This window comes from Streptococcus sp. LYSM12 (assembly GCF_004569635.1).
Classification (GTDB): Bacteria; Bacillota; Bacilli; order Lactobacillales; family Streptococcaceae; genus Streptococcus.
The window spans coordinates 1-57,671 of record NZ_SPOZ01000004.1; the positions used below are offsets into that span (position 1 = coordinate 1).

Annotated in this window: 51 protein-coding genes and 1 other RNA gene (1 of these 52 running past the window's edge); 8 read left to right on the forward strand and 44 right to left on the reverse strand. The window is 40.9% G+C overall.

Annotated elements, in window-relative coordinates; all coding sequences use genetic code 11:
* From E4T79_RS01715 to E4T79_RS01750, 8 genes are all read right to left on the reverse strand, one after another.
* Positions 1–468: helix-turn-helix domain-containing protein (locus tag E4T79_RS01715; RefSeq protein WP_167752598.1), on the reverse strand; the 468-nt coding region annotated here is incomplete at its 3' end.
* A gap of 235 nt (positions 469–703) precedes the next feature.
* Positions 704–2,674, reverse strand: coding sequence for a transketolase (gene tkt / locus E4T79_RS01720; RefSeq protein WP_135027032.1), 1,971 nt, complete (start codon positions 2,672–2,674; stop codon positions 704–706).
* Positions 2,675–3,229: 555 nt separating this feature from the next.
* Positions 3,230–4,291, reverse strand: a complete 1,062-nt coding sequence (locus E4T79_RS01725; RefSeq protein ID WP_135027034.1) for a zinc-binding dehydrogenase — start codon at positions 4,289–4,291, stop codon at positions 3,230–3,232.
* Complete coding sequence (locus tag E4T79_RS01730; RefSeq protein WP_135027036.1) at positions 4,275–5,354, reverse strand: galactitol-1-phosphate 5-dehydrogenase; 1,080 nt, start codon at positions 5,352–5,354, stop codon at positions 4,275–4,277. The genes E4T79_RS01725 and E4T79_RS01730 overlap by 17 nt, the downstream gene beginning before the upstream one ends.
* A gap of 1,967 nt (positions 5,355–7,321) precedes the next feature.
* Entirely contained in the window at positions 7,322–8,590 is a 1,269-nt protein-coding gene (locus tag E4T79_RS01735; protein WP_135027038.1) for a PTS transporter subunit IIC, read from the reverse strand.
* 22 nt (positions 8,591–8,612) lie between these two features.
* Positions 8,613–8,906, reverse strand: coding sequence for a PTS sugar transporter subunit IIB (locus E4T79_RS01740; protein ID WP_135027040.1), 294 nt, complete (start codon positions 8,904–8,906; stop codon positions 8,613–8,615).
* Between the two features lie 20 nt (positions 8,907–8,926).
* Entirely contained in the window at positions 8,927–9,403 is a 477-nt protein-coding gene (locus tag E4T79_RS01745; protein WP_135027042.1) for a PTS sugar transporter subunit IIA, read from the reverse strand.
* A gap of 26 nt (positions 9,404–9,429) precedes the next feature.
* A complete protein-coding gene (locus tag E4T79_RS01750) occupies positions 9,430–11,358 on the reverse strand; it encodes a BglG family transcription antiterminator (RefSeq protein ID WP_135027044.1) in 1,929 nt (642 codons plus the stop codon).
* 260 nt (positions 11,359–11,618) lie between these two features.
* On the opposite strand from E4T79_RS01750, the gene E4T79_RS01755 reads away from it, so the two are divergent.
* Positions 11,619–13,997, forward strand: coding sequence for a phosphoketolase family protein (locus tag E4T79_RS01755; RefSeq protein WP_135027046.1), 2,379 nt, complete (start codon positions 11,619–11,621; stop codon positions 13,995–13,997).
* A gap of 781 nt (positions 13,998–14,778) precedes the next feature.
* On the opposite strand, the gene ulaG is transcribed toward E4T79_RS01755, so the two are convergent.
* From ulaG to E4T79_RS01930, 33 genes are all read right to left on the reverse strand, one after another.
* Positions 14,779–15,870, reverse strand: a complete 1,092-nt coding sequence (gene ulaG, locus E4T79_RS01760; protein ID WP_135027048.1) for an L-ascorbate 6-phosphate lactonase — start codon at positions 15,868–15,870, stop codon at positions 14,779–14,781.
* Between the two features lie 455 nt (positions 15,871–16,325).
* Positions 16,326–18,020: a transcription antiterminator gene (locus tag E4T79_RS01765; protein WP_135027050.1), complete on the reverse strand. Its 1,695-nt coding sequence runs from the start codon at positions 18,018–18,020 to the stop codon at positions 16,326–16,328.
* 129 nt (positions 18,021–18,149) lie between these two features.
* Positions 18,150–18,866 (reverse strand): L-ribulose-5-phosphate 4-epimerase, encoded by a 717-nt coding sequence (locus E4T79_RS01770; protein WP_135027052.1) that lies wholly within the window; start codon positions 18,864–18,866, stop codon positions 18,150–18,152.
* The gene (locus E4T79_RS01775) at positions 18,867–19,730 is read right to left on the reverse strand and encodes an L-ribulose-5-phosphate 3-epimerase (RefSeq protein WP_135027054.1); all 864 of its coding nucleotides are present in this window, start codon (positions 19,728–19,730) and stop codon (positions 18,867–18,869) included. It abuts the gene before it with no gap.
* A 3-nt stretch (positions 19,731–19,733) separates the two neighbouring features.
* Entirely contained in the window at positions 19,734–20,399 is a 666-nt protein-coding gene (locus tag E4T79_RS01780; RefSeq protein WP_135027056.1) for a 3-keto-L-gulonate-6-phosphate decarboxylase UlaD, read from the reverse strand.
* Between the two features lie 914 nt (positions 20,400–21,313).
* Positions 21,314–21,799 (reverse strand): PTS sugar transporter subunit IIA, encoded by a 486-nt coding sequence (locus E4T79_RS01785; RefSeq protein ID WP_135027058.1) that lies wholly within the window; start codon positions 21,797–21,799, stop codon positions 21,314–21,316.
* A gap of 76 nt (positions 21,800–21,875) precedes the next feature.
* On the reverse strand, positions 21,876–22,154 hold the full coding sequence (locus tag E4T79_RS01790; protein WP_119875546.1) for a PTS sugar transporter subunit IIB: 279 nt from the start codon (positions 22,152–22,154) through the stop codon (positions 21,876–21,878).
* 284 nt (positions 22,155–22,438) lie between these two features.
* Positions 22,439–23,890, reverse strand: a complete 1,452-nt coding sequence (locus E4T79_RS01795) for a PTS ascorbate transporter subunit IIC (RefSeq protein ID WP_135027060.1) — start codon at positions 23,888–23,890, stop codon at positions 22,439–22,441.
* A gap of 413 nt (positions 23,891–24,303) precedes the next feature.
* Positions 24,304–25,653, reverse strand: coding sequence for a glucose-6-phosphate isomerase (locus tag E4T79_RS01800; RefSeq protein WP_135027062.1), 1,350 nt, complete (start codon positions 25,651–25,653; stop codon positions 24,304–24,306).
* 178 nt (positions 25,654–25,831) lie between these two features.
* An RNA gene (gene ffs / locus E4T79_RS01805) (signal recognition particle sRNA small type) lies at positions 25,832–25,921 on the reverse strand.
* A gap of 382 nt (positions 25,922–26,303) precedes the next feature.
* Positions 26,304–27,599 carry an ISLre2 family transposase gene (locus tag E4T79_RS01815; protein ID WP_194183757.1) on the reverse strand — a complete coding sequence of 432 codons (1,296 nt, stop codon included), beginning with the start codon at positions 27,597–27,599 and terminating at the stop codon, positions 26,304–26,306.
* 40 nt (positions 27,600–27,639) lie between these two features.
* Complete coding sequence (locus E4T79_RS01820) at positions 27,640–27,840, reverse strand: hypothetical protein (RefSeq protein ID WP_135027064.1); 201 nt, start codon at positions 27,838–27,840, stop codon at positions 27,640–27,642.
* A 64-nt stretch (positions 27,841–27,904) separates the two neighbouring features.
* Positions 27,905–29,554, reverse strand: coding sequence for a relaxase/mobilization nuclease domain-containing protein (locus E4T79_RS01825; RefSeq protein ID WP_135027066.1), 1,650 nt, complete (start codon positions 29,552–29,554; stop codon positions 27,905–27,907).
* Entirely contained in the window at positions 29,548–29,940 is a 393-nt protein-coding gene (mobC, locus tag E4T79_RS01830) for a plasmid mobilization relaxosome protein MobC (protein ID WP_135027068.1), read from the reverse strand. Before mobC ends, E4T79_RS01825 begins: the two co-directional genes overlap by 7 nt.
* 183 nt (positions 29,941–30,123) lie before the next feature.
* Entirely contained in the window at positions 30,124–30,549 is a 426-nt protein-coding gene (locus tag E4T79_RS01835; protein ID WP_135027070.1) for a hypothetical protein, read from the reverse strand.
* 70 nt (positions 30,550–30,619) lie between these two features.
* Complete coding sequence (locus E4T79_RS01840) at positions 30,620–34,036, reverse strand: PBECR4 domain-containing protein (protein ID WP_135027072.1); 3,417 nt, start codon at positions 34,034–34,036, stop codon at positions 30,620–30,622.
* Complete coding sequence (locus tag E4T79_RS01845; protein ID WP_135027074.1) at positions 34,036–34,290, reverse strand: hypothetical protein; 255 nt, start codon at positions 34,288–34,290, stop codon at positions 34,036–34,038. Before E4T79_RS01845 ends, E4T79_RS01840 begins: the two co-directional genes overlap by 1 nt.
* Before the next feature lie 23 nt (positions 34,291–34,313).
* The gene (locus E4T79_RS01850; protein WP_135027076.1) at positions 34,314–36,110 is read right to left on the reverse strand and encodes a VirD4-like conjugal transfer protein, CD1115 family; all 1,797 of its coding nucleotides are present in this window, start codon (positions 36,108–36,110) and stop codon (positions 34,314–34,316) included.
* Positions 36,107–36,625 carry a hypothetical protein gene (locus E4T79_RS01855; protein ID WP_135027078.1) on the reverse strand — a complete coding sequence of 173 codons (519 nt, stop codon included), beginning with the start codon at positions 36,623–36,625 and terminating at the stop codon, positions 36,107–36,109. Before E4T79_RS01855 ends, E4T79_RS01850 begins: the two co-directional genes overlap by 4 nt.
* 12 nt (positions 36,626–36,637) lie before the next feature.
* Positions 36,638–37,468, reverse strand: coding sequence for a hypothetical protein (locus E4T79_RS01860; RefSeq protein WP_135027080.1), 831 nt, complete (start codon positions 37,466–37,468; stop codon positions 36,638–36,640).
* Entirely contained in the window at positions 37,416–37,694 is a 279-nt protein-coding gene (locus E4T79_RS01865; RefSeq protein ID WP_135027082.1) for a type III restriction endonuclease, read from the reverse strand. The genes E4T79_RS01860 and E4T79_RS01865 overlap by 53 nt, the downstream gene beginning before the upstream one ends.
* The gene (locus E4T79_RS01870) at positions 37,691–38,332 is read right to left on the reverse strand and encodes a hypothetical protein (RefSeq protein ID WP_135027083.1); all 642 of its coding nucleotides are present in this window, start codon (positions 38,330–38,332) and stop codon (positions 37,691–37,693) included. The genes E4T79_RS01865 and E4T79_RS01870 overlap by 4 nt, the downstream gene beginning before the upstream one ends.
* A gap of 23 nt (positions 38,333–38,355) precedes the next feature.
* Entirely contained in the window at positions 38,356–40,986 is a 2,631-nt protein-coding gene (locus E4T79_RS01875) for a phage tail tip lysozyme (protein ID WP_135027084.1), read from the reverse strand.
* A gap of 18 nt (positions 40,987–41,004) precedes the next feature.
* Entirely contained in the window at positions 41,005–43,359 is a 2,355-nt protein-coding gene (locus E4T79_RS01880) for a VirB4-like conjugal transfer ATPase, CD1110 family (RefSeq protein ID WP_135027085.1), read from the reverse strand.
* Complete coding sequence (locus E4T79_RS01885; protein WP_135027087.1) at positions 43,313–43,666, reverse strand: PrgI family protein; 354 nt, start codon at positions 43,664–43,666, stop codon at positions 43,313–43,315. Before E4T79_RS01885 ends, E4T79_RS01880 begins: the two co-directional genes overlap by 47 nt.
* Entirely contained in the window at positions 43,663–43,896 is a 234-nt protein-coding gene (locus E4T79_RS01890; protein WP_135027089.1) for a hypothetical protein, read from the reverse strand. The genes E4T79_RS01885 and E4T79_RS01890 overlap by 4 nt, the downstream gene beginning before the upstream one ends.
* A gap of 58 nt (positions 43,897–43,954) precedes the next feature.
* A complete protein-coding gene (locus E4T79_RS01895) occupies positions 43,955–45,025 on the reverse strand; it encodes a hypothetical protein (protein ID WP_135027091.1) in 1,071 nt (356 codons plus the stop codon).
* Positions 45,026–45,071: 46 nt separating this feature from the next.
* A complete protein-coding gene (locus E4T79_RS01900; RefSeq protein ID WP_135027093.1) occupies positions 45,072–45,821 on the reverse strand; it encodes a hypothetical protein in 750 nt (249 codons plus the stop codon).
* A gap of 24 nt (positions 45,822–45,845) precedes the next feature.
* A complete protein-coding gene (locus E4T79_RS01905; RefSeq protein WP_135027095.1) occupies positions 45,846–46,073 on the reverse strand; it encodes a hypothetical protein in 228 nt (75 codons plus the stop codon).
* Positions 46,074–46,157: 84 nt separating this feature from the next.
* A complete protein-coding gene (locus E4T79_RS01910) occupies positions 46,158–46,655 on the reverse strand; it encodes a hypothetical protein (protein WP_135027097.1) in 498 nt (165 codons plus the stop codon).
* Between the two features lie 69 nt (positions 46,656–46,724).
* Positions 46,725–48,413: an SspB-related isopeptide-forming adhesin gene (locus tag E4T79_RS01915; protein ID WP_135027099.1), complete on the reverse strand. Its 1,689-nt coding sequence runs from the start codon at positions 48,411–48,413 to the stop codon at positions 46,725–46,727.
* 299 nt (positions 48,414–48,712) lie between these two features.
* Positions 48,713–49,867, reverse strand: a complete 1,155-nt coding sequence (locus tag E4T79_RS01925; protein WP_135027101.1) for a tyrosine-type recombinase/integrase — start codon at positions 49,865–49,867, stop codon at positions 48,713–48,715.
* 68 nt (positions 49,868–49,935) lie between these two features.
* Positions 49,936–50,487, reverse strand: coding sequence for a helix-turn-helix transcriptional regulator (locus tag E4T79_RS01930; protein ID WP_135027103.1), 552 nt, complete (start codon positions 50,485–50,487; stop codon positions 49,936–49,938).
* A 163-nt stretch (positions 50,488–50,650) separates the two neighbouring features.
* Between E4T79_RS01930 and E4T79_RS01935 the strand changes: the two genes are divergently transcribed.
* The 7 genes from E4T79_RS01935 to E4T79_RS01970 all read left to right on the forward strand — a co-directional run bounded on the left by E4T79_RS01935 (position 50,651) and on the right by E4T79_RS01970 (position 55,746).
* Complete coding sequence (locus tag E4T79_RS01935) at positions 50,651–50,950, forward strand: hypothetical protein (protein ID WP_135027105.1); 300 nt, start codon at positions 50,651–50,653, stop codon at positions 50,948–50,950.
* Between the two features lie 130 nt (positions 50,951–51,080).
* Positions 51,081–51,359: a hypothetical protein gene (locus E4T79_RS01940; RefSeq protein ID WP_021002053.1), complete on the forward strand. Its 279-nt coding sequence runs from the start codon at positions 51,081–51,083 to the stop codon at positions 51,357–51,359.
* A gap of 5 nt (positions 51,360–51,364) precedes the next feature.
* On the forward strand, positions 51,365–51,691 hold the full coding sequence (locus tag E4T79_RS01945) for a replication initiator protein A (RefSeq protein WP_135027107.1): 327 nt from the start codon (positions 51,365–51,367) through the stop codon (positions 51,689–51,691).
* Between the two features lie 3 nt (positions 51,692–51,694).
* Entirely contained in the window at positions 51,695–52,324 is a 630-nt protein-coding gene (locus tag E4T79_RS01950) for a hypothetical protein (RefSeq protein ID WP_135027109.1), read from the forward strand.
* Positions 52,325–52,637: 313 nt separating this feature from the next.
* A complete protein-coding gene (locus E4T79_RS01960) occupies positions 52,638–53,483 on the forward strand; it encodes a replication initiation protein (protein WP_135027110.1) in 846 nt (281 codons plus the stop codon).
* Between the two features lie 310 nt (positions 53,484–53,793).
* A complete protein-coding gene (gene mobV / locus E4T79_RS01965) occupies positions 53,794–55,098 on the forward strand; it encodes a MobV family relaxase (protein WP_135027112.1) in 1,305 nt (434 codons plus the stop codon).
* Positions 55,099–55,263: 165 nt separating this feature from the next.
* Positions 55,264–55,746: a hypothetical protein gene (locus tag E4T79_RS01970; protein ID WP_135027114.1), complete on the forward strand. Its 483-nt coding sequence runs from the start codon at positions 55,264–55,266 to the stop codon at positions 55,744–55,746.
* A gap of 184 nt (positions 55,747–55,930) precedes the next feature.
* Here the strand turns inward: E4T79_RS01970 and E4T79_RS01975 are convergent, their stop codons facing one another.
* The 3 genes from E4T79_RS01975 to E4T79_RS01985 form a co-directional block, all read right to left on the reverse strand.
* Positions 55,931–56,260: a type II toxin-antitoxin system RelE/ParE family toxin gene (locus E4T79_RS01975; RefSeq protein WP_135027116.1), complete on the reverse strand. Its 330-nt coding sequence runs from the start codon at positions 56,258–56,260 to the stop codon at positions 55,931–55,933.
* A complete protein-coding gene (locus tag E4T79_RS01980) occupies positions 56,250–56,537 on the reverse strand; it encodes a hypothetical protein (protein WP_135027118.1) in 288 nt (95 codons plus the stop codon). Before E4T79_RS01980 ends, E4T79_RS01975 begins: the two co-directional genes overlap by 11 nt.
* Before the next feature lie 206 nt (positions 56,538–56,743).
* Positions 56,744–57,671 carry the 3' portion of a putative cross-wall-targeting lipoprotein signal domain-containing proteiin gene (locus E4T79_RS01985; RefSeq protein ID WP_135027120.1) on the reverse strand. The gene runs 272 nt beyond the window's last position, so only the last 928 of its 1,200 coding nucleotides appear in the window; its start codon lies off the right edge, out of view — the gene reads right to left on this strand; it ends in the stop codon at positions 56,744–56,746.

The window sequence follows — 57,671 nt, forward strand, 5'->3', positions numbered from 1 at the left end:
GGAGACCCCAAATGTTTCAACAGCTGCTTGGTAGTCTTTGTCATGAGCAATGGTGTAGTTGACAATCTCCACACGTTCTTCAAAAGTGGTGTTGCGTCCTTGTTTCATACGACTGTATCCTTTACTAGTAGCTTTTAATCCTTTACTACTAGTATACTCTTTTATCCATCTTGAGAGAACAGAACGAGACGAAATTTCATACCGTTGACAGATGTCATAGGTTGATTCCTTTCCATCAAGATAATCCTGAACAGCTTGTTCTTTTAGCGCTTTGGAGTATCTTTTCCAAGTGTGCTTTTCCCTAAGACCATCTACCCCGTCGCTTTCATATCGCTTCATCCAGTGTCTGATAGTATAATCAGACACTTGGTAGGTTTTCGTTAATTGACCGAGGGACTGCTTATGACTCAGATACAACTGAAGGATTTCACATTTTTCTTCTACTGATTTTGGACTTCTTTTAGACATACGAAAACTCCCCTTATAGTGTCTAGTGAATTTTTGTTTTTTCACTGTCTACTATAAGGGGAGTATATCAAACTGTATAGTCTTTTAGTTTACTTTTAGTACTAGGCATCGAGCTGCTGGCTGTACTGGAGTACGGCAAAGCGAGTGAACGAAGTAATAAAAGATAAACGAAATGACTATAACATCACGATTGAGAGCCCCACTCCCTTTACTATCAAATTATGAACCTATTTTCTTACAGTTCTTTCACAATATTCACTACATTTTCAACAGTAAAGCCATATTCTTCAATAACTTTAGCTGCTGGAGCAGAAGCTCCAAAAGTATCGATACCAAGTACCACACCATCTAAGCCAACATACTTGTACCAGCTTTGAGTTGCAGCCATTTCAATGGCTACACGGCGACGGACTGCATTTGGCAAGATTTCTTCCTTATAGGTTGCATCTTGAGCATCAAAGAGCTCAGTTGACGGTACGCTAACGACCCGAACCTTGATTCCCTCTGTCGCTAATTGCTTAGCAGCTGTGACTGCCAAGTTTACTTCTGAACCTGATGCAAGAAGAATGGTATCAAAACCTGCTTCTTCATAGACTACATATGCCCCTTTTGCAACCTTATCAAAATCAGTTCCTTCTTCTACCGTTAAGTTTTGGCGAGTAAGAACCAGAGCTGACGGAGTTGATTTGCTCGTCAATGACAAGTACCAAGCAGCCTGTGTTTCACGTGCATCTGCTGGACGGAAGACATTCAAGTTTGGTAAGGCACGAAGACCCGCTAAATGTTCAATCGGTTCATGGGTTGGACCGTCTTCTCCAACCGCAATCGAATCATGGGTAAAGACATAGGTTACTGGAAGTCCTTGAAGAGCAGACAAACGAATCGCTGCTTTCAAGTAGTCTGAGAAGACAAAGAATGTACCACCATAGACACGAAGTCCACCGTGAGCTGCCATACCGTTCAAAACAGTTCCCATAGCAAATTCACGCACACCAAATTGGATATTACGGTTGAGACGATGTGCATCATCTTGTAGACCGTCCTCTTTGATATAGGTCATGTTTGAATGCGCCAAGTCAGCTGACCCACCCAAGAAAGTCGGAAGCACTTTCGCCACTGCGTTAATGGCATCTTGACTTGAGTTCCGAGTAGCTTGTGAGAAGCCTGCTTCGTGGACTGGGAAATCACTTGGTTTCAACTCTGCTACATCACGACCTTCAAGGATTGCAACGACTTCTTCTGCCAATTCTGGGTAAGCTTCTCTATAATCTGCAACCAATTTTTCCCAGGCTACATAAGCTGCTTGACCTCGGTCAGCAACTTTTTCCTTGAAATCTGCATAGACTTCAGCTGGTACTTCAAATGGTGCATAATTCCAATCCAAAGCCTTGCGCGTTGCTTCTGCTTCTTCTGCTCCAAGTGGCGCACCATGAACAGCATTTGTTCCCTGTTTATTTGGAGAACCATGCCCAATGATTGTTTTCACTTCTATAAGAGCTGGCTTACCCGCTGCTTTTGCTTTTTCAATGGCTTGGTTGATAGCTACTACATCTGTTCCGTCTGCTACGAAATCTGTGTGCCAACCGTAGGCTTCATAGCGAGCACGTACATCTTCTGTAAAGGAATCTTTGGTTTCGCCGTCCAAATTAATATCATTTGAATCATAAAGAACGATGAGCTTATCTAATTTTTGCAAACCAGCATAAGAAGCAGCTTCGGCAGAAACACCCTCCATTAAGTCCCCATCACCACAAATAACATAGGTATAGTGGTCAAAGATATTATAGCCTTCTTTATTGTACTTAGCTGCAAGGAAACGTTCTGCCTGCGCAAATCCTGTCGCAGTTGCGATTCCTTGGCCGAGAGGTCCTGTCGTAATATCAACTCCAGCAGTGTGACCATATTCTGGATGACCTGGTGTTTTTGAGCCCCATTGGCGGAAGTTTTTAATTTCGTCCATGCTGACTTCTTCAAAACCAGATAGGTGAAGAAGAGCATAAATTAACATTGAACCATGTCCAGCTGATAAGACAAAACGGTCACGGTTCATCCAATTTGGTACCTGTGGATTGATACGTATGTGGTTGGTAAAAAGACTGTAGGCCATTGGAGCTTGCCCCATGACTGCTCCTGGGTGACCTGATTTCGATTTTTCAATGGCATCTATTCCAAGAAAACGAATCGCATTGACTGATACGTGTGACATATCTTCCTCCTCTTAAAAAGTTATTCTAGTTCTATTATAGCATAAAGCGTTTTCGTTGTTACAATAAGTTCAACATTTGGACTTATTGTAACAACCCCTACCACAAGTAAACTACCTTGAGGCAGGAAACCGTTTCTATCATCACGAAAATGAAGCTCTATCGTGATGCCCAGTTTCCAATATCCTCGCCTTATAGTTTCTAGGCTCCTACGACTACAGATATGTCAAACTGTTCAAACTCTGGGTCGCCCTTGTCAGCGGCTTGCTTTTGTTCGGTCACTGGGCGGTAGAGTTGCTCTCCGCTGCCTTTTGTTTGTGATAAATTTCGCTATCCTCAACAAGGCAGCAACCGTCTTTCAAGAAGCTCTCGTTCGACCACCTCGTTTAGAGCTTGTTCCTTGTACAGATACGAAAAACAATCCAAGTGGAGAGGGATGTTCCCCTATAGTATTTTGGTTTTCTTTTAGTACTGGGCAACGAGATGCGGGCTGTACTAGAGTACGGCAAAGCGAGTGAACGAAGTAATAAAAGATAAACGAAAGGGCTATATCTTGATTAAATCTCTCCTGGATTTGATTCAATCATCACTTTAAATTCTTTTCCACCCATGACAGCTTCAAACGCTTGTCTCCATTCCTCTAATGGAAATTTTTGAGTAATCATCTTGTCAATATTGATTGCTCCTTTGTTTAAGAGGTGAATGGCAACTGGCCAGTCAAATGGATTTTGTGAGCGACAACCCACATATTCAATTTCACGTTGAATGATAGATTCTGTATCTAATTCCGTGTATTTCCTCGCAAAAAGTCCTACTTGAATAAAACGACCACGTTTCTTGATGAGCGGCAATACCTGATTGACTGCTGGAGAAGCTCCTGATGCATCATACGCCTTATCAACACCATAGCCATCTGTGTATCGGTGAACAATCGTAGCCAAATCTTCCTTTTGTGTATCTACCACTACATCGGCTCCCAATTCTTTTGCAAAGGCTAGACGACCTGCATCCTGACTAATTCCTGTCATGATGACAAAGGCACCGATGTCTTTGGCAATTTGTAATAAGAACAAGCCAATCGGACCAGGTCCCATAATGATGATTTTATCATGAAGACTCAGCTGGCTCTTTTGATACATGGCATGTACACAGCAGGCTAGAGGTTCCGTCATGGCTGCCCCCTCATAACTGAGAGAATCTGGCAAAATATGAACACTTTCTTCGCGAGTCAAAACATACTTGGCCATTGATCCATTCTGCTGAGTTCCAATTCCCCTGCGCTTCATCGCCAAGTTATAGAGCTTATCATGTGTGTAAATATCGGTACTTGTTTCAAACGTTGTTTCACTCGTCACACGATCGCCAATCTTAACCTTTGTTACTTGATCACCAACTGCTACTACTTGACCAGAAAATTCATGGCCGAGAACGACAGGTGTTGCAGGATTATTATACTCACCTTTGAACGTATGAATGTCTGAACCACAGATTCCTGTAAAGGCTACTTTAATAAGTACCTTATCCCCCTCAGCCTTTGGCACAGGTAATTCTAAAAAATCCATTTTATCATAGCCGGGTTCTGTTTTAAAGACCCCTTTCATTTTATCTGGAATGATCATGTTCGTCTCCATCTGTATCACTTTCAGGGAAAAGCATCACCTTGTTATAGGACTCTTCCCTATTCACTGTTAGATTAAAAGCTTTCTGAATCTCCTCAAGTTTAAAGCGATGAGAAATCATATCTTTCAACTGAATTTTACCCGCCTCAATAAACTCAACTGAGTGAGTCCACTCTTTACCAGGAAATGGTGCAGAATAAGAATTCCAGAAACCTTTTACTGTATATTCCCGTCTAAAAATATTTTCAAAGGCACGCTGGCGCAACAATACATCTGTATACGCAATACCTTGATAACCAATTTGACCACCTTTTCTGGTAATTAAGAGGCATTGTTCTTCTGTTATCTTAGACCCCGCACATTCTAAGGCAATATCAACACCTAGGCCATCGGTCCATCTTGCAACTGCTTCTTCTAGCGATTCTTCTAAAGGATTGATTGTATCCGTTACTCCATATTTTTTGGATTCTTCTAGCTTATTGGGATCAATATCAATTCCAATAATTCGTTTGACTCCCGCTAAACGAAGCCATTGAACGCTTAAAATACCAATCGTACCTAAACCAAATACCGCTACTTGGTCACCGACTTGTGGATCCAAACCCATGACACCATGGGCAGCCACTGCCAACGGTTCAATCATGGCAGCCTCTTCATAAGAGATTTTTTCCCCAATGTTCAAGACATTTGTTTCTGGTACTACAACGTACTCTTCAAAACCACCGTAGTAATGAGAACCAATCATCCGATAGTCTTCACAAAGTTGATATTTACCCTCACGACAGTAGATACATTGGTTACAAGGCAAGAACGGCACAATCGCGACACGATCACCGACTGATACCCCCTTTACATCTTCTCCTACTGCCTCTATTTGACCTGAAAATTCATGCCCCATAACCATGGGCAAATCATATTTCCACTCACTTTGCATTTTATGAATATCAGAGCCGCAGATTCCTGCGGCTTTGACTTTTACTAAAACTTCCTGCGACCGTGGAATTGGCTTATCCATTTCATGGATTTCAAAATGATTTAGTTCTGTCAACAATGCTGCTTTCATTGTTCTTTCACCTCTCCCCTCACTACACCTATATATATCCTTTACCCATTGCGCTGGTTAATTCCTAAACTTCCCATTTTAAACGTATCGATTGTCATTCCGCCAAAGCCCAAAATTAGTTATACATACTGTTCGAACAATCACTTTCAAAACGAACTAACTCAACAGATATCCTTGATAAAAATAAATCTCTACCTCATCACACCAACCAAAAACTGTATCAGAAAGGGACGTAGCCGTTGTAAACTATGTTCACTTACGGATACGGCTCCCTTTAGGGGGACGTAGCCGTTGTAAACTATGTTCGCTTACGGATACGGCTCCCTTTAGGGGGACGTAGCCGTTGTAAACTATGTTCGCTTACGGATACGACTCCCTTTAGGGGGACGTAGAGGTTGCAACTTTAGTTGCTTACAGATGTGGCTACCTGAGCTTAATAACTAGCAGGGCGATGTCATTGATTGCAAAACAACGAATACTTAAAGAAAATAGACAAGGAAAAACAATCAAAGGTAGGATATTGTTCTTGTATATTCAAGGAAATAGGCTGAAAACCTCCACTGGAGCTTTTCACTCGTCAGATTTTCTACTTTTACCGTAGCTATTGCAGGCTGTGCCTGCTTTACAGATATGGAAGAAACTATCCAGCGGAGAGTTTCTTAGACACAAGGTACATTCGCTTTTTACACGCCCTTGTATCTTGGTGTAATTGAACACGCCCTAAACTCTGTGCGAAAAAGATAAATTTTCCTAGAAACTAACGTTTCTTCGTCAAATTTCCTATTTTCGCTTTGAGTTTTTAACGGGCTTTGTATCTTGCTGTAATTGAACACAGCCTACGAGCTGCGTAAAAAAGAAACGCAACTGTTGCAACTTTAGTTGCTTACAGGTGTGGTTACCTTTAGGTATAGGTTTTCTGGAGTCTACAGACTCTGCGTCAACCTCCTATTTTTATCTTGCTCGCTTCAACAGTCTAGAAAGACTGTTGAAGGTGGCAGATAAAACGAGTGAAACTCGTGTCAAACGGCTTTTGTATCTTGATGTAACTGAACGCGGGCTACAACTCTTCGACAAAAAGACCAATCTCATTGGTTGCAAGTCAACCTGCTTCGATTGTTTAGCGGTATCTAGCTGGCTCCTCCCTGCATTTTATTGGTGACGAGCCTAGCTATCTTCGCAGGGGTCTCACAACGAAGCGTTCCGCTTCTGTTCGGCCGCCTATTTTTCATTCGCTTTTTAAACGCCCTTGTATCTTGGTGTAATTGAACACGCCCTAAACTCTGTGCGAAAAAGATAAATTTTCCTAGAAACTAACGTTTCTTCGTCAAATTTCCTATTTTCGCTTTGAGTTTTTAACGGGCTTTGTATCTTGCTGTAATTGAACACAGCCTACGAGCTGCGTAAAAAAGAAACGCAACTGTTGCAACTTTAGTTGCTTACAGGTGTGGTTACCTTTAGGTATAGGTTTCCTGGAGTCTACAGACTCTGCGTCAACCTCCTATTTTTATCTTGCTCGCTTCAACAGTCTAGAAAGACTGTTGAAGGTGGCAGATAAAACGAGTGAAACTCGTGTCAAACGGCTTTTGTATCTTGTAATTGAACTCGGGTTAAAAGCTCGGAAAAAAGAGACGAAGCCGTTGCGAACCATGTTCGCTTACGGATACGGCTACCTTTAGGTGCCAAGCTCATTGGTTGCAAGTCAACCTGCTTCGATTGTTTAGCGGTATCTAGCTGGCTCCTCCCTGCATTTTATTGGTGACGAGCCTAGCTATCTTCGCAGGGGTCTCACTACGAAGCGTTTCGCTTCTGTTCGGCCGCCTATTTTTCATTCGCTTTTTAAACGCCCTCGTATCTTGGTGTAATTGAACACGGGCTAAAAGCTCGGAAAAAAGATAAATACTCCTAGAAGCAGAAGCTTCCTCGTCGTATTTCCTATTTTTCATTCGCTTTTTAAACGCCCTTGTATCTTATGTGAATAATTGTGCAAATTTCAAGATAAGCCAGTTAAGGACATTACCACCCATATCAAGGCTTGATACGAGAGTAGCTCCCGCTGGGAATTCATACACACCACGCATCATTTCTGTATGTTCTGGTGCAAAGTTTGTTGCCATGTAAAGTGCAAATGTAATAACGATAGCGCCTGTAATGACAGATTGAATGATATTGCCTTTGCGGTTAGCGACAATTAGTGATACGTAAAATGGAATGGTCGCTAAGTCACCAAACGGTAAAACTTTGTTTCCTGGTAAGATAATGGCAATCAATAAAGTGATTGGTACAAGGAGCAAACCTGTTGCAAGGTTAGCCGGGTGACCAGTTGTAAGGGCCGCATCCATACCAAGATAGATGGTACGATCGCTATTTCCGTTACGTTTTTGCAAGAAGTCCCGAGCTGCTTCTGAGATTGGAATCAACCCCTCCATCAGAATTTTAACCATACGAGGCATCAAGAACATAACTGCCCCCATATTAATTCCCATTGTGATGATGCCACCAGCATCATATCCACCAAGTGCTGCGATTGCCGCACCGATAATAATCCCCATCATCATCGGCTCACCAAAGATACCAAATTTCTCTTGAATTGTGTCTGCACTAACCTCAAGCTTATTTAAACCAGGAATTTTACCAACGAGGATCCCCACAGGGATACCAATCAAACCAAAGGCATCAGTAGAGCCAGTTGGAAGACTAACGCCCTCTAATCCATAAAATTTTTCAACCATTGGGGCTGTCCAGTCTGCGATAAGTAGGCAGGCAATTTCATAAAGGACACCGCATAAGATTGAGAACCACCAGTTTCCACCGGTTACGATATAACCGGTTGCGGCAGCGGCGATAAAATGCCAGTAATTCCACAAGTCAATATCGAGAGTCTTCGTAGTCTTAGTGAACAACATAATCAAGTTCACAACTACACAGATTGGAATCATGATAGCAGACACTGGAGCTGCCCAAGCTGCTGCTGCCGCTGAGGGCCAACCAGTATCAATAATATTCAATGATACGCCAAAGTTTTCAACCATTGCTTGTGCTGCAGGACCTAAATTGCTAGACAAAACACCAATAACAAGGTTAATTCCAATGAAACCGATACCTACCGTCAAACCTGACTTAAGCGATTTGCCAAATGGTAGTCTGAAAATCAATCCTACAATTGTCAACATGATTGGAAGCATGACAGATGCCCCTAATCCAAGAATATACTGAACAACGTCGTTAATAACACTCATTGTTTCATCTCCTTTTTATTTTTTATCCTAAAATTGAGTGTGCAGCTTCCAAGATTTGTTCGTCAACCTTGTCTGCATTTATACCAGTTAGATACCCCATCGCTTTGATTGCTGGGATACTAAATTCACCTGGAAGTAGGGTTGTTGTAATCAACATATCTGCATCTGCTTCTCTTGCTTTTGCTTCTGCAATTTTAATTTGAATAATATCAACATCGATATTGTTTGCTTTAAACAAATCCTCTACACGTTTCATTACCACTGTTGACGTAGCAATTCCTGCGCCACATGCCACCAATACTTTAAGTTTAGCCATAAGCTGTTCTCCTTTATGGATTATAAATTATTATTTTTTACAATAGTCAATAACTGCTCTGTTGTTTCAGCAACTAAGAGTTGACTTAATACCTCTGGATTTTGGAGTAGTTTCATCAAGGATTGAAGCATGTCCAACTGAGCATGAGGCTGGTTCAAACCAAGAACAAATACGATATTGGCTGCAACCATTTGATCTAAATCTTCCATACTCTTGAATGCAACCGGCTCTGCATTGGTAATGATCGCCACAAATTCCTTATGGACACATTCAGCATCTGTATGGGGAATTGCCACTCCAAAATCCTCTAATTGAATACCCGTTGGAAATGTTTCCTCACGCTGTTTTACGCGCTCTAGGAAGTCTTCCCGTACATATCCTTTGTCAAAAGCAACTGTCGATACTTCTGTAAACAGTTCTTTATTGGAAGAATAACGTTTTTGCGTAAAAATTAAAGGTTCATTTAGATAATCCGATAATTTAATAGCTGCCGTCATTGTAGCAATCTCCTTTTTTATAGTTCCTACAGACAATCGATAAAATCAGCTTGATTTTTGATAGAGTGTAGGGTATCGATATAGTCTATACAATCAATTTTGGAGTATAAACTAATCAAGGCTTTCTTATATAATTCCTCATCTTTTTCTGCAATCGCTATAAGGACTACGACCTTGACTATGTTTTGCCCCCAGAGAATAGGTCTATCGAGGGTCATGATGACCAGCTGTGACTCTGCAACATATGCCGGATCCGCATGAGGTAAAGCAATTCCGGTGTAAACACTGGTACTCCCTAACTTTTCCCTAGCCAAGACGGATGCTAAAAAACGTTTGTTACGCTGATTTCTCAGCGAGGTTTTTTCGACCATTTTCTGAATACACTCTTCGACAGATTGACAAGATTGATGAAGTAAAATATTGCTCTGCAACAAGTCTCGAATCACTGATTTTGAAAAACTCGTATTGTCATGAATCATAGACAGCATATTCCGATTTCCCTTGGTTAGGCTCGAGTAGGTATGTTGTATGATTTCCAATTCCTCATCTGTCACGATTGGACTAACTTGTATGTAATCAACGGCAAATTGCTCTAAGTGGATAGAACTAATAATCAAGTCTGCTTGCTCAAGCTTTTCTTCTGTCAACTCCCTCATGTCCATGTTGACCAAGTGGTCAAAATTGGAAATCGTACGACGTAGCGAGCTCATAACCAATTCTGAAGTCGCTAGACCATGTGGGCAAATGACATAAATTGTCAAAGGTGTTGTCATTTTCTCAACCGAAATCTCAAAGTAGATAGTAAGAAAGGCAATCTCTGCGTCGAAGAATTCGACTGCATACTTCTCTGACAAAGACTTTGATGCCAGCCAGACAATATAGTAGAGCGCACTGTATCTCGTCTTTATATTTTCTGTAATCTGATTTTTGATGTTAATCCCACTCTTTAAGCGGTAAATCATCGGCTGTGTATGGTTGACCAACATTTGAAACAGATGTTCATCAGATCGAAAATCGACACCAGATAATTCTGATACTCTCTCAATAAATTGCTCGACTGTCCTTTTAAGAGCTGACTGTTGCACCATTTCTGTTTCATATCCTACAGATAGGAGCGTGTAGCAGATGTTACGAATTTCCGCATCTGTCATCAGATTCATGGCAATTCCTGTCGTTTGACTTAGCAACTCGCCTGCAATGATATAAACTTCATATTGTTGAAGATTTTCGATACCCACGCTCACATCTGGCTCTACAATCGAATTTCCCTGAAGATAGCGTTTGGAACTGATGAGTAAATCTAAGACGAGATAGACCCGGTACTGTTCAGATGTTCTAAAATGATAGAAAGTAGAAGATTTTTGGACACTCTCCACAACATTCCTGATCAACTCAGGAGAGAAAAAGTAGGTTAAGCCCTCTTCATACTGTAAACCACTCAAGTCAAAATGCTGAATGATAAAGTCGCGGAAGAACTTTCTGATATTCTCTTCTTGCCCAACCAGAGAAACACGACCACTCTTTTTCAAAAGTGAAACGTGATAGGTAATCAAATGCTGCTCTAATCGCTCTAAATCCCTACGAATCGAAGCCTCGCTAATGAAATGACTCACAGACCAGTCCAAGACATCAATGATATTACTGCCTAACATCAGTTCTTTTAGCAAGTCACATTCTCTATGAAATTGAGAATCTTCATCTAGCACATCATGATTACTTTGTTCAACAAATTCTAAGATTTTCCTCTTGTCATTTTGCACAACCTGTAATCGAATACCACGACGTGGCGTTTTTTCTATCGTGATACCAAAAGATGACAGTTCTTCATTAATAATCTGTAGATCCGCATAAGCCGTTTTGGTTGAAACAGCATATTTAGAGGATAGCTCTTGTGCTGTTATATATTCGTTAGCAGCCATAAGATCTCTCAGAACATTGATTTGTCTAGGATTCAATCTGGACCTCCCCTGTTACATGTATCATTATAATGTAAGCGTTTTTATTTTCAAAGTCAACTTACTTCCAGATTAATGTGGAAGTGATGATATTATATCGGTTATTTTCAAAAAAAATACATTTAAAGCTTACTATTTCAATGTTTCTATTTTTTTCTCATGGTTTTCAAAAATATTTTCAAACTTTGACAGGGCTTACAGAAGATGATATAGTTATCATGTGAAATAAAATACAATAAATAGATAAAGGAGTTTGAATCATGACACAACTATTTGATTCACCGGAATATCTTGCAAAGGTTGATGCTTGGTGGCGTGCTGCCAACTACATATCAGCCGCTCAAATGTATCTGAAAGACAATCCCTTGCTCAGACGCGATGTTATCAAAAACGATTTGAAAGCTCATCCCATTGGGCACTGGGGAACCGTTCCTGGGCAAAATTTCATCTATGCCCACCTCAATCGCGCAATTAACAAATATGATTTGAATATGTTCTACATTGAAGGTCCTGGGCATGGTGGACAAGTAATGGTTGCCAACTCCTATCTTGACGGTAGCTACACTGAGCTTAACCCAGACATCCCACAAACAGAAGAGGGCTTCCAAAAACTATGCAAAATCTTCTCTTTCCCTGGAGGAATTGCCTCTCATGCAGCACCTGAAACACCAGGTTCTATCCATGAGGGTGGGGAACTCGGTTATGCCCTATCGCATGCTGCAGGAGCTATCTTGGATAATCCAAATATCATCGCAGCAACAGTTATCGGTGACGGGGAAGCAGAAACAGGTCCACTGATGGCTGGCTGGTTTGCCAATACGTTCATCAATCCCGTAAACGATGGTGCTGTCTTGCCTATCCTTTATCTCAACGGTGGAAAAATCCACAATCCTACTATCTTAGAACGCAAAACAAACGATGAGTTGGCTCAATTCTTCAGAGGACTGGGTTGGAAACCACTCTTTGTTGATGTGACAAGCTCAAACCTTGATGAAGCACATCAAGCAATGGCTCAAACAGTCGACAGCGCCGTTGAATTGATTCAAGCCCTCCAAACAGAGGCACGCAAAGGCTCAGCTGAAACAGCGACAATGCCTGCCTGGCCAGTGATTGTTGCACGAATTCCAAAAGGATGGACTGGTCCTAAAACCTGGGAAGGTATCCCAATTGAGGGTGGTTTCCGAGCTCATCAAGTTCCAATTCCAGTAGACGCACACCATATGGAGCATCTCGATGCTCTCCTCGACTGGCTTCATAGCTACCGTCCTGAGGAGTTGTTTGATGAAAACGGAAAACTGTTCTCAGAAATTGCGGAAATATCACCCAAAGGCGATCGGCGCATGTCTATGAATCCAGTCACCAATGCGGGTATCATCAAACCGATGGATACAGCTGACTGGAAGAAACATGCCTTTGATATCGAAACACCCGGTGCATTCCTTGCCCAAGACATGATTGAATTTGGCAAATACACTGCTGACTTGGTGGAAGCAAACCCTGATAACTTCCGTATCTTCGGACCGGATGAAACAAAATCCAACCGCTTAAATGCAGTCTTTACAAAAACCAACCGTCAATGGCTTGGTCGCCGTAAAGACAATTATGATGAATGGCTCAGCCCCGTTGGTCGTGTCATCGACTCTCAATTATCAGAACACCAAGCAGAGGGGCTTCTAGAAGGATATGTCTTGACGGGTCGCCATGGATTCTTCGCTTCTTATGAATCATTCCTGCGTGTGGTGGATACTATGATTACACAACACTTCAAATGGTTACGCAAATCAAAGACACACACTACTTGGCGGAAAAACTATCCCGCTCTCAACCTGATTGCAACCTCAACCGTATTCCAGCAAGACCATAACGGTTACACCCACCAAGACCCCGGAATTCTGACTCACTTGTCTGAAAAAACACCCGAATATATCCGTGAGTATCTCCCTGCTGATACCAATAGCCTCCTAGCTGTCATGAACAAGGCTTTCAAAGAAGAAGACGTCATCAATCTAGTCGTCACTTCAAAACACCCACGTCCACAATTCTACTCTGTTACTGAAGCAGAAGAATTGGTTGAAAAAGGATATAAGGTCATTGATTGGGCATCGACTGTTCCTACTAATGGAGAACCTGATGTAGTATTTGCTGCCGCAGGAACTGAGCCAAACTTAGAAGCCTTGGCCGCAATTTCCATCCTCCATAAAGCTTTCCCTGACTTGAAGATTCGCTTTGTCAATGTCGTGGACATCTTAAAACTTCGCCATCCAGATGTGGATCCACGCGGACTTTCAGATGACGAATTCGATACAGTATTTACAACAAACAAGCCTGTTATCTTTGCTTTTCATGCCTACGAAGGCATGATTCGCGACATCTTCTTCCGACGTCAGAACCATAATCTTCATGTTCATGGATACCGGGAAAACGGGGACATCACCACTCCATTTGACATGCGCGTAATGTCTGAACTTGACCGCTTCCACCTAGCTCAAGATGCTGCTCTTGCCATATTTGGACAAGAAGCACAACTATTTGCTAAAGAAATGGATCAAACCCTTGCCTACCACAAAGAATATATCCGTGAACACGGGGAGGATATTCCTGAGGTACAAAACTGGAAATGGAAAAATATTAATCAATAATACTCAATAACAGCCACATCTGACTAGGGAACGAGAAAGAACTTGACCGCTAGAAAAAAGAGTTTGGTTTTTCTTCACTTCTTACATTCGAGGTTCGGGCTGGTCCGGGCTATTCCCAAACCGTTTCACTCCCAATCCTGTGAAAGTTGATGAGGTCAGATTTGAACCTCAGAAAGTGAACAAATAGGAGTAACAGATCCAGTGGAGGTTTTTAGCTTGTTCCCTTAAAACAAAAGAACAGCGTTTCATTTCCAACTTTCAACGGCATAATAGCCGCTGAGACAATTCATCACTGTGCTGAGATATAGTCCTTTCGTTTATATTTTTATTCCTTCGTTCACTCGTCTTGCTGTACCATTGAGAAAAGTTACACTTTTCTTATCTGTCACTTGAAATAGTTATCAACTATTTCAACTACCTGCGACTCCTTGCCTAGTACTAAAAATAAACGAAACGGCTATATTGATGCGGCCTCTGAGAATGGGAGAGGGGCTTTTTCCCCAGCCTCTAGGAGATTAAGATAGTCAAGCTCCCCCTCTAAATTCCCTATGAATCATACAAAAAACCTAGAAGAGTTACTTCTAGGTTTTTTTGGATGATGGAACTTTTCGTCCAAAGCTAGGACCAAAAGAGCATTTTCATAAAGCTTTATATCGTCTTTCAGTTTGCTTTTAGTACTCGGAAACGACCTGCAGGCTATACTAGAGTACAGCATTGTGAATGAACAAAGTAATAAAAGATAAACGAAAGGACTATAAAATAAACAGTTTGATACTTGCTCTTATAGCAAGGCCTTGAATTGGATATTGGAATCTTCTAAGAAGCAATCATCAAATCCACGTGGATGATGGTATTCAATACGGTCTTGGTCCATTGGATAAGTATATTTACCGCCAACTTCCCAGATGAATGGGTGGAATTGGTATTGCAAACGTTCTTTTCTCATCTTCCACAACTCTAGGATTTCATCAGTTGAAGCCATAAAGTTTGACCAGATGTCATAGTGTACTGGGATGATGACCTTAGCGCGAAGATTTTCCGCCATACGAAGAAGGTCAATTGACGTCATCTTGTCTTGAATACCAAGCGGGTTTTCACCGTAATTGTTCAAGGCAACATCAATCTTGAAATCACGACCATGTTTTGCAAAGTAGTTTGAGAAATGAGAATCCGCACCATGATATACTGTTCCGCCCGGTGTTTCAAAAATGTAGTTGACAGCCTTACGCGCCATTTCTTCATCTGTCACCGCAAGTCCAGCCAATTCACCATCTTGAGCATCTGCTCCTTCTACTGGGAGGGTCACCAAGCACGTACGGTCAAAAGATTCTACCGCATGAACTTTCATGTCCTTGATTTCAAAGCTATCACCTGGTTTTACGATGATAATACGTTCTTCCGGAACACCCCACTTCTTCCAAATCTCCCCACATTCGTAAGGACCGACAAATTTCACATGGTCTAATTTGGGATTGTTGACAATGGCTGCTGCCGTATTGATATCAATGTGGTCACTATGGAAATGGGATACAAGGTAGTAATCCAATTCATTGATTGCAAATGGGTCAATGACCATCGGCTGTACACGCAGGTTTGGTTGGAGTTTGCGAACCCCTGCCATATTCGCCATTTGGTGTCCACGAACCATGTCTTTGACTTTTTTAGTGGATTTTCCACGCGCTGACCAAAGATCCATCACTATGTTAGCTCCGCCTGGTGTTTTGAGCCAAATTCCACAATTTCCTAACCACCACATAGAGAAGTTTCCTTCTGGAACCACTTCTTCTTCAATCTCTTCATTGAGCCATGTACCCCATTCTGGGAATGTACTCAAAATCCATGATTCTCTTGTAATTTCATTCACTTTTGCCATAATAGTTCCTCCTGATAACTTATTTATAAGGTTAGTATAACGCTTTCATTTATCTATAAAAAGACCAAATAAAACACAGGCTTGTGTTCACGTTTGGGCTGTCATTCTCTTCAAACAGCAACTTCTAATCCTATCTCTGAAGTACTCCCTATCGAGTGAGAAAAAGAAATAATAAAAGATTTCACAAATAGCTTTGTTCTTCCATTCAAGAAAAACCATTTTTTAAAAGAATAGGAGCTGTACAGCAAAAAAAGTCCTAACTATAGTCATTTCGTTTATCATTTACTACTTCGTTAACGCGTTTTGCCGTACTCCAGTACTACCTGCGACTCCTTACCTAGTACTAAAAATAAACGAAATGGCTATACTAAAAGTAAATTAAAAGACTATAAAAGCCTTGACATATACATATAGATTCTAAAAAAGCTGGACTTTCTGTCCAGTTCTACACAAGATTAATATAGGTCTTTTAACCCACCATTTTTAACTGTTGCTAAAAAGAAATCGCTTTGGAATAATTCCTGAACTTTGTCCGTAGCTTCTCTTACATCTTCTTCTTTTGAGATGTAGCGCGAAAGGAGGCGCTGCAGTTGAGGCTGAATTTGCTTGGCGCTATCTTTCATCGTATGATAGGTTAAAAAATAATTCAATTTCATGACATCTTCATACGTTAAAACAGGACTAACCTGCAGGATAGGAAAGGAGGCTCGCAAATTATCACTAGTGGATATCAACAAATCCACTTCCAAAATATCCTCCACGCTATAAAATTGTTCTGTTGTAAAAACAGCCTTGATACTATCTATCGGTAGGTAGACCTGACACTGCTTATACAATAACTTCTGGACACCTACCCCCTCATCGCAGACCAAATAAATATTTCGAAAGGCTTTTCCATTAACTGGCTTATGCTTTAACGCACCGCCGATATGAATGGTGAAATAGGAGATATCATCGTCGTTCATTTGAATCATCCACTCTACTTCTAAGGTATAAGAAGCGACCACTTTGACTGTAGCAAATAAGTCTTTATATTTTTGTTTAATCTGACTCATCAAAGGGGTTTTAGATAAAATACCGTATGTCTTCCGAAATAACAGGGCCTTGGCATGCATGACTAGATTCCGCATCAGAGTTTCACGATTGTCGATTTCAAAAGCTGAACAACGTAAAAATTCATCAACAAAACGCTCTAAGGCCTCTTTCATCTCTGCAAAGTCTTGGCTGTTGGTATGGATATCTTTATCTTTCCGATAAGATAAAAGAAGCATCGCAATCAGGGAAATCTCAATTTCATCAAGTGCCACCTCAAAACAATCGAAAAGAGAAGCTGCCAGATTCTGAGCAGCTTTGTACTCGATCCGTTTCCGAATCAGAGTGAATTCCCGTTGAATTTCTGCCTGTTCAACAGCTTTTAAAGACATATTGCGGTAGCTAAGAAGCAGATAGGGCAAAACTTTCAACATAAATTCAATCTCATAATGATTAATCTTTTTGCCCAAATCAACCTCTAACTGATTGACCTGTTCTGCCAGAAAGGCGACAATATCCGAACTAAATAATAGGGCACACCCCTCAAAACAAGGTACCTTTTTATTAAGAATGGTTAAAAAGCCCTCGTTAGGATTAGAAAACACATCATAGAGCAGAGAGTGCATATATTGGATTTTATTGAGCGGATGACATTTGAAAAAATACCCCTCTGATTTCGTCGCATAAAGATATACCTTAAATTGCTCCGTAGTCAACTGCACCCGAATTTCACTCAGATCATTTAGAACTGTATTGCGTGAAACATCGGTCAAATCCATGAGTTTTTCAATCGTCACACGCTCAGAAGTGATGGCAATATAAATCGTCATCAGTTGAATCCGCTCTTCCATGCTCATCACATAACTGTAGGAGTCCACACTATCTAATAGCGTTTGACAAGCTTCCTTTTGAAGTTCAGATAATAGAATTCCCACTCTTGGAAAACTGACAATTGGCTCAATATCATCAGGAAGAGAATCATTGATTTTTTCAAGATGATAATAGATTTTTCGTCTGGACTGTCCCATTGCTCGTGAAATACTCATAACCGTTTCTGGATTTGTCAACCGCATTAAATACATCAGCAATTCATAGCTACTCTTATCTAGTAAGACCACTTCATCCATCTCCTTTTTGTTATATAGAATAGTATACCACGTCTTTAAGGCGAAACCCATGATTCTCAAAAATAAGGAGAGGGAATTTACTTTTGTCTTTGCTCACTCTCTATTACAGGTAACTCATTCTCAATGTGCATCGCCTTTCTGTCCATAATAGGCATTAGGACCATGCTTGCGAAGATAATGCTTGTCCATGATGTACTTAGGAGCAGGCTCCACGCGGGGATTGATTTGCTCAGTGAAACGGTTCATTTTCGCAACTTCTTCAAGTACGACTGAGTGATAAACTGCTTGCGCAGGATCTTTCCCCCAAGTAAATGGTCCGTGGTTACGTACAACAATTCCTGGAACTGCAATCGGATCGATACCACGCTCCTTAAAGGTTTCAATGATGACACTACCTGTTTCTTTCTCGTAGGCTGCATTGACTTCATCAGCCGTAAGCGAACGAGCACAAGGAATTGTCCCATAAAAGTAATCCGCATGGGTTGTCCCATAAAACGGAATATCGCGTCCAGCTTGTGCCCAACCAACCGCTTCTGTCGAGTGGGTATGGACAACAGCCTCAATTTCTGACCAAGCCTTGTAAAGCGCTACATGGGTCGCGAGGTCTGAGGAGGGATTGAGATCGCCCTCAACAACATTTCCATCCAAATCTGTTACGACCATATTCTCTGGACTGAGTTTGTCATAGTCGACACCAGATGGTTTGATGACAATCCTCCCCAACTCACGGCAAACCTCAGAAACATTGCCCCAAGTGAATTTGACCAAGCCATGTTCTGGCAGGGCTACGTTGGCCTCATAGACCCGCTTGCGCATTTCTTCTAATGATTTTGGCATTTAGTTCAACCCCGCTTTCTCAATCAATGGGTAAAGAAAATCTTGCGCTTCTCTGATTGCCGCCCGTGTTTCCTCTACTGTTTCACAATTTTCAGACCACATTTCAATCAAGAATGGCCCCTGGTAATTGGTTTTCTTTAAAATAGCAAACGTATTTTCCCAATCAACACAGCCCTGCCCAAAAGGCACGTCACGGAATTGTCCTTTGGACGTCTCTGTCACAGCATAAGTATCTTTCAAGTGAAGAGCTGCAACTGCTTGATGACCAATGACAAATTCGCTATACAAATCATTGTGCCATGCAGAGAGATTACCCGTATCTGGGTAGACAAAGAGATAGGGAGAGTTGATTTCTTGAGCAACCGCCAAGTATTTTTCAATGCTATTGATAAAAGGATCGTCCATGATTTCAATCGCCAGCATCACCTGAGCCTGCTCCGCCCAATCACAGGCCTTGCGCAAATTAGTCAAAAATCGCTCACGAGTTGCCGGTGATTTTTCCTCGTAATAAACATCATAACCCGCCAGTTGAATGACCCGCACACCCAAATCCTGCGCTAATTCAATACATTTTTGCATGGTTTCAAGTGACTTAGCCTCAAGAACAGGATCATTTGAACCAAGCGGATAACGACGATGACCAGAAAAACAAATGGTTGGTATACGAATTCCTGTTTGGTATATAGCCTTGACAAGCTCCAAACGCTCCTCCTTAGTCCAATCAAGCCGAGCCAAACGGTCATCGCTTTCATCCACCGACATTTCTACAAAGTCAAAGCCAAGTTCTTTTGCAAACTCCAAACGCTCTAGCCAGGTAAAGTGCTTAGGGGTTGCTTTTTCATAAATTCCAATTGGTCTATCCATAGCCTACCCCCAAATACGGCGGATCTCATCCTTAAAGGCACGCGCTGCAGCAGCGGGATCTTTTGCCTCTGTAATACCACGACCAGCAATGAAAGTATAAACATCCACCCCTTCAAAGAGTTTCAAGGTATCAATATCAAGCCCACCTGTGACAGACACACGAAAACCCATGTCAATCAATTTTTTCACCTTATTCAAGTCTTTTTCACCCCAAGTTTCACCCGCAAGAAGAGCATCTCGAGATTGATGATAAATCGCTTGAGAAATCCCTGCATCCAGCCACATTTGAGCATGGTCATAAGTCCAATCCCCATAAAGTTCTACCTGGATTTCTCCCTTATCCCCCCGAACTTCTTGAATGGCTTTCAATGCTGCTTTCATGGTTGGAATAGTCGCTGAACAAATACAAGTCATCCAATCCGCACCACGCACCGCATTGTTCTTCGCAACCGTACCCCCAGCATCAGCACACTTAGTATCGGCTACGATAATCTTATCTGGAAAGAGGTTGCGTAGCACCTCTACCAACTCGCTCCCAACTTGGAGCAAGCAAACCGTTCCTGCCTCAATCACATCAACCTCATGGCCAACGGACACTGCCGCCTTAATCGCACCCTGCAAATCTGAATGATCAAGGGCAACCTGTAAATTTGGAATATGTTTTGTCATACTAATCTCTTTTCTAAACTAAGATACAAGGGCGTGAAGCAACTCCTAGACAAAATAGGCAATCGAAGCAGGTTGGCTTGCAACCAATGAGATTGGTCTTTTTGTCAAAGAGTTGTAGCCCGCGTTCAATTACATCAAGATACAAGGGCGTATAAAAAGCGAATGAAAAATAGGAAATACGACGAGGAAGCTTCTGCTTCTAGGAGTATTTATACCTAAAGGTAGCCGTAGCCGTAAGCGAACATAATTCGCAACGGCTTCGTCTCTTTTTTACACAGCTTTTAGCCCGAGTTCAATTACATCAAGATACAAGGGCGTATAAAAAGCGAATGTACCCTGTGTCTAAGAAACTCTCCGCTGGATAGTTTCTTCCATATCTGTAAAGCAGGCACAACCTGCAACAGCTACGGTAAAAGTAGAAAATCTGGCGAGTGAAAAGCTCCAATGGAGCTTTTCAGCCTATTCTCTGCTTTCTAGTTGTTAAGCTCAGAGACCCGTATATCCAGAGGTAGACTATACCTTTGGAGCAACTAAAATTTGCAACGGCTTCGTTCCCCTAAAGGGAGCCATATCCGTAAGTGAACATAGTTCACAACGGCTTCGTCCCCCTAAAGGGAGCCATATCCGTAAGTGAACGTAGTTCGCAATGGCTTCGTCCCCCTAAAGGGAGCCATATCCGTAAGTGAACGTAGTTCGCAATGGCTTCGCCCCCCTAAAGGGAGCCATATCCGTAAGTGAACATAGTTCACAACGGCTTCATCCCCCTAAAGGGAGCCATATCCGTAAGTGAACGTAGTTCGCAATGGCTTCGTCCCCCTAAAGGGAGCCATATCCGTAAGTGAACGTAGTTCGCAATGGCTTCGCCCCTTTTTCGCATAGAGTTTAGGGCGTGTTCCATAGTCAAAATAACTATATTATGAGTCTAAATCCAATCCTTCAAGATATGGACTATTTTTAGACTCTTCTACCATGGCAAGAACTTCTTCTTCTGACTGGCAATTCACCAAGCGCTCGATAGAATTTTCCAATTCAAAGAGGGCAATAATTTGCGGAATCGCAACAGATGTATGAATATCTGAACTTGTCGCAGCAAGCGTTAAAAGAACACTGACTTCCTTACCGTCTGAAAATACAACCGGTTTTGTCAAGGTAATAAGAGCAAAGGCATCACGTACCACACCTGCTTCTGGACGAGCATGTGGCATAGCCATACCTGGCATCAAGATATAGTACGGACCGTATTCATTCGTCGATTCAATAATCGCATGATAATACTCTTCTGTAACCGCTCCGCTTTCAATCAAGGGGGCAACTGCTAAGCGCACTGCTTCTTCCCAAGTTTCTGCTGTCAAGCCAAGACGGATTGACTGGTTTTCTGTAAAGGCTTTTTTCAAATTCATATAGCTTCTCCTCTGCTTTTATCTGGGAGTGTTCATCCCAGCCTCTAAATCATTACTATTTATGCTCAAAGAGTCACTATAAAACTTCTTGCAATTTTGCCTTAATCTCGTTATCGTCCATGAGGTTGTCAAGACCGACTAATTTACCATTAGTCCGTCCCTGCAGTTCATCAATCAAATGAACAGAAGCAATAACAATATCGTACCCTGCCGCAAGGCCTTTTGCCTCACCCACGCTACAAGAGTTAACCGTAAAATCACTTTGACCAAGATTACGAAGGGCATTTTCCACCTTCATCTTAATCACCATAGATGAGCCCATACCGTTTCCACATGCTGTCAATACTTTAACCATTTTCTTTTCCTCCTGATGAATGATTGTTAATTTCTGAAAATACAAACTGATTGCTTAATGCTATTTTTTGAGTCTTCTTATACTATGCAAATGTGAGTCAACTTCCACCAGTCCAATAGACTAGATGATGAGGTTTTCCTCTTCATCTCCAATCGCCGATAAGCATTTTGAAGCCAAGCTTTCAAAGTCTCGCTATTGCAAATCCCTCTCACTACAGCTCACTTCTTCAACCTAGCTAACTGAAACTATTTCAGATGCCTTATAGGATTTTTGATGAGTGAGATTTATTCTTGGGCTTCTCCACGATAATACGCTTCTTTGTCTTTAGCTCTAGCAAATTGGATTTGCGGAATTGCAAGGAAGAGCACACATACCAAGATATACCCAATAATACCCAGCGCTTGGAAGAGATAGCCAAATCCTAACCACGGAACTTCAAAGTCAATATTTCCATGGTAGCCACCGTAAGCTGCCAAATCAAGTAGGGCAACACAAGCAGCACCCAGAGCTACTTGAAGCACACCTGAGATAAAGGATAAAATAACCGCTGCTTTCCAGCCACCGCGCTTATCTGCATAAACCGCAATCGCTGCATTGTCAAAGAATACTGGTACAAAACCAGTTATGATGAGGACTGGATTCTTAAAGACAATCAACAGTACAATAGTAATAAGTTGTCCGATCAATCCAAAGGCAAAGCCAGAAAGTACCGCATTCGGAGAGCCAAAACCGTAAGAAGCTGCAACGTCTACCGCTGGGAATGACCCTGGAAGAAGTTTACTTGAAATACCTTGGAAAGCATTCGTCAATTCAGTCACGAACATCCGTACCCCTTGCATCAAGATAAAGAGGTATACAGAGAATGTAAAGGCTGTTTGGATAATGTACATGTAGAAGTCTTGCTTTGCAGGATTGAACGGCGTTCCTGAGGTAATGACTTCTTTATTGGCCATCACTTCTGGACCTAAGACTAAAAGAATGGTACCAAAGAAGATTAACATCAAGGTTGCAGAAGCAACCACTGTATCGTGGAAAATAGACAAGAATTTTGGCAATTTCAAGTTATCCAAGTTTTCTTCTTTTTTACCGAGTTTTCCAGCAATCTTATCAACAAACCAAATGGCAAATTGTTGTTGGTGTCCGATAGCAAAGCCACCTCCACCTGTCAAGCGTTGAGTAGCTTCTACAGTCATATTCGAGCTGACTGCCCAGTAAAGACCACAGATGATTCCGATAGCTGTCACACCAAAACCGTTGCGTAATTGCGGAATAAGAAAGAGTACCATAAGCGAAATCGTCGCTGCTTGTTGAACCATGATATGACCTGTGATGAATAAGGTTCGAACCTTGGTAATCTTACGAAGAGCAACAAGTAAAATATTAATCCCAAACCCTATCAATAGCGCTGTTGTCGCTGCTCCAACAAAGTCTGGAAACATTTCTTGAATTTTAGTGTTGGCTGCCGTCAATCCAAAGTAAGGATCGATAACGGCTGCACCAATATTAAACTTAAAATTGAGCGCTGCAAGGATTGGTCGGAAAGTTGTCACCAGACCTCCTGCTGCTACGTTCAAAATCATATACCCGACCGTTGCCTTCACAAATCCTGCAAAGATATCGTGTCCCGGCTTTTTCAAGAGGGCATAACCAACAAGGACCAAAAGTCCGACGAAGAAGGCTGGATTCTGCAAAATATTTTGCGAAAACCAATCAAGAATGTTCTTCAAAATCTCCATTCTATTGTCTCCTTTTCTTTATTTTTTATTTTCTTACCCTCATTATATTCTTTGCAAGCGCATACAAAAAGACCAAATAAAACACAGGAATGTGTTCACATTTGGACTGTACTTGATCATATAGTCTTTTAGTGTACTTTTAGTACTAGGCAAGGAGCTGCAGGCTGTACTAGAGTACGGCAAAGCGAGTGAACGAAGGAACAAAAGAGAAACGAAATGACTATATAAGACTAGAAAGCACGATTAAGCTCCTCCTCAAGATAGAAATAAGCACTCATACTCGGATGTTTTTTCCAATACATCGTCTAAATCTATGTGGAAAAACTCCTCTCCACTGCATTGTCATCAATAAAGTCTTCAAACCAAACTAAAAAACCAACCATTTGGTTGGTTCTATGCTTTCTATTGAGGAATTAAAGACGGGCGTTCAACTCTGCTCCCAACTCTTCAAAACCTGGTTTTCCAAGGAGGGCAAACATGTTTTTCTTGTAGGCTTCTACTCCTGGTTGGTCAAATGGATTTACGCCATTGAGATAACCTGAAAGAGCAATCGCAAGTTCAAAGAAGTAGATTGTATACCCAAGTGTAAACTCATCTTGCTGTGGTAGAGTGACAAACATGTTTGGTACTCCACCATCTGTATGCGCAAGAAGCACACCGTCGGTTGCCTTTTTATTCACGAAATCAACATCTTTTCCTTGAAGATAGCCGAGTCCGTCCAAGTCTTCTGATAGTTCTGGAATCAAGATATTTTTTCTTGGATTATCGACACGGATGACTGTTTCAAAGAGGTTACGATAGCCTTCTTGAATAAATTGACCAAGTGAGTGTAAGTCGGTTGAGAAGTTCGCTGAAGTTGGGTAAATACCTTTTTGATCCTTACCTTCTGATTCACCAGCTAGTTGTTTCCACCATTCGCTAAAGTATTGCAATGATGGCTCATAATTGGCTAAGATTTCAGTCACGTAGCCTTTTCTGTAAAGGATATTGCGAACAACAGCATATTGGTAAGCTTCGTTTTCTGCAATCTTGTCAGAAGCATAATCCTTGCGCGCCGCATTCGCCCCCTCCATAAGAGCTGTAATGTCTGCTCCTGATGCTGCAATCGGAAGCAATCCTACCGCTGTCAAAACAGAGAAACGTCCACCGACATTGTCGGGAACAACGAATGTTTCCCAACCATTTGCATCAGCTTCTACCTTAACAGCTCCACGCTCACGGTCAGTGGTTGCGTAAATACGTTTATTAGCTTCCTCTTGACCGTATTTTTTCACAAGCAATTCTTTAAAGACACGGAATGCAATCGCAGGCTCGGTGGTTGTACCTGATTTTGAGATTACATTGACTGAGAACTCTTTGTCTGCCACATACTCTACCAAATCAGCCAAATAGCTAGATGAGATTGAGTTGCCTGCATATAAAATTTGTGGTGCTTTACGCTCTTCTTTGCTCTGCAAGTTTACAAAAGAAGTATTCAAGAAATCAATCGCTGCTTTTGCACCGAGATAAGAACCACCGATTCCAATAACCACCAATACATCACTATCTGATTGGATTTTTGCTGCAGCTTCTTTAATACGAGCAAATTCATCTTTGTCATAGTTTTCTGGTAAATCAAGCCAGCCAAGCATCTCAGCTCCTGCTCCAGTACCGTTCCGCAAGTCCGCATCAAGTGCTGTCACTTGGCTTTGTAAAAACTCCAATTCCGTTGGAGCAACAAATTGTCCCAAAACTTTTGAATAATCAAATTGGATATGTGCCATTCTAAATCCTCCATTTTTTCTATATAGCTAATGATAACGCTTTATTGAATTTTTTTCAAGGAAATTCTATATTTTCATTCATTTTCATAAAATACTTGGCGCATTTTCTTAAAATTGTGAAAAAATCACATATTTTCTAATTTATACAGGATCTAAGGCCCCTTTAAAAAGTTAGAAAAAATACAAAAAGAGCACACACCCGACATCGCTTAGGGCTGCTGGATTCCTCCCCTGACCCGCTTCACGCACTGATGTTGCTCCACCTAGTATTATACCATAAATCTCAGATTGTGCAATCATTTTCATCCGAATGTATGTGTCTGAATTTTTGGGAAAGTCCAACTAACCCTTATAACCTAAGAAAACTCTAGGTTCTTTATCCGAAAAAAGACTGAAACAAAGTTTTTCCTTTGCCCAGTCTTGACGAGATTGTTCACTATGTGTTACAATTTTTTTAGACTGATTAAGCAAAGTTCTAGTTTGCCTTAATCGGTGGTGTAGGAGTTCCTGCTTCTACACCTTTTTCGTTTTTTGATATTATCATTGTACCACCATTTAGGCAAAAAAGCAAATATCTTCTATGCAAATCATGCAAAAAACACCCCTAAAAATGACTATTTTAGCGGTTTGCTCTTGTTTACGAGGTTTATCTATGTCCATCGCCTACGCTTGACAACCATCGCCTTATGTGGTGAACGATTGACCAAATGACCTGCGCTAAAACGTCTATCTTTAAAGGCTTCATACCGATCCCGCCAATCACCAAAAAAGAGCTCCTCTAATTGCTCCACTCGTTCTAAGAGAATCATTCTAGCCATGGCACAAGCTCCTTGAATCGACCAGTACATACCCCGATGTTTCATGCGATACGTCACTTTACGGTGCTGACTCTCCATCACACCAATACCATGTGAAGATAGACCTCTTAGTTTAGGTGGTTTAGTCTCCTTAAAATTTCTAAGCAGCTTTTGACGAAAGACCGTGAAACGCTCATACTCGTCTTCGTTTTGAATGAGGGACTCAATCGTATCAAATACCGTCTCAAGTAAGGCCTTTTGATGAGTTTGGATTGCCTTAAAAGCTAATGTCTGGAGCGAGTCGGGATAAGGCTTCAGGAAAGTTTTGAGTTTCTCATTGAGATGGTAAGCATCCCAAAAATGTTCATGGTGCCTAATCCCTAAAGCCTTCTTGATTTCCTGAAAAGCTCGCTTCGTGTAGCCCTTGCCATTATCTGAGTTAGTGATCAGAATAGTGTTATCTGTTATCTCAAAATGGTTGTAGAGATAGTCTAGTAATTCTTCTTTGGCTCGTTCATAGTTTACATGGATAATTTCATGCTTGTTTTGTAAAATATAGCGACTATTCCCTACTTTCTTAACTCCCGTATGAATGAGAAAATGGGCTAGTTCCGTATTATGCCGCTCATCACCTCCAGATGTTGTTTTGACCATCACCCCGTCTCCCTCCAGGTAAATTTTGTCTACCTGGATTTTTTGCGGTTGCTCCTCTTCCATGAAAAACCGATAGCGTTCCTTTTCTGAAAATAGTCGCCCTGCTGTCTTTACTGCTTTTAAGACAGCGTCTTTCGTCACGTCCAGGTGGTAAGCAATTTGGATGGTCCGACAAACCTCACGATACGATAAGACAGAGGCGTGTCTAGCCATGTGAAAAATCAATTCAGGAGAATAGCGCATATAGGGTTTTAAGCCTAACCACTCATCGACGGGATAGTGTGTTTCTTTCCCTTTTCGCCATCGGCTTCTAGCAAAAGCTATTTCTCCAAAAGTAAAGAGAACCGTTCTCTCACTACTATCTACTCGCTTATAACCATGTTGTCGCATAATAGGAGCTACTTGTTCATCATAGTCTCTAATCCATTTCAAAAACTCCTTCTCACGCTGTCTAGCCATCTCAATCACAAAAGTTTTCTCATCAAATCTAACCATACCATTATTATACTGAAAATATTAGGATTTTTTCAGAAAATCATCGACTTTTTAAATGCTCTTCCCTTTCCTTTAAAAAAGCGTCAATATCCTTCTGACACTGTTGAAGCTCCTCTTTTGACATATTTGGGGATATCAGTGCATCTAATAAAGCCTGTCTGAGATCTTGCAAGCCACCATCTATAAAAAGACATCTTGCCACTGACTTATTTTCTGTATCTAGTTGATTTGCATCCTTCATTGACTGTCTCCTTGTTCTTTTTCTGTTATTATACACTAATATCAAAAAGATGTCTCAATAACTATTATAGTGTCTTCTCGTCAGTTGTCTGTTTCTCACGATTCGCTTCGCGAATGCGAATGTTGTCCTTCATCTCCTGATAATTCGTATAGGTCTTTAAGACATCATCGAAAAATTCTTGGAGTGCACCTTTTTCTATCTCAAACTGCTTGATGGTCTGTGTTACATCTTCAAGACTAATATCTTTAGGGACACCTAATTCATCTAGCAAATGGAGCGCCGCTAAACTATTTTCTGTTATTTGCTCCATAGCAAGTAAAGCCCCTTCGATTTTGTGGTAGTAGGCTAGTCGTTCATCTAAGGCTTGTAATTCTTGATGAGTTGACTCGATTTTGTCATTGAATTGTTCCTCCAACTGTTGAAATTGGATACCATCTGTTACACCGTGTTCCACTAAGAAATTATATTCCTTAATGAGTTCTCGCATGGATGATATGTGAGGATTTTTTGTGATAAGCACTTCTCCATTTTGTTTGGCTAATTGTCTTGCGACAGTTATTCCCATCATGTAACGGTTCTTTTGAGACTGGTCTGGATTGAGAAAATAAAAGTAATCTTTTTCCTTGATATAAATCGTGTAATTGCCATCTTCCGTCTTATCTACTTTGTGAGCAGGCACTAAAATAGTGCCACTATTTAGAGCGCCATAATCCATTTGAATATAGATGCCTTGTTTACTTTCTTGCTCTACTTGCCAACTAGCTACTTCTAGCTTTAATTCAAAATCCTTATCTGCTTCGGACTTGATTTCTTGATAGCGTTCTTTGATTTCAGAGACATCATAGACCAACTGATTTTTTTCAACACGTTCTTTTATTTTTTCAAATGAGTAGCGTCCCTTCTTTGATAAGGTTCGATCTCTAGTGTTTTTTTCTTGGAGCTTTCCATTCAAAGGAACCCGTAAACGATACTTCACAAATTTTCCAGAAAAATCTACTTGAAGATCCAGCACCTTGGCTTTCTGTTTAAAATCCTCCACCGATATTGACTGCTTCAAAAGAAAATCTAAGCGTTGTTTGATTTCATGACTAAAATTATTTTGTCGTCGCCAAGCAGAGTATTTAGTGTAAGAATTTTTCATTGTTGGCTCGATAATTTTAGCTCCGTATTTCGCCGCATGCTTATCAGAGATTGCTCTCAAATTTTTAAGAGTATTCTTCTGCCATCGCATTTTTTTCAATGTTGATGTATTAGTGGTAGACAAAATGATATGATTATGGAGGTGGTCCTTATCTGTGTGGGTTGCGATGACAAACTCATAATCCCCACCTGTAAATTCCATCATGGTTTGTCTGCCAATCTCATGGACTTGTTCAGGAGTCAAATTATCTTCCGGGGAAAACGATTGGACGATATGATGAGCTAGGACTTGTTTTCCTGAGTTTAATTCTTTGAGGTCATCATCTCCTTTTTTGAAAGCAGCTGCTAACTTGGTCATAACCATTTCCTCATCTGCAATCGAATAATCTTCAATACCATTTGAAGATACCAAATGAATTTGATGCTTATGATCTTTCCAAATGATAGGGAAATCAATTTCTGTCTCAAACTCTTGTTGTGGAATGACTGATTTTGCTTTGTTTAAAATATAGCGCACTGCAATTTTTAAATTAAAGGGTGTTTTAATTTGTTTGGGTGGTTTGATCGCTACCATTCGTCGTAAGTCCTCACTGTTCGTTTTCGTTCTTGTAGACTCTTCTTCTCTGCGCTAGATAGTTTGACCGCTACCATCTCCTTGAGTTCAGAAAGGTGTTCTAAAACTTGAGCTAACTCCTCTTTTGTGATGTCTTGATTTTCATTAGCATGCTTAGCAATTTGGTTGATGTTTCCTCCAATCCGATTGATCGCAACTCGTAGAGCCTTTAGCTCAGAAAAATCAATCTGAACCAACTTTCCCTGTACTAGCTGATTCTTGGCATAGTACTGGAAGGTTTGTGCCTGCATCTGTTCCATAGCGTGCTGTACTTGCTTGTATTCTTGCTCGGTGAAGTAAACTTCTTTGCGAATAGGTCTCTTTCTATTTGACGTTTTTTGAGGCATAGCCTCCCCCTCCTTTCCTTGTGGCAAGCGTAGCATTTGCCCGGGCAAATGCGAAATCAAAAAAAGGTCAAAGAAGGTTCATCTTGCGATTTTCCTTCTTGCCTTTTTCATTATTGGGGAAATCCCCAACCCCCTAGCACTCCCTCTTTGAAGGGAGCTCTCCTTTCGTTTTTTTCAAAACAGTTAGCTGAATCGATTTAAAACACTTTTTAAAAGAGAAGGCCTCTGCTCAGTTTTTTCTTCAGTTTGTGCCTGATTTCCTGAAGGTGACTTAAATCTTTCAGCCAATACTTCCAAGTGTTCTTCACTGAGTGGTTGAAAGAGTGATTGACCTATTTGTAACTCCGTTAACATTATCCTCTCATCAACCACTACTTGAAACTCTTCATCACTAATTGTCTCTATGAGTTGAATATTCTCCTCCTGCCAGCTCACTAATGAGGCATCGTCTTGGTCAAATAATTCCTTATCTGCTAAGAGCTGATCTAAAACTTTTTGTCGGGTTAAGTTCTCAGCTTCAGGAGAAACTCCCTGGATAATGTCGCCAGCCATCAGTGGAATAAAGTCTGATAAGATAAGGTGTAGTTGATTTTCTTGTTGGTCTGTCATGTGTGTTGTCCTCCTTGGGGTAGTGATGTTTTTAGTTTGACCTTGGGTTTCTTTTGGGTATCCCGTTCGGTCATTTCGAGAAACCCTTCTCTTTTTTTGAGTGAGCTTCTGCCTTCTGTTCTTGCCTATACTCTTGAATAGCTTGTGTCGATTGGTCCTTAAACTTTTGGAACTTCTGTTCAAATTGATGCTTAGCTTGTTTCTCCTGAGAAAGGCGCAACTGTTCCAGCTGTTGATCCATCCGAACCATTAGACTTTTTGCCTCTTGTTGGACAATATCAAGCTGGGCTTCAAGATCAGCTAGAGTTTCCTTATCATCAGACCAGCCTGCAAGGTAAGCAAAAGAGTAATCCGACGTATCAATCCCGTAATATGAAGCCACTACATAAGCAACACTCTCTGCTTGGAGTTCAGCGGTGCTTCTAGTCAGTTGCTCTTTTTGCGGATTGTTGGCATGGTGTAACTCTGAGTGGGCGGTTTCGTGTATGAAGGTTTTAATCAGCTGTGACTTGTTCATGTCGTTACTTCGTAAGACAATTTGATGCTCTGTCACGTGATAATACCCCTTCTGATTACCAGCCATTTCATCAAAGCAGACACTCACATCATTCTCCTTAGCAATAGCCATTAAGGCGCGGTAGAGATTAGCATAGTCTAAATCGGTCAGTTGTTCCTTCACTTCTGAAACTGCCTTGGGCATCTCCTTCCCAGCTGTTTGGCTCACATCAAAAACAGGAACTAGTCCAAAGAAGGTGACGGTTTCTGGTTTGCCATTTTTATCTAGGATTGGCTGATTGTTCTCGTCCTTTTTGATCTTGGTCATAGGGGCAAAAATCCGAATAGACTTCTCCCCTTTTTTGACATGACGACCAAATGTCTCCTTCCATTGCTTGAAGGAAGCGACCTGAGTAGCTTCGGGATTTTGAGCGAGAATGAGGCGTAAGTTACGACTAGAATAATTATTGAGTTGACTCATTTTGGTTAGATAATCCTTATACTTGTCTGAATTCAAATACTCTTTTATCCCCTCCTTGAGATGACGATTAAGACCAGTCAAATCTTTATTTTTGATAAAATCTGCAACTGCAAGACCGCTAGAGACTTGAACTGTTTCCTCAGATTCGAGACTGTTTTCTTCTAAAAATCTTGAACCAGGCTTAGAGCGAAAATCATACGGATTCGTTCCTTGTTCCAACTCCTCATCATCAGATACACCATCCGCATCTGAATCCAGTTGGCTAATCGGAGATAGATTTTCCTTTTCTTTTAATTCTTCAAGATTCGTGTCTGGAATCTCGTATTTCTTTTGCCTCACTCCCCTAACATCGACAAAAGATTCTGTTGAAGAGTAAGGACGAGTCCATTCCAAATCAGGATTTTCAACTAATAACTCTGCTGTTCTCTGTGATATTTCTGGCTTGGTTAGAAGTTTCTGAGACACAAAAGCGATAGCTCCCTCTTCTCGTAAAGACTGCACCAAAGCTTCTGCATCTTCCTTCCAGTAGAGATCTCCATGTTGCAAGACCTCCCCGTTCTGGCGTGACTGGCTATAGACATAGGCCGTATTTTCTGGCATGATTTCTCTAGGAGACTTCACCTCCTCCTGTTCTATTGATTGAAGTAGGGAGTGTAATTGTTTCCCACCATCTTTGATATAGTCATCATTAAGTGATAGCTGCTCAACCTTTCCATTACGTTCACGATAAATACCTAATACAACCTTCTCTTTTCCTTCTAACTCCAGAGATAATTTTTCTTTTATTCTCATAACTGAAGCGGGTACTCCAATACCATCTACATCCCTGAGGGCTACTAACAAATCTTCGTCTTCTGTCTTGATAGCTTGTGCCAAATCAATTTTATGAAACTTCTCTACAGTTGATAAGTCATCAAAGACAAAGGCTTGAGAGGATATAATATCTGGTAATAACGGTAACACCATTGACTTATCCTTAATGGCATGGGAAACTTGAATATTGCCATAGTCTCCCTTACCACTCGCAAAGTCATAGACAACTTGTTTTGTCTCTATTTCCTTCGGTGAGATACCCGTTAGATGTGCAAAGTTTTCGTCAGAAAATTGTACGTCTAACCTTCCAATCCCTTCCTTGTCCTGATAAAGATACGTAATGGTACTTCCGGCTAATTCTTTCAAATACCACTGAGCAGTTGCTTGTAAACCTGGGGCAAATTTATTTAGTCGCTTCAGCTCTCCGTCAGTAATCACATGATAGCCAGATTTGAGAGTTGACATCCATTCTCCCTTAGTGGTAAACTGTAATGGAGCAATGACAGGAAAATCAGGTTGTGGTTCGTCCACAACGGGCTTCGATGCTGCCCCTGGAGACAAATCTCCTAAAAAATCGGGATTGCGATGTGAATCGCCCGCATTGCTATAAGGCTCTTGACTTCGGTCAGGAGCTTTTTTAGTGTCTTCTATTTTCAGTTTTTCCTTCTTAACTTGGTTTAAATAGTCATTCCAGTCCATCTTTTCTTTGCTCTCTCCTTTAGGTGGTCTGGCATCAATGACTGGGATATTTTTTTCTCTTAGTCGCTCGATGAAGTCACTTCCTGCCTTATCCTGATCAACTGCCAAGGTGATAAGATCCTGGTACTCGCCATCATGAAACAGGGTGGTCACACGTGCTGTTTCAGATAGAAAGTTAGAAACTTGAGCTAAATCCTTGGATCGTGTATAGTCTAAAGAAACTTCCTTTACAACTCCCCTTTCCTGGAGAGCTTCCATGGCATAACGAGACAGAATGCCTTCTTTTAACCCTTCCATAGCTACTAGTCTCACATTGTTTAATTCGCTCTTGTGAAGCTCGTAGTAGCTCATTAGGTCAATGGGAGCCTCGGCAACAATGAGACGATCGGGAGAGCCAATAGATACGTTTAAGCCCGCAATTCCTTCTGACTGGTACATGATTTGTTTGAGATAGCCTTTGCCTTCGTGCCGATCAGTATAAGGGACTAATCCTTGGAGACTAGCCCCTACAATATTTTGATTTTTATCCAGGTATTTGAAGACCAAAACATCTTCTGTAAAGCCATCTCTATCTTTTCGTCTAGCCTGAGCAAGAACCCCTTTCTCCAAGAAAAAGTCTATCGTCTCCTCTGACAGACCTCTAATCTCCTTCAAGTAAGTTCTAGCTTCTCTAAAAGGTTGTTCATAGGGTGCTAGAGTATATTTGAAGGGTTGCCTCACTTCCTCCGCTGGTTTTGCTTCAGGAAAGGTTCCTGTTTCAAGATAGTGCATAGCCTCTCTGTAACTAACGCCTCTCATTTCCTGCACTAGGTTAATGGTATCTCCGTATTTGTCCGTATGAGAATACCAATGCCAGGTATTCTTGTTGGTATCAATTACCAAAGAATCGTGTTCCGTCCATCGGTATTCCTTATGGGAGCTACGTTTCATCTCCATCCCAAGGCTCCTAGCTACATCCAAAATAGCCAAAGATTTTGCTTGTGCTTTCGTAAAAACCATTACATTCCCTCCTCTACTAATTGTTTAAATAGTTTATATCCTCTTGTATTGCCTTCAATGGCTTGAACCACTATCGGCTCTCTCACGTCTGTTACAACAAAGAGATGGGGAGCAAGTCGGTAAAAGGTTCCTTCATCTGCCTGTTTCAATAATCTACAAATTGCAGGATATTCTACTGTAAGATTTTCAGTTTTCAAGGCTAAAACTTGACCAATACTTTCTAAAAAGCCAAGTCGTAGGTTTGGTGTATTCATATCGTTTCCTTTCTAATATTTATTTAGGCTGCAAACAATGCTTCTAATTGAGGCTCTAAGTCCTGCGCATGAAGGAGTAAACCATCGATGTCTGTGCCTAGACGTTGATAGTCATACCAGTTGTCATCTTCAGGAGAATGGGCAATCTCTCCTTGTCTCGGATGGTCATAGACATTAGCTTTTTGATCCCTAAAGACATTCTGCTTGGAGATAAAAACTAAGCCCTCCTCCACACCAATTCTGGCCACTTCATCAGGTGTCAAGAGTGGTCGACCTTGAATTTGTTTGTTTTCGCTAGATGATCCGTTACGGTAACTATGAGATTTAGAAGTTGACCTAGTGCGGATAGTCTGTTTCCCAGCTCTGGTCGAGTAGTATTTCATAGTATCCTCATCATTGGTCCCTAAAAAGACATGAGTTGCACAGTTATTAAAAATGGTTTTCCAATCGCTCTTGTAGAGGGATTCTAACTGATTAACTGCTTGAAGGATAATCTTAATGGACATCTCCCGACTACGGATAGAAGATAGAATTTGAGTAAAGTTTGGAATCCGACCGATCTGTGCAAACTCATCCAAAATAAATTGAATGTGTCTCAGATTCTTCCTGCTGTAGTCTGGAACCCTACCATGGAGAATATCATCTGCCTTATGGGTTAACACTTCAAAGCCAACCGCAAATAAGATAGAGGACAAGAAATTAAAGGCGTTATTAGTCTCAGGAATGGCAATAAAGACAGCGGTCTTTTTGGTGTTCCAAGTATCTATCTCCAGCGTATCATCACTAATGAGCTTTCTCACGTCGTCATGGTCAAAGATGGAATAACGAGAAGATAGGATAGCTACTACGCTATTTCTGGTTTCACCTTTGAAATTCTGGAAGAGCTTCCATTGCTTGTAGGCGTAGTTTCCTGGTTGCAATTCTTCCAACTCCTCAAACATCTGCTCTACTGGGCTAGGCACGTCGGGATCCTCACGATAAATCCCCCGCAACAAATCGGCCACGTGACCTAGATTAGGCATATAAAGCTGTGCTCCTGTTTCAGGATCCTTGGAATCAAAATAGAGGTAGCCAATTAAGGCCCGCTGCAACATCAATTCCGCCTGTACCCAGAAATCTTCCCCCATATGTTCACTCTTCTTGGTGCCTTCTGTAATAGCTTCAGAGATACGGTCGATGTCCAACTCAGACTTCATGTAGTGAAAAGGATTAAAACGATCAGAGTTCTTCAGATGGATTAGGTCAAAGACTTTAACCGCATAGCCATGCCTTTCTAACATCTTTCCCGTCTCATGTACCAGGCTTCCTTTTGGGTCTGTGACCACAAAGTTAGAGTTCAACTGCATCAGATTTGGCAATACAAAGGTGAAGGTTTTTCCATCCCCTGGAAGACCTATCACAATCACATTCTTATTAAGTTGGACGTTATAGGCTAGCCTAAAGTTAAAAAGTCCCATTTTGACCTGCTTAGTAAAAATCATGTTTTTATCACTATCCTTGTCCTCAAAGCGCTTCATTTCACGCAATGTCGCAAAGCGGGCACTACCTTGTTCTTCCCCGTGGCGATAGAAACTCCTATCTCCAGACACATACAGCAACATAGGGAGACCAAAGCCAACAAGGCCAGTCATCAAAGCTTCTGGCTCAAGAGAGAGCATCAAAGAAAAGAGGGGCCAGTTCTCTAAAAGCCAGTTCAGTCGTAGAATCCCTATAAAAGGAACCGCTTGTATCGACAATTGATAGTAAGCATATAGGGATTGAGCTAGTATAAATGACAAAAGCCCCACCAGCAGGTAGGGCCAGATCGGCTTTCTCATCATCTAGCTTTCTCCTTTCCAAGGTCTTTTGTGACAACCGGACTCATGCCCTTATAAACAGTGTAGTTTTTATAATAGGCTAACTTTTCTTCAGGAAGCATTTCATGAGGTTTTCTCAAAACATTTTTAGCGAAGTCCTTCAATTTGTCGGGAGTCTTAGTAACCTCTGCTAACATGTCCTTAATGGCCTTTTCAGCCAAAAGGCGGTTCTTACTTTCAAAGTAGAGGTAGGTTATCTCACCTTTTTGTTGGTAGCTAAACCCTACCTTGTATTCTTCCAGATAGTGCTTGAGCTTGGCCAAATGAACTTCACTATTCAAGAGTTGTTCTACGTCCTTCTGGGATTTGGTAGCCATAAACTCGTTAAAGCGTGTTTCACCCTCGAAAGTTCGATGATCCATTTTATACTGCTTATGATCATGGCATGCTTTAGCCAAGGCATAAAGAGCTTGAATAGTCATCTCCACAGTAATTTTCCCTTTTAGAGTTAGGGAGTGACTGATTCGTTCTTGATCCATGTCTACCTCTTTCTAACTTGGATAGTCCGCTAATTTTGGCTCATCCGTTATCTGGTAGCCGTAAGGGGAAGAGGAAGCCACTTTAACAGTCACTATCAAGCGCTTCTGGCTCCTATTCTCCCCATCCTTAATAGAGAGTACATAGGTCATCTGGTAGACCTTGGGGGCTGTCTGCGAGCTTGATTCCATGATAACAGACTGGAGTTGACCTGTCTGATTAACCAGCTTGAGAGAGGGAGCCACAAAATCATCTAGTAAGCCTTGTTCAGAATAATAACGGGGAAGAAAATAACGGACAAAAGCATCCAGCTTTCCTGTCTCAGCCTGAAGGGTTTCAAGTTTCTTGATTTGTTGGTTTAGGCTATTGAGTTCTTTTCCTTGTTTGAGAGCTAGGCTTGTCATAGAACCAGCCATCGCAATACTCGCTACTAAACCTACAAACATGAACCCTTGCCACAAAAAAGAGACTCTCTTTCGCCTGTCAGTCCCCAGGGTTGTGTCTGAGAAAGGCTTTCTAAACTCTTGGTTCTCTCTCAAGGTAAATTCTTGATCAATGGTCTTCTCAGAAGGCTTCAGAAAGGAAAATCCCTTGGTCTTTGACGGATTTTCAGCTGTATTCGTTCCAGCTTGTAGAAACAGGCTATCTGCGATACCGTCAAAGGGGAGGTGTATGTCTTCTTGATAGATGACTACGCCTTTTTTATCTAGTTCTTCTACCAGCAACATACTTTCTGCTTCATGGTGTTTAATTTTAGCATTTTCTCGTTCCAGTGCTTGATAAACGAGGTCCTTATTCTTGTAGGTTGTTGTCGTGTCCAGTGTCAGGTTGGTTAAACGGTACATGCTTGGTATCTCCTTTCAGTCTTCCTTCTGCCAAAGCCTTTTCAATATCCGCCCAGGTTAAATGATGTTTAGCTAAATAGTCCGAGCGTTCCTCATGCTTGGCTAAAATAATCTGAACCTCCAGCTCTTTCAGCTTTTCTTCCTCCTTCTTGGCCTTAGCTAGGAAGTCCTCACGTCGCTCTTGAGCTTTAGTGCGTTGTTTTTCAAGCGTTTCTAATTTTGTCATCTCTCTTCTTCTCCTTCTATAGTCTGTGTAGTGTTCGGTTGATTAAGGGTAGGGAGACCAGCCTCCTGACTAGCTGTAAGGGTATCGACAATTAAGACTGGCTCAATCTGACCAACCAGGTATTTCCCATCTTGTTTCACGTAGCGGATACGTAATGTACTGCTTGATAGCACATCTTTTTGGGCATTAGTGTAGTCATACTTTTTCTGAAGCTGGGTTTGGGTATAGCTCACTTGGACCAGAACCACGTGGTTCTCACCATCAATATAAACAGTGGATGATTTTAATTTCGTATCCACCACATAACCCTTATAGGTTTGGGTAGAGGGTTCTTCCTCTGCATTTATTTCCTGCTGGTAGGCCGCTTCTGACATAAAGGGGAGGTAACGATTACGGTTCTCTCCCAGATCTTTCTTTGTGAAGTAGGCAGATAAAAAATCCTTGACATAGGTTGCGGTCAACTCACTTCCTTCCATTTTCTTGGTCTGTTGGGTTTTGGGAGCTGTTTCTTTCGTTGATGTTTTGGGCTTTGTGCTGGCAAAACTAAACCAAAAAACGAGTCCCAGAACAACGATCGTCACTATGGCTAATCCTACTAATTTTAAAAGTTTCAACTTCTCTGTATCAATCATTTTCATATCAAATATTCCTTCTTTCTTGTTTAAGGTGTCGCAAATGTGTAGTAATGAGCGGGAGTTAGGACGGAAAAATGGACCTTATCCTGTACTCCAGCGATATTGCATTCTGAGACTAGGAAGGTTCCATCAGGATTGACATACTCCACTATGGCTACATGTCCATATTGCGGATAGGTTCCTCCAAATCCACCTAGGACGGAGACTACTGCCCCTTTTTTAGGGGTCATACTGAACTTCCACCCCTTGGCTACCAAATTTCTTACCCAGTCTTGGCCGTTACCAAGAGAGCTATAAGCTCCTGATAGATCCTTGATGGAGCCTAGCTCTACTAGACGATTATAGACATACCAGGTACACTGACCTATTGGATAAGCATTTCCGCTTTGGGTAGTCATAGCATTTTGCGTCGGTGGATTAGTAACTTTAGAACGGTACTCTTCGGGGAAATTCCAGGAAGAAGCAAGTTGACCGCCCCCAAGAATTGGCTGTGTCAGAAAGGAATGGATTTGTTTGGCATTGTTTTGACGCTCTAAGAGCTTATCTCCAGCGTTTCCTTCCCAGTTATTTAGGAAACGTTTTGTCAATATCTCTACATCATCGTTGCTGGTTAAAATCTCCTTGGCAATGGAAATATAGTAAGGGCTATCCCCTTCCAGCATAAACTCCAGCTGGAGCTCCAAGTCATACCATTTCTTGTTCTTAGCTTTAGCATAGTTCAAGAGAAGAGTGTGCCTAACAGAACCATCTGCTGTATCTGTCCATTGTCCCAGCCCTAGCCCCCGATGAATGATATTTGGATAAGCTCCATTATAGATCGCTGGCCCACTTAGAGATAGCCAGGCCTCATCATCCCAAGAAGAGGAGGAAACACCGACAGGAGGAGCTAGATAATCTCCTTCAGCCCGCTTGGGATTGATATTGCTTTCTGTCGCAAAGTTGCCTAGCATGGCCGCTACTCCCTTGTCCGTTAATCCTGGGAGTTTTTGCTTCAGGTAATCTTTAATGACTTTAGCTTTTTGTCCCAAGTCACCGTCTAGCGTTGTTAAGACAGAAGTTGTCTGATTGTAGACGACGGACTGGAAATAGAAACCTGGATTGACAGATGTCCACTTAGCCTTCTTGTTCTTAATCTCTTTTTCTTCCAACTTTTGGTAGTGAATGATTTGGTAGCCATTTGTGGTAACCTTGCCGACTTCTTCTCCTGAAGCAACTGTCGCCCCATCAGATACTCGGATACTACCAACCTTTTCAAAGCTAAAACTGACATCAAGCGTTTGAATAGTAACAGTATCTTCTTGCAGGCTGATTTTTCCTGATAGGGGAGCCTTCAAGGATTGACCAAGTGTCGCTTTCAACTGAGTTTTCTCGTAAACCTCTGTTGTCGACGTGTAACCAAAACGCTTCAGGATAACCAGAGGATTAGCATAAGACGGATCTTCTTCACTATAAAAGGGATTATCCAGTTCCTGATAAGAGGGGTAGTGGCCGACCTCTTTGGTCAGATCCACCAGCTCCTCGTAATCCTCTAGCTCCTCCTTAGTGAGTTTAGCCCATTTTAAGTCCGATGATGGATCATACAGATCGGCCATCCTTTTCAGATTTTGAGGGTCGTCGTTCAAATGATTCCAGAGGTCGTTGAGAGCATCTGAATAGTGGTTAAAGCCCAGCTTTCCAGCCCATTCACCACCTGTTCCCTCGCTCCATTTACTATTTGGACTCCATTCACTCCCGTAGCGGTAATTCATAAAAAAGAGCACGTCATCAATGTTAGTCCAATAATCCACCTTATCATTGGATTTTTCCCGATCTCGTTTACTAATCTGAAGCCAGGATTGATTTAGGTCAAACTCATTTTGTTGGACAGGGCTACTTCCTCCTAAAATGCTCATAAAAAGGGAGAAAAACCCAAAGATAAGAAACATCAGGAAATAAGACTTAATGGCAAGAGGATTGGCTAGGATAGAGCGGATGGGTTTTGAAACGACCTTCACCGCCTTACCTGTTCCTTTGGCTACTCTTCCTGCCTTTGTCTGTGCTGCACGTTGCCTCATCTGACGCATCTTTTTCGTGAGCTTTCCTTCCCATGAGAACTCTTTAGGGGTTCTGGTATAGCCACGACCACGGGTAAAGTTATAGGCTCGGTTCAGTTGGCCATAGCTGTGTTTGAAGGAATACTTTGCTAGTTTCCCTCCAGCATTAAGCGCACGTTTAGAAGCATTCTTCTGATAATGAAATTGACGAATATCCTGTCGGGCTTTGATGACATCTCCCAAAGTGTCGTTATCACGTATCGCTTGTTCCACATCCTGTCTGAGTTTCATTCGGGTGCCTTGTTTGGCTCGCCTTTTCAGACGGTTAGGGATATAAGTGCCGTCTGCTTTTTTAGCTCGCTTGTAGATGGTCTTAGCAACTTGGTAATCTAGCTTGACCTTATCCCGTTGTTGTTTAAAGAATAGAGCCTTGGCCGTTGGCTGTGGTCGCTTATGAAGCGCATAGTCTTTTTGAGTCAGGCGGTAATTCTTCTTGGCTACCTCATAGGTCGCTCTGGAGTCTAAACGAGCTTCTTTGGGGATCTTGCCCTGATTAGAGGTTATTCCCTCTTTGATCCGCTGTCTGCGTTCTTTTCTTGCCTGCTTGGGATCCGTGTCATACATTGACTACACCTCACTTTCCTAACCATCTGTCGCCACTAGCTGATAGAGTTTAGTCTCTTTAGGGATAGGATTTTCAAAGGGAACAATGGTATCTCCAGCTACAATCAAGCCCGTTCCTTTGGCTTTGGGGCGTAAGACAAAGCGCTCTAAGGAAGGCGTTAGAGGAATAACCTGAGATAAGGCTTCTAGGTCGGTCCGTTTGAGCTTCAGGAGAACCATAAATTCACAGTTGGCTACGAGTTTGCGTCCTTCTTCTGTCGATAGTACAGTTTCAGGATTCTGGGTAATTCCCGTTGAAATAGCTCCATACTTACGAATGCGAGAGTATAACTCGGTAAAGAAGGTGGACTGGAGTTTATTTTTGAAGTAAAGCTGAAGTTCATCGAAGTAGAGACGTGTTGTTGTTTTTCCTTGGTGGTTGACTACTTGGTTCCAGATATAGTCCTGAATGACCAAAAGTGCAAAGGGCTTGAGCTTTCCACTTAACTGCTTGAGATTAAAGATAATAAAGCGATTCTCCATATCGACATTGGTTGGGTACGCAAAAATATCATTGGAACCTCTCGTATACGGCTCTGCTTTTAAAGCCAGTATTTTCGCAATCTCTCCTGGTTGTTCTTCCAGAACAGCTTGCCAATCCTTAAAGGTTGGATACTCATAGGCTTCATAGGTTTTTCTAGTCACTCGGTCAATCATGGCAAACTCATCGTCTGATACTTCAGAGAAGATATTTTCAAAGAGCGTAGACAAAAGATTTGACTTTTGGCCAATGGGATCATTATCTTCTGCCTGGAGTTTATCCTTATCTGGTACATCAAGTAAATTAAAATGGTGAGGAGAACCAGGTGCAATCGTGATAATTTCTGCACCAAAGGCACGTCCAATCCCCGTGTATTCATCTTCTGCATCAATAATGATGATTTGATCTTCAGGATAGCGTAAGAGGGTTGGAATAATCTCCCCTGCTTTAGCAAGGACCGATTTTCCGGACCCAGGGATGCCAAAAATGACCCCTGATCCTGTATTTAAGTCATGCTTACGATCCACCATTACCGCATTTTTAGAGAGTTGATTTTGTCCATAATAAATGGCACGTGGGCTATTTGAGCGCAAGTCCACATTGGTAAAGGGTATTTGTGTCGCTAGGTTACTCGTGGTCATATCCCGCATAAAACGACGTTTAACATTGATAAAGGGTACACCAATCGGCAAAATCGTATTGAGGGCTTCTTCCTGATAGAGATAACACTTATCTAAATCGACTGTATTCTTACGCACAGAGCGCTGGACTTGTTCGGTATAATTGTTTAACTCTTCCAGACTATCCGCAACCAAATAGATAGCCATTACCCCAGAAAACATCTTCTGATCATTTTCCTGAAGTTCTTCTGTCCATTTCTCCGTTTCCTTGGAGGTTTCAATCGCCTTGCCTCCAACAGCCAAATCACTGCCATACCCTTCCTTAGCAGCTGCCTTTTGACTTTTGATTATCTCACGTCGGACACTAGACTTGACCGTTTTAATCTTCTTCAGGGCAGCTGCCGTATCATAAGGCTTAGCATGGAGACTGATCGCTAACTCGATCCCTGTATCCAGAATATTCTTGATTAGTTTGTCATTCAGGAAGGTTGGATACTGCTTGACGTAGAGAACCCTAGCATAGCTATCGTCAATTCTCATGTGTTCCTTCTCAAACTTCAGATAAGAAGGAGCGATAAAATCCTTAGTAGATAAGCCAGAAAGGGCAATATCCTCATAAGTGAAGTCCAAAAAGACTTCACGTCGTAAGAGTTTGCGAAAGACCCGTAAGCGCTCCAAACCATCCATTTCCTTGAAGGAAATTCCTAGACCACTGTACTGGCTTTCAATGACCGTTGCGGTATCATCTAAGATTCGTCTAGCTTGATGGTCTTGGTCTGCCCTGGTCGTAATCGTCAGGTACTTCTCCACCTTAAAGGTATTTTGTTCCTGGGAAAAACGCTCCTTAATCATAGCGTTGTATTCCTTACGATAGTCATCATAGCCGTCTTGTACTAGCTCATAGCGAATAGTAGCTAGACTACTGGTTTCAACTCTCCGATTCAGGATCAGCAGCTGTAGATCATTATCAATATCCAGAGAGTTAAAAATATCCGCATTGGTTTCGATCACATCAATCCGTTCATCATCTGTAGCGGTGATGTAACTAGTATCACCTAGGCGATACGCTTTTGAGTAAGTGTCGTTTGTGATGGTCATGAGACCGTCAGGGGGTAAGTACTGGTAGTTTAAGCTGTTTTGTGTGGAAGCGGTCATGGTTCGCCTCAACCGCTTAGCTTTTTCTTTTTCAGCTTTCGAGAGTTTCGGGGTTTGTTTTCGCTTGAGCAAAATCATTTCTCGTGTATTCCTTTCTGTCATAGTCTGTTTGATATGTGCGTTCTTGCTTGGTCAAGAGAAAGCGCAACTCATCTTTTATCTTTTCATCGATATGGCACCCAAAGATCACAAAAGGCGCTAGCACAGTCAAGCCAACACCATACAGGACAACATTGGGCATCTGAAACCAAAAAAGGACCGAGGTCACAAGTACCGTCAGTCCTATACCAAAGAGTAGCACCAGCTGCCGAAAGGTAATGTAACCTATCACTGGCCGTTCATAGCTATCTAAGGCTTTTAAAAATTCACTGCCTAAACGTGTCATAGATTTCCTTTCTGCGCTTCAAGAGAAGGCTTGTAGGGACCATAAAACCTCTCCACAATACCAGCTGTGCGCAAGGCTGATTCCATAGCTGAGCGAGCCAGTTCTGACGCTGCAATCACTCTAACTTTTTTCTCCCATAGTTCCTCCTCTTTTTCCTTGATTAGATGATCCATCCATTCATTATCCTGAATGAGTTTATCTCGTCTGTGTCTAAGTTGTTCTAAATTCATCTCATGATCCTTTCCATCAAAAAAACAGCTCTGCTTTCAGAACTGTTCGGTTATCTTACTATTTATTGAAAAGCCGTTGCAAGAAGGAACGGTTACGTAGGGATTTCGTCTCCTCTTGTGCCGCATTCCTTTCTTCAAAGTAGCGCCTAGACTTATCTGTCAGCTGTTGACATTCCTTTTTCAGCAACTCATTATCCTTCTCTAAATTTTTGTAGTATTCTTCTTTTTCACAGTAACATCTTAATCGAGACTCAGCTTGATTGATTTGTTCTCTCAGTTGGTTAACTTTCTCGCTTTTTTGACTGAAGCACTCTTCTAACTGCCTAATTTCTGCCTGAAGCTCTTGGCACTGTTCTTCATAAGATTTCAAGGTTTCGTATCTCCTTTCATTGTCGCCTAAAAAAACAAAAGCTTCTAAGTGGTATTTATTAAATATCCCATAGAGTTTATAGTCTCTCTCCTGGTAAACTTCCCTTACTTTCGCCGCAATTCCCCTGATTTGTTCAAATGAAACAAATTTCTCAGGTACATAAATTTCAGTAGACTCAGGAAAATGAGCTTTAGCTTCAAGTAAAGGAATCCCTTTTTTAGCTAGCTTTATACGCTTCGCAGGCTCCGGACGCTTTGTTTTATAAAACTCGATACCTAGTTGACCATTTAAGCGGTAGTATTCTGAATAGGGATAAGTCTCGTCAATCTCAATCCATAGTTTTAAAATGACAAAGTCCTCGTCTTCAAAAACCAATCGCTTCATGGGAGAGATAGTTTTTGGGAAAATAAAGGCAGTATGTTCGCCATAGCCAATTTGAAATCTTTTAATAGACTTGAAGGCTTCGATAAAAGCATTGAGTTCTGACGAGTATTCAAAATTGCCCTCGGTTCCTTTTAGGGGACTTTCTTCTCCCGAATAATAGGCAAAGTAAGGCTGTCCTTGATTCCTACCATCTTTTTTATGACCACGATTGGGAGTAACTTTTAGACCTGTCTCGATATCATAAAGACTTGCCCTCTCTTTAGGTTGAGTCACTATCTGTCCTCGCCCTTTCAAAGCTAACGCATCAAAAGCGTTGACCAGTTCTTCTTCTCCTGAAGGTTTTCGCCACTTTGCATAAAATTTTGAAACTACCATACAAAAACTCCTGCATCCTTTAATTTCATTATATCACAAAAAGGATTTAATTCACCTGCATAATATTCTTAGCCATACGTTGGCTGCCAAAGAGCATGACAATGTAGATAATGCCCTTGCCAATCGCCACAAAGGCACTGGTCCAGGCTCCTGTCTTTTCCACCGTCAACAGATCATCGGTCACAATAGCTGGGTAAAGCATGATGACCACAACCAAAATCAATCCCTGAAGGACGGCCGCAATGTAGAGCTTAAAAAAGCCAAAGCAGATCGGTCGTAGGCTCTCCATCATGTAGCAGGCGACCACAATCTTTGCGATCCCCTTGTAGGTATAGAGGGTAAAGGAGCGCAAAAGGATCAACAACTTAGCCGAGAGTTGACCGATAAAGTCAACAACATGATAGACAATCTGAAGCATCCCTTTAGAGGCCCAATTTAAATTTTTAAAAGTAGGCTCTATGTCAGTTTTTACTTCTTTTATTCCTAGTTTAGCCACTCCCTTAATCACGACATTAAAGAGCCAGGTCAGGCTGTCGAAGATCTCGTCCACGTAGAGGATGAGAAAAAGGGCAATGGTATATTTGAGAATCTCCTCTATCCAGAGCTGCAGGGAAAGTTCCCCACCATTGCTTTTGAGCTGTTGGTGCCAGTTGAGCAGGTTCATCCCCATAAAGAGTAAGAGAAGCAAGATAGCCACCTTTTCCATAGAACCAGCAACCGTCTCCATGAGTTGATAGGCCGTAGCATTATACTCCTTAAGACCCCTGGTTAATTGATCTAGTGTGGATTGGTTCATGGAAACCACCTCCTTTGCCTTGTCCTAGACGACAATCGCTTGAAGTCCTGCGGCAAGGGCTGAAAAAATAGCCTTGAGCACCGTTCCAAGGAGAGCACCTAGAATCATACTCTGAATCCCCTTGTCCTTCTTGTCATCCAATTCCCGCCGGATCCCAATGGCCAAGTCCCAGACTCCCCAGGCTGCCCACCCAAGACCAATTAGACCACCAATATTTCCAATATTGTTGATAAAATTAACAACTGCTTGCATTGATTATTTCTCACTTTCTTTTCTAAAAATAAAAGACACTAAGAACAATCTTAGTGCCTGTGTGCTATAAGTGAATGACGAGGTTTAAGCCTCGTTTGGATAGAGGGTAAGAGAGAGGGCGGTAATAACGGATAAGACAACGATAATGGTCGTCTCCCACCAGTAATAGATTGGGATGCCATGTGGGAAAACAAAATCTGTCATCATGTTATTAAACCATTCTGGTGCTGGAATATCCTTTTGAATTAAAAAGGTATAGCCTGCTATGCCAAAACCCAGAATAAAGTAAGAAGCTACTTTAAAGACAAACCAACCAATGGCCGTCGCTATTAAGCTCTTGATTAAGTTTAGGATAAAGAGAAGAATCATCAAGGGCGTGGTGACCATGAGGACTGCTGCCCTCATGATAAGGCCGGGAAGGTTCTTAAAACCTGCTAGAAGAGCTTGTTTCGTCCACCTAGCCCCTTTCTTCCACTTGCTTTCTTTAGGCGCTTGTGGAGCCTCTGAGGCGGTCCTACGTGGGGTGTAGTACTTGTAGCCACTTTTTGTCACGTGTGCATGCATTTTCTTATCCTCTCTCATCTCTATCCCCTCTCATCTCTATCCCCTCTCATTTGTTGGCTTTATTATACCATAAAGCCAAGGGAAAAACTAGTCTTCTTTGCGTTTGCGAACGCCACCAAGACTCAATCCTGACAGCAACACGCCACCAATAAGCCTTAAAACGCTACCTGCTTCACCAGTTGACGGAAGCACATTAGCTTGTTTAACTGGCGTATTTGGAGTTGGTTGTGGTAGTTCTAGAGTATGTGTTGTGACTTTCGCAGTCATCTCTTTGCCATTTATAATATTGACAAAAGTATTTTCAACATCACCTGCTGCAATACGTTCTACCTCAATATAGAAATCTGCATCAAACGTACCTTCAACTCCAAGTGAGTTTAGGAAATCCTTATCAAAACGATAAGACCACTCCCCTTTTTCTTCATTCCAAACTACCGTTACAATCTTATTGATAAAATCGCTATTTGTGTTTTGGTTAAATTCAAAAGTAAAGCTATATTTGGAGCTAGCTTTGACAGTATCTCCAGCTTTAATCAGTGTCCCATCTTCAAGCCTTACATCATAAGCTAGTACCATATCTGCTTTGGCAGTATATTCTGTCCCTGTGACAACAGCTTTCCAATTTCCTGTATAGCGGTCATGAGTAGTGTCTAGGCGATCTAGTCCATCATATTGCCAAAGCGTGTCGTGATGTTTGCCTACCGTCACACCATCAAGCAAATAGCGAATATAGTCGCCAATTTTTACTTCTTGACCGTCAAGAACACTATTATCATCTTTGGCACTCAAGGCATGCTTTTCAGGTTGAACTGTTGGAATATTATTAACTACAAGATTAGAGACGTAAGGATTGCCAAAATCAATTTGTTGAAAGTCATTTTCCACTTTTTCACCGTCTTCAACAAGTAGTGTTGCTGGAAGACTAATAGTGATGTTATTATTCTTTAAGACATAATCACTGTAGTAGGTCACAGGATTTTTTGCTAGCCACAAGAAGAACTCACCTTTTGGCTCAAGTCCCGATTGCTTAAGGAAGTTTTCGACTACTTCTGTGCGTCCTTTATCAGAAAGCACGTGATACATATCAAAGAGAGCTTTTATGTCTTTATTTTTGTTGTCTTTAATAGTGATATTTTTAATGTCAATGGTCACGGCGCCGTCTTGAACATCATCTAAAAGACCAAAGCCTTTAGCAATAGCTTCTTTAGACACTGTCAGATGCTTGTATGAGCTATAATCAGTTGTTAAGCCATAATTAACGTGCTTATCAAAGATTGTTGCACCGTCAATATCAGTACCTGAGTTATCAGTGACTGTTTTCCTTGGTGTTGGTTTGTCTGATGTATAGATAGTGACTGTATCAGAATAGATAAAGTGCTCATTCCTTGATACGCGGTAAGTATTGTCATAGAAGCCCTTGTCGTAGATTGGGGCAAAGACAATCACTGGCTTAGGAAGGATCTTACCTTGATAAGTAGATAAGTAGGTAACTGTGTTGGTGGCTTCGTTATAAGAAACTGTCCAACCACTGTCTTTATTGAGTTCAAAAGTACGTTCCACATCTGGAATAGCCCCAGCTTCTAACGGATCAGTGATACCAATAGTATCACCTACTTTTGCATTAGCTAAGATATTTTCATAAGACAAGTAATATTTTTGGAAGTCATTTTTAACAACTGTCTTATTATTGATATTATTGCCTTCTATGTCAGTGACTTGTTTAGTCACAACTGGCTTATACTGCAATTTGTAGTCACGATATGTCACTTTTGGCATAATTGGTACAACAGGAGCATTTATTGATCGAACAACAGCTGACGGCATAACGTTTGGATTAGTGAAGCTGACATAGGCTTGACCGTGCGTGTTATAAATCCAGTTATCATCAATATTTAAGAAACCAGGTCTTAAGAAAGCTCGTAAAGCTAGTCAGTTCTCAAAACGTTAAAAACCGCTTTACATCAACGATTACAAGCATTTTGCAAGTCTCTTGCAAGGTGCTTTTTTTGTTGTTTTTTGCTTTTGATACCTTTTTTGATACCGTTTTGGAAAAACTTCTACATCTTTTTTAACTGTTATTTTGCTTTGAGATAGTCTGCGAATTGCTTGATGGACTTATCTTCTCCATTAGTTGTTGAATGACTGTAGGTGTCTAAAGTCATTTGACTACTTGCATGACCTAGCCTTTTTGCTGTGTTGACTGGGTCAACTCCAATTTCAATCATCAAGGTTGCATGGGTATGCCTGAAACCATGAGGACTGATTTTCCTTAAGCCATGCTTTCTGATAATCCGTGATAGGATATTGTTGATATAGTCTGCATGAAGTGGTTCTATTGAGCCTGACCGTGTGCAGTAAGTAAAGATAAAATCTTGATCGATAGAAAGGGGTGCAACTGCTAGTTGTGCCTTTTCTTTTTGGCAATTTGCCTTCCATTCCTGCAGAATAGAGACCGTCTCGCTGTCTAGCTTAATCTTTCGAACTGAAAAATCGTTTTTAGTGCCTTTTTCAATGGCTTTACCATCTAGCCTACCTAGGCTTTTGCTTATGCTGAGAGTCTCGCTCTGAAAGTCTATATCAGCCCATTTAAGAGCGTATAGCTCGCCCTTCCTTAAGCCACTATAGGCTAGTAGTCTAAACAGTGCATAGTGCTTGTAAGGTTCTTCTTGAAACACTATAGCTAGGAACTCTTGCAGTTCTTGGACTGTCCAATAGTTATCTATCTGTTGTTTCTTCCGCTTTGGCATGATAATTTCTGCCATAGGATTATGCTTAAGCAATTTCATCTTAATCGCAAAGTCAAAGACGTTATTAGTGTAGGACTTGATTTGCTTGATATTCTTGAAGGTCTTTGCTTTTTCTGTGATGAAGTTCTGGCAGTCTAAAGGGGAGATTTTGCTGATGGGCAGTTCTCCCATGACTGGCAGAATGTGAAGCCTAAACATATCAAGAGTACGAGAAGCCGTTGTCGGCTCTACAGTATCTCGATAGGCTTGATACCATTTCTCGAATATCTTGTTATAAGTTTTATGAGTTGGTTTGATGAACTCTTCCAACTTTCCTGAAGCCTTAAGATAAATGAGTCTGGCTTCGTAGTCTTTGGCTTCCTTTCGAGTACGAAAACCACGTTTGATATGGTCTGAACGTTGACCGTCTCTGGTCATATAGACCTTGACAAGATATAAATAGCCATTTTTGGCTTTTTTACTTGGATATTTGTGAATGGACATTGTAATTTCTCCTTTATTTTTCTAAGGTTTCGGAGCTTGTAAAACAAGGAAATTACGAGTTGTCATAATTATTTTTTATGCTTTTCAGCCATTCTTTCTTGATATTCAGGAGTTTTTTCCCATGCCTGCCATACGTAGTGATAATCTGATTTTTCATCTCCACTATGGTTAATTGTATAAGGAAATTCTTTGGCAACTTCTCTTATCCTTTGTTTGAGTGCCTGAATTATATTAGGCTCAATGCCTTCAAAAATTTCATCAATTTTTCTATCAAGTGTTGGAGTGGATAGAAGCATTGTTTTTACAAAGCTAACATCATCTTTGAAGGGAGTCCACTCGGTTACTTTGTCTAAGTTAGTTTTCCCTTGAGCTACTCTAAAAAAACTCTGTAATAGAGGTTCATCACCTGGATTTATCAAGTTAGGCTCTTTTTCATCCCCTAATAGGTATCCAACTGATACTCCAAAATATTTTGCAAGAATAACTGCATTGTTTTTCTTGGGATTACGTATGCCTTGGTTATAGCTTGTTAATGTTGGGTAAGCTATTCCAGTTTCTTTGCTAATTTTTTTCAGTGTTTTACCGCTTAAAGCAACTAGATATGGAATTCGTGTATTCATTTTTTCTCCTTTTGTAATTAAAATAACACAAATAATACAAAAAAACAAATTAAGATACAAAAACTGTTGACAAAAATGCAAAAGTATTCTAAAATGTATTTTGTATTTAAATAATACAAATAAAATGCTTTCGGAGTTTGTAAAAAAAGGAAAGGAGTCAGCTATGGCTTACACACTAGAAGAACAAGAAACGTTTGTCCGATTTGACGCACTGGATAAACAATGGACGATTGAAACAAATTATTCTCCACACATTCAAAAAGTGCTAAAACTTCCTGAAGCCTATGAAGTGTTAAACACTGAGGAAGAAGAAGGCAGAACGATTTGGCTCAATGCCATTATGAAGATTGGTGAGGATTTTTCAATCAATGTATTTCCTAAGAAAAAACGCAAGGTGACAGAAGAACAACGCCAAGAACTTGCTGAACGTATGAAACAGGCAAGAACCAGCCTTGAAAAATAGGAGTGTTGCTCGGTCTGAAATACTAGAAAGGTATATTTACCCTATGGAACTATTTCAGATTGAACCATTCCCAGAAAATAGGCAGTGAAAACAGCTAAAAAACGATTTTAACAAAAAGGAGAACCTGCAAATGACAGAAGGATTTACTATACAACTTCCAAAAGTAACTGAAAAAAAGTTATTGGCTCGCTATGATAACATGCTCCAAAAGGCAATAGAAAAAGCCCTTGAGGACAAGGAGCTTTATAAGCCTATGGTTCGTATGGCAGGCTTGTGCCGTTGGCTAGATGTCTCAACGACGACTATTGTCAAATGGCAACGTGAAGGCATGCCCCACATGGTCATTGACGGAGTGACCTTGTATGACAAGCATAAAGTCGCTCAATGGTTACAACAATTTGAGAGGTAAGAGCTATGGACTATGATAACGAAAATTACTTAATACCTAAAATTTTATTACAAGATGATTTCTACAGTAGTCTATCTGCGAGAGATATTTTAGTCTATGCTGTCTTGAGAGATAGACAGATAGAAGCTCCTGAAAAAGGTTGGATAGATACTGATGGCAGTATCTATCTAAATTTTAAACTGATTGAATTAGCTAAAATGTTTTCTTGCAGCAGAACCACAATGATAGATGTTATGCAACGATTGGAAGAAGTTAATTTGATTGAACGAGAAAGAGTAGACGTTTTTTATGGCTACTCTTTACCCTACAAAACCTATATCAACGAGGTATAAGCAATGATAAAGATTTATTTTGGAAAAGATACAACACTTAACCAAGCTATTCAGTCGCGATTGGATAGCTATCAGATTGACTATCGAGCGTTCTCAAGTAAAGATATAGATGCTAAAACACTGATGGAATGGCTATTCAGGTCGACCGATATATTTGAATTACTAAGCACTAAGATGTTGAAATACAAGCTGAATACACAAATTACCCTTAGTCAATTTGTTCGAAAGATTTTGAAAGACGTCAATAGTACCCTGAAGCTTCCCATTGTTGTGACAGATGAGGTTATTTATTCGAACATGACCCCTGACTATGTGACGGTACTCTTGCCAAAAGAATATCGGAAAATTGAAAGAATTCAGCTGATGAGGAAGATGGAGCAGTTAGATGAGGGACGTCTATTCTGGAAAAACTTTGAGTCACTACGTAAGCAATCAGAGCTACGTTGGTTCGAATTGAATGAGTTGTTGTTTGCTGATGTGTCCGACGATTTAGGAGAAATCAAAAAAGCTAAAGACCGTTTCTTTAGCTACAAGAAAAATAAACAAGTTCCGACTGATGACATTATCGAAAAAATCCTCAAGATATTTTTGGTTGACCGAGAAGACTTTTTCAAAAAATCTGTGTTGGATTGACAAAATTTCTAGTCAAAAATATTTATAAAAATGACTATGAAAATATTTTGAAAACAGAGTTTAGGGGTCAGATTTTGAGGGGTTACGGAAATTTTATAACAGGGCGCCCTCTAACAGCCCGCTATGTTCCCATTTCGTGGGATTTTACTACACCCGTTTTTTGACAAGTTTGACCGCCGGAAAATGAAAATGGTCCGACTCCGTAAGGGTCGGCTTGGGGTTGCTCCCCCAAGAATTTTCATTAGGGAGAAGGTCTTTGCGCAGGCAAAAAAATAGGCGCCGATAGGCGACCGTAGAAAGAAAGGAGTCTTGTTTGGAATTAAAAGTCAGTTTAGATAATATTACGATAACAGCTTATATCAAGAACCGCAAGCTCCTAGCTCTAAAAAAACTAGTTGAAAGTCATACAGCGATTAGCATTCAAACAGCTATGACCGATATGTTTCGAGCGTCTACTAGGGATGGGGGTCAAGTTGTGCTCCATATGGAATATGACAAGATAAAAGGACAAGCCTTTAATGCTCGTCCTTTCCGCTTGGAGTTCAACCCCAATAAACTCCGTTCAGTAGATACTGAAATTATAGACACTATTATACCATATCTTGAAGATATTTCAATATCTCGTGTCGATTTAGCTTTTGATTTGTTTGAGGTTGATTGCAGTGAGTTTATCCTAGAAAAGAAAGGTCGTCCTACTGCAACCAAAGAATTCCGCTCGGATACTGGAAAGCTAGAAACGAAGTATCTTGGTGCTTCTCACTCAGAAAAACAAATAAGGCTGTATAACAAGAAAAAAGAACAGCTAGAGAATGGGACGGAAAAAGAAAAGGAAAGTGCTAGTCAGTTCCAACATTGGTGGCGCTTAGAATTTCAGTTGAGAAGTCGCTCAGTTGAGGAGATATTCGAGGTTATCAATACAGTTATTTTTAAACCATTCAAATTTGAAGGACTGTCTGTGGAAGGTCAGTTATACTTGCTAGCTTTAACACGTGATAAGGCAGTGTGGAATAGAGTTAGCAAGAACACAAGAACAAAGTATAAAAAGATTTTAGAAACCTATCAAACATCGGATGTTGATTATTTGGGATTGCTGAAAGACTTGTTGAAACATGAGCGACCAAGACTTGAAAAACAATTAGCCTATTATGGTGGTCGGTAGATTGTCGGACAATGCGAAGCGTCCGACCAAGGGCACTGCTTAAGTGCCCTACTCGCTTCGGCGAGTATAATCGAAGCTCCTCTTGTGGCTCGAGAGGTGGTTCGAAGTCGCTCCTGTATTCGGAGCGAAGAGCTGTCTGCAAGACCCTTCGGAGAACGCACATTTACGGAGTAAAGTGTAGTGCGTTACACTTTACATGGAAGTAGTGCCGACCCTTCAGGAGAAAATCTTGCCTATGGGTTGCTTATTTCTGGTGGCAATCGTCCGCCACCAGCTCGGCGACCCTTTGAGCCGAGAAAGGAAACAAACTATGAGTTATGCAGTAGCCAGAATGGTCAAATACAAGTCTGGTAATTTAGGAGGAGCTTATCGTCATAATGAACGTATTTTTGAAAATCATTCGAATAAGGATATTGATCCTGAACGAAGTCATTTAAATTATGAGCTAACAGACCGTGACCGCTCTATGCCTTATGACAAACAAATAAAACAATATGTCAATGACAATAAGTTATCCAAACGTGCTATTCGTAAAGACGCTGTATTATGTAATGAGTGGATTATCACATCTGATAAAGTTTTCTTTGAGAATATGAGCCAGGAGCAAACAAAAGAATTTTTTGAGACTGCTAAAAATTTCTTTGCTGAAAGATACGGAGAAGAAAATATTGCCTATGCTATGGTTCATCTTGACGAAAGTACCCCACACATGCACCTAGGGCTTGTACCACTGAAAAATGGTAAGCTCAGCTCAAAAGCTCTGTTTGGTCACCGCGAACAGCTTCAGGCAATTCAGGAGGAGTTCCCAAAATACCTGAATGATAAAGGGTACACTTTACAACGTGGAGAAGTTGATAGTGAGAAAAAACATCTTGATACTGCTGAATACAAGGAGAAACAGCGTTTGTTTGATGATGTCGAGCAACGACTATCTGAAAAGCAAGATAAGTTAGAGCAGATAAGTCAGAAAATAAACCAGCTAGAGTTGACTGTTTCAGAAAAAGAGCAACTGCTCCGGCATTTGGAGCAGAAGGAGTGGGACACTCTCGAAGAGTTGAAGCAATACGAAAAAGAAATAGAGACCTTGGCTGAAAGTTTAACTGATTTGAAAGAGGTTGAGCCTTTAGGATTTAGGGAGCTGCACGCAGAAGGACTAGCAAAGCGTACACTTGACGGCAAACTAAAGATGAATAGAGAAACCTATAATAGGTTATATCAGACTGCTTCTAAAAATGCGACAAATAACGTGAAACTGAGGCAGGACAGGAATGCTTTAGAGCATAAACTGAATAAATCTCTAAAAGACCAGAACAATCTAGCTAAATCATTGATAAAAAGTGAAAAGTTGCTAACAGAAAACAGGGAATTGAGGTCCGAAGTTGGCAGACTCCAGCATGAAAATAAGAGCCTTAGGCAACAGATGGAACGCTTGAATGACCAGCTGAAAGCTGTGAGCAAAAAGTTGGCTCTTTGGCGAAAGAACGCTAAAAAGTATCTACCAGATAAAGAGTTTCGCTCTACCCTGAAACTTGCTAATCAAATACGACCGCCGAAACTAAATGTAGTAACCGCAGTCAAAACAATTAAAAATGTAATTGAGAAAAACTTATTTTAATCACTTTATGCCGTGAAAGTCTCTTGACAATAAGCTAGTCGGCTTTAGACTGAAAGGGGTCGAGTCGGCAGGCTGAAAAGCTGACGACCGATCGCCGTAGGCTAAAAAAGACTAGGTTTCTTGTTGTCAAGAGAACCATGGAATAAATGAACAAGGAGAAGGAAAATGACCAATAAAAACAAACCACTCGTTTATTCAATCTCGCAGCCCACCTCCTTTTCTGGAAAGGATTTGATAGGCTTCCTACAAATTGCCCATAAAGAAGCGACAGGAGAATTTATATCTTCTTCTTGGCCATTAAGCATTATTGAACCATCTTTTTTGGAAGATGAGTCAGGGAACGACTTTTGGACAAAAGAATTAGCTTTACATATTCTAGAATATCGTCTAAAAGAGGATTATGATATTAAATTTCATGAGTATCAGAAGGATGGGGAAAATTTACTAGTTTTAGTCATAGAAGACCTTAAATTGTTCAAGTCAGGTCTGGTGCGACTGCTAGATGATTTACTCAATCCGAACAAAAAGTATTTATTGTATCGTATGTTTATCAAGACTTATAGGACGATGTCAGTTCAAGAAAAACTTGAATATCACCAAAAGAAAATGCGTGAGGAAATCGCCCGCAAAAAGTCTAGTAAGAAATAACCTGTGATATAATATTGAGTGAGGAGGTAACATTATGAGAAAAACTCTTTTTGGTTGGATGATAGCATTTTCTGTATTCCGCTTTTTTGGCCGTTCTGTGAGACAGTCGAGTAAGGCGTTGCGTCGCTTATTGCGATAACTACACTTTAAAAGCCCTGGCATTACTGCTAAGGCTTTTTTGCTATTATTTAAACAATTTCATATAGTCGCTTTTAGTAGCTAATAGGTACGTAATCAAAATGACCTTATTTTCATGGTCTACTGTATATAAAGCAATATAATCTTTTTTTAGTGTTAAACCTCTTGTTTTATATTTAGAATCAATTAATAGGCCGAACTTTTCATCAGCATTAAAACCGGCCTCTGGAAAAGTTTTAAGACTAGAAATGTTTTCGATGATTGAATTAATCTTCTTTTGAGCTGCTTGCTCACTTTGAAAATGTTCTAAAATATAATTATAAATTTCTTCCAAAGTCCTTATCACTTTAGGGTCGTAAGTGATTTTATAGTCCAAAATGTTCCCTCACTTCTTCCTCAGTATAAAAGTTCCCAGCTTCATAATTAGCAATGCTATCTTTAATTTCAGCCTGTAATTTTTTAAAGAGTTGTTCTTTTTCTAACTCTTCTTCGTTTAGTAAATCAACTTCGTTAGTGACAACGACATTTTGTAGGAATAACCTCAAGGCAGATGACAAAGTTAAATTTTTCTTGTTTAATACTGTCATCGCTTCGCTTACCAATTCTTTATTAGCTTGAAACGTAACAGCTCTATTTTTTTCTACTGTAACCATTTTATGTAACTCCTTTATGTAATTTATTTAATTATATCATATACATAAAAAAAGACAATAAAAAAGCCCAAATAATTGAGACTGCTTTCGTTTATTTTATAAGCTCCGAAACTACAGAAAATTGATACCTTTTTGATACCGTTTAGGTTTAAATATTTGTCTATAAATAAGATTTTTAGTGATTTTTCATTTTAGAAACGTTGATTTTAAAGGGATTTGACTTTAAATAATAGAGTGAGCCAAAAACCAATATTTCCTGACGCTTGCCCTGGTGTCAATACATAATCATGTCCAAGCGTCACCGAACGATTGATTGTATCGGTAAAGGATGTCCCTCCTGAATGATACGTATTGTAAACATTATTCCCGCCTATTGAATAAACTTGAAAATTAATACGCTGATCGACTGCATGATTTGCTCGATTAGCTGTATAAGCGTAAGAATACAACTCTACATTTTTGAGGTGAACAGTAATCGTGCCGTCTCCATTTGCCGTAGTTGAATAGTTAAGTCTCCCTGTCAGCGTTCCTGTTCCAAGGATACCTGCGACATCATTATCTCCGTCATTCATATCATGCGTAAAGCTAAAAGAACCATCTGCATTGATTCCACCAGTCATAATGGAATTTCCATAAGTAAGATTATCAACATCTTGTACAGCTACGCTAGCATTAACAGTGACATTTGTATTACGATAAACAGCCTCAAGCGCTTCTTGAAAGGCTTGAATAGCTTGACGATTCGCTTCGATTTGTTGGCGAACTTTGGTTGTATAATCCTGATAAGCAGATACATCTGTCCCATTACCGCTAGCTTGAGTAACTGTTTCAGATGAAACCTTACCGCCACCTTGAACCACTGCGTCACTCACTTGTTTATTCAAGTCTTGATAAGCGCTCTCTGCTTGAGCATAGGCTTTTTTACGCTCAAGCGCTTCTTGTTTCGCTTGATTGAGCTTATTCACTTGTTGGGTTTGATCTTGTGCAATTTCGGACTGTGCCTTATTAAGTTCAGCTGTGGTAGTTGGTACGCCTTTGTCTTGAGTTGGGTCTTGTGTGACTTCTGCACCTACCTGCCTAGCTTCTTCAGCTGCTCTAGTAACTACTGTATTATCTACTGGCACATCTTGAGCA

Excerpts from the sequence above, each read along its gene's own strand:
- tkt (WP_135027032.1), bottom strand. The coding sequence starts at position 2,674 with ATGTCACACGTATCAGTCAATGCGATTCGTTTTCTTGGAATAGATGCC.
- E4T79_RS01725 (WP_135027034.1), bottom strand. The coding sequence starts at position 4,291 with ATGATCATTCCAGATAAAATGAAAGGGGTCTTTAAAACAGAACCCGGC.
- E4T79_RS01730 (WP_135027036.1), bottom strand. The coding sequence starts at position 5,354 with ATGAAAGCAGCATTGTTGACAGAACTAAATCATTTTGAAATCCATGAA.
- E4T79_RS01735 (WP_135027038.1), bottom strand. The coding sequence starts at position 8,590 with ATGAGTGTTATTAACGACGTTGTTCAGTATATTCTTGGATTAGGGGCA.
- E4T79_RS01740 (WP_135027040.1), bottom strand. The coding sequence starts at position 8,906 with ATGGCTAAACTTAAAGTATTGGTGGCATGTGGCGCAGGAATTGCTACG.
- E4T79_RS01745 (WP_135027042.1), bottom strand. The coding sequence starts at position 9,403 with ATGACGGCAGCTATTAAATTATCGGATTATCTAAATGAACCTTTAATT.
- E4T79_RS01755 (WP_135027046.1), top strand. The coding sequence starts at position 11,619 with ATGACACAACTATTTGATTCACCGGAATATCTTGCAAAGGTTGATGCT.
- ulaG (WP_135027048.1), bottom strand. The coding sequence starts at position 15,870 with ATGGCAAAAGTGAATGAAATTACAAGAGAATCATGGATTTTGAGTACA.
- E4T79_RS01770 (WP_135027052.1), bottom strand. The coding sequence starts at position 18,866 with ATGCCAAAATCATTAGAAGAAATGCGCAAGCGGGTCTATGAGGCCAAC.
- E4T79_RS01775 (WP_135027054.1), bottom strand. The coding sequence starts at position 19,730 with ATGGATAGACCAATTGGAATTTATGAAAAAGCAACCCCTAAGCACTTT.
- E4T79_RS01780 (WP_135027056.1), bottom strand. The coding sequence starts at position 20,399 with ATGACAAAACATATTCCAAATTTACAGGTTGCCCTTGATCATTCAGAT.
- E4T79_RS01785 (WP_135027058.1), bottom strand. The coding sequence starts at position 21,799 with ATGAATTTGAAAAAAGCCTTTACAGAAAACCAGTCAATCCGTCTTGGC.
- E4T79_RS01790 (WP_119875546.1), bottom strand. The coding sequence starts at position 22,154 with ATGGTTAAAGTATTGACAGCATGTGGAAACGGTATGGGCTCATCTATG.
- E4T79_RS01795 (WP_135027060.1), bottom strand. The coding sequence starts at position 23,890 with ATGGAGATTTTGAAGAACATTCTTGATTGGTTTTCGCAAAATATTTTG.
- E4T79_RS01800 (WP_135027062.1), bottom strand. The coding sequence starts at position 25,653 with ATGGCACATATCCAATTTGATTATTCAAAAGTTTTGGGACAATTTGTT.
- E4T79_RS01815 (WP_194183757.1), bottom strand. The coding sequence starts at position 27,599 with ATGGTTAGATTTGATGAGAAAACTTTTGTGATTGAGATGGCTAGACAG.
- E4T79_RS01820 (WP_135027064.1), bottom strand. The coding sequence starts at position 27,840 with ATGAAGGATGCAAATCAACTAGATACAGAAAATAAGTCAGTGGCAAGA.
- E4T79_RS01825 (WP_135027066.1), bottom strand. The coding sequence starts at position 29,554 with ATGGTAGCGATCAAACCACCCAAACAAATTAAAACACCCTTTAATTTA.
- mobC (WP_135027068.1), bottom strand. The coding sequence starts at position 29,940 with ATGCCTCAAAAAACGTCAAATAGAAAGAGACCTATTCGCAAAGAAGTT.
- E4T79_RS01835 (WP_135027070.1), bottom strand. The coding sequence starts at position 30,549 with ATGACAGACCAACAAGAAAATCAACTACACCTTATCTTATCAGACTTT.
- E4T79_RS01840 (WP_135027072.1), bottom strand. The coding sequence starts at position 34,036 with ATGGTTTTTACGAAAGCACAAGCAAAATCTTTGGCTATTTTGGATGTA.
- E4T79_RS01845 (WP_135027074.1), bottom strand. The coding sequence starts at position 34,290 with ATGAATACACCAAACCTACGACTTGGCTTTTTAGAAAGTATTGGTCAA.
- E4T79_RS01850 (WP_135027076.1), bottom strand. The coding sequence starts at position 36,110 with ATGATGAGAAAGCCGATCTGGCCCTACCTGCTGGTGGGGCTTTTGTCA.
- E4T79_RS01855 (WP_135027078.1), bottom strand. The coding sequence starts at position 36,625 with ATGGATCAAGAACGAATCAGTCACTCCCTAACTCTAAAAGGGAAAATT.
- E4T79_RS01860 (WP_135027080.1), bottom strand. The coding sequence starts at position 37,468 with ATGTACCGTTTAACCAACCTGACACTGGACACGACAACAACCTACAAG.
- E4T79_RS01865 (WP_135027082.1), bottom strand. The coding sequence starts at position 37,694 with ATGACAAAATTAGAAACGCTTGAAAAACAACGCACTAAAGCTCAAGAG.
- E4T79_RS01870 (WP_135027083.1), bottom strand. The coding sequence starts at position 38,332 with ATGAAAATGATTGATACAGAGAAGTTGAAACTTTTAAAATTAGTAGGA.
- E4T79_RS01875 (WP_135027084.1), bottom strand. The coding sequence starts at position 40,986 with ATGTATGACACGGATCCCAAGCAGGCAAGAAAAGAACGCAGACAGCGG.
- E4T79_RS01880 (WP_135027085.1), bottom strand. The coding sequence starts at position 43,359 with ATGATTTTGCTCAAGCGAAAACAAACCCCGAAACTCTCGAAAGCTGAA.
- E4T79_RS01885 (WP_135027087.1), bottom strand. The coding sequence starts at position 43,666 with ATGACACGTTTAGGCAGTGAATTTTTAAAAGCCTTAGATAGCTATGAA.
- E4T79_RS01890 (WP_135027089.1), bottom strand. The coding sequence starts at position 43,896 with ATGAATTTAGAACAACTTAGACACAGACGAGATAAACTCATTCAGGAT.
- E4T79_RS01895 (WP_135027091.1), bottom strand. The coding sequence starts at position 45,025 with ATGGTAGTTTCAAAATTTTATGCAAAGTGGCGAAAACCTTCAGGAGAA.
- E4T79_RS01900 (WP_135027093.1), bottom strand. The coding sequence starts at position 45,821 with ATGAACCAATCCACACTAGATCAATTAACCAGGGGTCTTAAGGAGTAT.
- E4T79_RS01905 (WP_135027095.1), bottom strand. The coding sequence starts at position 46,073 with ATGCAAGCAGTTGTTAATTTTATCAACAATATTGGAAATATTGGTGGT.
- E4T79_RS01910 (WP_135027097.1), bottom strand. The coding sequence starts at position 46,655 with ATGAGAGAGGATAAGAAAATGCATGCACACGTGACAAAAAGTGGCTAC.
- E4T79_RS01915 (WP_135027099.1), bottom strand. The coding sequence starts at position 48,413 with ATGCCAAAAGTGACATATCGTGACTACAAATTGCAGTATAAGCCAGTT.
- E4T79_RS01925 (WP_135027101.1), bottom strand. The coding sequence starts at position 49,867 with ATGTCCATTCACAAATATCCAAGTAAAAAAGCCAAAAATGGCTATTTA.
- E4T79_RS01930 (WP_135027103.1), bottom strand. The coding sequence starts at position 50,487 with ATGAATACACGAATTCCATATCTAGTTGCTTTAAGCGGTAAAACACTG.
- E4T79_RS01935 (WP_135027105.1), top strand. The coding sequence starts at position 50,651 with ATGGCTTACACACTAGAAGAACAAGAAACGTTTGTCCGATTTGACGCA.
- E4T79_RS01940 (WP_021002053.1), top strand. The coding sequence starts at position 51,081 with ATGACAGAAGGATTTACTATACAACTTCCAAAAGTAACTGAAAAAAAG.
- E4T79_RS01945 (WP_135027107.1), top strand. The coding sequence starts at position 51,365 with ATGGACTATGATAACGAAAATTACTTAATACCTAAAATTTTATTACAA.
- E4T79_RS01950 (WP_135027109.1), top strand. The coding sequence starts at position 51,695 with ATGATAAAGATTTATTTTGGAAAAGATACAACACTTAACCAAGCTATT.
- mobV (WP_135027112.1), top strand. The coding sequence starts at position 53,794 with ATGAGTTATGCAGTAGCCAGAATGGTCAAATACAAGTCTGGTAATTTA.
- E4T79_RS01970 (WP_135027114.1), top strand. The coding sequence starts at position 55,264 with ATGACCAATAAAAACAAACCACTCGTTTATTCAATCTCGCAGCCCACC.
- E4T79_RS01980 (WP_135027118.1), bottom strand. The coding sequence starts at position 56,537 with ATGGTTACAGTAGAAAAAAATAGAGCTGTTACGTTTCAAGCTAATAAA.